The 57,671-nt window shown below is 26.9% G+C and carries 54 protein-coding genes and 1 tRNA gene (2 of these 55 cut by a window edge); 16 read left to right on the forward strand and 39 right to left on the reverse strand.

What is annotated here, in order from left to right; all coding sequences use genetic code 11:
• Positions 1–883, forward strand: partial view of an MFS transporter gene (locus BMUR_RS06240; protein WP_013113755.1) — the 3' portion only. The gene continues 317 nt to the left of window position 1, outside the view; the window shows 883 of its 1,200 coding nt (coding positions 318–1,200); its start codon lies off the left edge, out of view; its stop codon occupies positions 881–883.
• 37 nt (positions 884–920) lie between these two features.
• The gene (locus BMUR_RS06245; RefSeq protein WP_013113756.1) at positions 921–2,111 is read left to right on the forward strand and encodes an MFS transporter; all 1,191 of its coding nucleotides are present in this window, start codon (positions 921–923) and stop codon (positions 2,109–2,111) included.
• Positions 2,112–2,119: 8 nt separating this feature from the next.
• Here BMUR_RS06245 and BMUR_RS06250 read toward each other — a convergent pair whose 3' ends face one another.
• From BMUR_RS06250 to BMUR_RS06310, 13 genes are all read right to left on the reverse strand, one after another.
• Complete coding sequence (locus BMUR_RS06250; RefSeq protein WP_013113757.1) at positions 2,120–3,922, reverse strand: methyl-accepting chemotaxis protein; 1,803 nt, start codon at positions 3,920–3,922, stop codon at positions 2,120–2,122.
• A gap of 270 nt (positions 3,923–4,192) precedes the next feature.
• Positions 4,193–4,552, reverse strand: a complete 360-nt coding sequence (locus tag BMUR_RS06255) for a DUF1667 domain-containing protein (RefSeq protein ID WP_013113758.1) — start codon at positions 4,550–4,552, stop codon at positions 4,193–4,195.
• Between the two features lie 46 nt (positions 4,553–4,598).
• On the reverse strand, positions 4,599–5,465 hold the full coding sequence (locus BMUR_RS06260) for an arginase family protein (protein WP_013113759.1): 867 nt from the start codon (positions 5,463–5,465) through the stop codon (positions 4,599–4,601).
• A 26-nt stretch (positions 5,466–5,491) separates the two neighbouring features.
• Positions 5,492–6,766, reverse strand: coding sequence for an NAD(P)/FAD-dependent oxidoreductase (locus BMUR_RS06265; RefSeq protein ID WP_013113760.1), 1,275 nt, complete (start codon positions 6,764–6,766; stop codon positions 5,492–5,494).
• A gap of 31 nt (positions 6,767–6,797) precedes the next feature.
• Entirely contained in the window at positions 6,798–8,237 is a 1,440-nt protein-coding gene (locus tag BMUR_RS06270) for an NAD(P)/FAD-dependent oxidoreductase (protein WP_013113761.1), read from the reverse strand.
• Between the two features lie 122 nt (positions 8,238–8,359).
• Positions 8,360–9,844, reverse strand: coding sequence for a glycerol kinase GlpK (gene glpK / locus BMUR_RS06275; RefSeq protein ID WP_013113762.1), 1,485 nt, complete (start codon positions 9,842–9,844; stop codon positions 8,360–8,362).
• A gap of 91 nt (positions 9,845–9,935) precedes the next feature.
• Positions 9,936–10,676 carry an MIP/aquaporin family protein gene (locus BMUR_RS06280; RefSeq protein WP_013113763.1) on the reverse strand — a complete coding sequence of 247 codons (741 nt, stop codon included), beginning with the start codon at positions 10,674–10,676 and terminating at the stop codon, positions 9,936–9,938.
• Positions 10,677–10,757: 81 nt separating this feature from the next.
• Positions 10,758–11,255, reverse strand: coding sequence for a rubrerythrin family protein (locus BMUR_RS06285; protein ID WP_013113764.1), 498 nt, complete (start codon positions 11,253–11,255; stop codon positions 10,758–10,760).
• A 354-nt stretch (positions 11,256–11,609) separates the two neighbouring features.
• The gene (locus BMUR_RS06290; RefSeq protein ID WP_013113765.1) at positions 11,610–11,927 is read right to left on the reverse strand and encodes a hypothetical protein; all 318 of its coding nucleotides are present in this window, start codon (positions 11,925–11,927) and stop codon (positions 11,610–11,612) included.
• A 37-nt stretch (positions 11,928–11,964) separates the two neighbouring features.
• A complete protein-coding gene (locus tag BMUR_RS06295) occupies positions 11,965–12,516 on the reverse strand; it encodes a hypothetical protein (RefSeq protein WP_104619283.1) in 552 nt (183 codons plus the stop codon).
• Between the two features lie 80 nt (positions 12,517–12,596).
• Positions 12,597–13,154, reverse strand: coding sequence for a hypothetical protein (locus tag BMUR_RS06300; protein ID WP_013113767.1), 558 nt, complete (start codon positions 13,152–13,154; stop codon positions 12,597–12,599).
• Between the two features lie 17 nt (positions 13,155–13,171).
• Positions 13,172–14,371, reverse strand: coding sequence for an MFS transporter (locus BMUR_RS06305; RefSeq protein ID WP_013113768.1), 1,200 nt, complete (start codon positions 14,369–14,371; stop codon positions 13,172–13,174).
• A gap of 237 nt (positions 14,372–14,608) precedes the next feature.
• On the reverse strand, positions 14,609–15,202 hold the full coding sequence (locus BMUR_RS06310; RefSeq protein WP_013113769.1) for a GDSL-type esterase/lipase family protein: 594 nt from the start codon (positions 15,200–15,202) through the stop codon (positions 14,609–14,611).
• 391 nt (positions 15,203–15,593) lie between these two features.
• On the opposite strand from BMUR_RS06310, the gene BMUR_RS14940 reads away from it, so the two are divergent.
• The gene (locus BMUR_RS14940; RefSeq protein ID WP_244833519.1) at positions 15,594–15,758 is read left to right on the forward strand and encodes a hypothetical protein; all 165 of its coding nucleotides are present in this window, start codon (positions 15,594–15,596) and stop codon (positions 15,756–15,758) included.
• A 49-nt stretch (positions 15,759–15,807) separates the two neighbouring features.
• On the opposite strand, the gene BMUR_RS06320 is transcribed toward BMUR_RS14940, so the two are convergent.
• Together BMUR_RS06320 and metG are read right to left on the reverse strand one after the other, a co-directional pair.
• Positions 15,808–16,572 (reverse strand): cell division protein FtsQ/DivIB, encoded by a 765-nt coding sequence (locus tag BMUR_RS06320; protein WP_013113770.1) that lies wholly within the window; start codon positions 16,570–16,572, stop codon positions 15,808–15,810.
• A gap of 24 nt (positions 16,573–16,596) precedes the next feature.
• Positions 16,597–18,552 (reverse strand): methionine--tRNA ligase, encoded by a 1,956-nt coding sequence (gene metG / locus BMUR_RS06325; protein WP_013113771.1) that lies wholly within the window; start codon positions 18,550–18,552, stop codon positions 16,597–16,599.
• Between the two features lie 351 nt (positions 18,553–18,903).
• Between metG and BMUR_RS06330 the strand changes: the two genes are divergently transcribed.
• Positions 18,904–20,742: a methyl-accepting chemotaxis protein gene (locus BMUR_RS06330; protein ID WP_013113772.1), complete on the forward strand. Its 1,839-nt coding sequence runs from the start codon at positions 18,904–18,906 to the stop codon at positions 20,740–20,742.
• A 102-nt stretch (positions 20,743–20,844) separates the two neighbouring features.
• On the opposite strand, the gene BMUR_RS06335 is transcribed toward BMUR_RS06330, so the two are convergent.
• A complete protein-coding gene (locus tag BMUR_RS06335; protein WP_013113773.1) occupies positions 20,845–21,729 on the reverse strand; it encodes an MBL fold metallo-hydrolase in 885 nt (294 codons plus the stop codon).
• 185 nt (positions 21,730–21,914) lie between these two features.
• Here BMUR_RS06335 and BMUR_RS06340 point away from each other — a divergent pair, with 185 nt between their 5' ends.
• The 5 genes from BMUR_RS06340 to BMUR_RS06360 all read left to right on the forward strand — a co-directional run bounded on the left by BMUR_RS06340 (position 21,915) and on the right by BMUR_RS06360 (position 25,835).
• On the forward strand, positions 21,915–22,688 hold the full coding sequence (locus BMUR_RS06340; RefSeq protein WP_013113774.1) for an exodeoxyribonuclease III: 774 nt from the start codon (positions 21,915–21,917) through the stop codon (positions 22,686–22,688).
• An 80-nt stretch (positions 22,689–22,768) separates the two neighbouring features.
• Complete coding sequence (locus BMUR_RS06345) at positions 22,769–23,101, forward strand: STAS domain-containing protein (RefSeq protein ID WP_013113775.1); 333 nt, start codon at positions 22,769–22,771, stop codon at positions 23,099–23,101.
• A gap of 18 nt (positions 23,102–23,119) precedes the next feature.
• Positions 23,120–23,440 (forward strand): YggT family protein, encoded by a 321-nt coding sequence (locus BMUR_RS06350; RefSeq protein ID WP_013113776.1) that lies wholly within the window; start codon positions 23,120–23,122, stop codon positions 23,438–23,440.
• A 2-nt stretch (positions 23,441–23,442) separates the two neighbouring features.
• Positions 23,443–25,572: a tetratricopeptide repeat protein gene (locus BMUR_RS06355; RefSeq protein ID WP_013113777.1), complete on the forward strand. Its 2,130-nt coding sequence runs from the start codon at positions 23,443–23,445 to the stop codon at positions 25,570–25,572.
• A 53-nt stretch (positions 25,573–25,625) separates the two neighbouring features.
• Entirely contained in the window at positions 25,626–25,835 is a 210-nt protein-coding gene (locus BMUR_RS06360; RefSeq protein ID WP_013113778.1) for a DUF1858 domain-containing protein, read from the forward strand.
• Between the two features lie 132 nt (positions 25,836–25,967).
• Here BMUR_RS06360 and BMUR_RS06365 read toward each other — a convergent pair whose 3' ends face one another.
• The 3 genes from BMUR_RS06365 to BMUR_RS06375 all read right to left on the reverse strand — a co-directional run bounded on the left by BMUR_RS06365 (position 25,968) and on the right by BMUR_RS06375 (position 27,878).
• Positions 25,968–26,714 carry a DUF3108 domain-containing protein gene (locus tag BMUR_RS06365; RefSeq protein WP_013113779.1) on the reverse strand — a complete coding sequence of 249 codons (747 nt, stop codon included), beginning with the start codon at positions 26,712–26,714 and terminating at the stop codon, positions 25,968–25,970.
• A gap of 796 nt (positions 26,715–27,510) precedes the next feature.
• Positions 27,511–27,774: a 30S ribosomal protein S20 gene (rpsT, locus tag BMUR_RS06370; RefSeq protein ID WP_013113781.1), complete on the reverse strand. Its 264-nt coding sequence runs from the start codon at positions 27,772–27,774 to the stop codon at positions 27,511–27,513.
• A gap of 29 nt (positions 27,775–27,803) precedes the next feature.
• Positions 27,804–27,878 (reverse strand) — tRNA-Asp (locus tag BMUR_RS06375).
• A 175-nt stretch (positions 27,879–28,053) separates the two neighbouring features.
• Between BMUR_RS06375 and BMUR_RS06380 the strand changes: the two genes are divergently transcribed.
• On the forward strand, positions 28,054–28,260 hold the full coding sequence (locus BMUR_RS06380) for a hypothetical protein (RefSeq protein WP_041749990.1): 207 nt from the start codon (positions 28,054–28,056) through the stop codon (positions 28,258–28,260).
• A 286-nt stretch (positions 28,261–28,546) separates the two neighbouring features.
• Here the strand turns inward: BMUR_RS06380 and fabV are convergent, their stop codons facing one another.
• The 6 genes from fabV to BMUR_RS06410 all read right to left on the reverse strand — a co-directional run bounded on the left by fabV (position 28,547) and on the right by BMUR_RS06410 (position 33,968).
• Positions 28,547–29,725, reverse strand: coding sequence for an enoyl-ACP reductase FabV (fabV, locus tag BMUR_RS06385; protein ID WP_013113782.1), 1,179 nt, complete (start codon positions 29,723–29,725; stop codon positions 28,547–28,549).
• A gap of 107 nt (positions 29,726–29,832) precedes the next feature.
• The gene (locus BMUR_RS06390; protein WP_013113783.1) at positions 29,833–30,942 is read right to left on the reverse strand and encodes a glycosyltransferase family 2 protein; all 1,110 of its coding nucleotides are present in this window, start codon (positions 30,940–30,942) and stop codon (positions 29,833–29,835) included.
• 33 nt (positions 30,943–30,975) lie between these two features.
• Positions 30,976–31,686: a hypothetical protein gene (locus tag BMUR_RS06395; protein WP_013113784.1), complete on the reverse strand. Its 711-nt coding sequence runs from the start codon at positions 31,684–31,686 to the stop codon at positions 30,976–30,978.
• Positions 31,687–31,743: 57 nt separating this feature from the next.
• The gene (locus tag BMUR_RS06400; RefSeq protein ID WP_013113785.1) at positions 31,744–32,691 is read right to left on the reverse strand and encodes a hypothetical protein; all 948 of its coding nucleotides are present in this window, start codon (positions 32,689–32,691) and stop codon (positions 31,744–31,746) included.
• A 35-nt stretch (positions 32,692–32,726) separates the two neighbouring features.
• Complete coding sequence (locus tag BMUR_RS06405; protein ID WP_013113786.1) at positions 32,727–33,521, reverse strand: MgtC/SapB family protein; 795 nt, start codon at positions 33,519–33,521, stop codon at positions 32,727–32,729.
• 24 nt (positions 33,522–33,545) lie between these two features.
• Complete coding sequence (locus BMUR_RS06410; RefSeq protein WP_013113787.1) at positions 33,546–33,968, reverse strand: PTS sugar transporter subunit IIA; 423 nt, start codon at positions 33,966–33,968, stop codon at positions 33,546–33,548.
• 188 nt (positions 33,969–34,156) lie between these two features.
• Here BMUR_RS06410 and BMUR_RS06415 point away from each other — a divergent pair, with 188 nt between their 5' ends.
• Positions 34,157–34,609: a dual specificity protein phosphatase family protein gene (locus BMUR_RS06415; RefSeq protein ID WP_013113788.1), complete on the forward strand. Its 453-nt coding sequence runs from the start codon at positions 34,157–34,159 to the stop codon at positions 34,607–34,609.
• A gap of 630 nt (positions 34,610–35,239) precedes the next feature.
• Here the strand turns inward: BMUR_RS06415 and BMUR_RS06420 are convergent.
• The 7 genes from BMUR_RS06420 to BMUR_RS06445 all read right to left on the reverse strand — a co-directional run bounded on the left by BMUR_RS06420 (position 35,240) and on the right by BMUR_RS06445 (position 42,349).
• Positions 35,240–36,352, reverse strand: a complete 1,113-nt coding sequence (locus BMUR_RS06420; RefSeq protein ID WP_013113789.1) for a HEAT repeat domain-containing protein — start codon at positions 36,350–36,352, stop codon at positions 35,240–35,242.
• Between the two features lie 79 nt (positions 36,353–36,431).
• Positions 36,432–37,034 carry an OmpA family protein gene (locus BMUR_RS06425; protein ID WP_013113790.1) on the reverse strand — a complete coding sequence of 201 codons (603 nt, stop codon included), beginning with the start codon at positions 37,032–37,034 and terminating at the stop codon, positions 36,432–36,434.
• Between the two features lie 21 nt (positions 37,035–37,055).
• Complete coding sequence (locus BMUR_RS06430; protein WP_013113791.1) at positions 37,056–37,673, reverse strand: OmpA family protein; 618 nt, start codon at positions 37,671–37,673, stop codon at positions 37,056–37,058.
• Between the two features lie 238 nt (positions 37,674–37,911).
• Positions 37,912–39,630 carry a class I SAM-dependent methyltransferase gene (locus BMUR_RS06435; RefSeq protein WP_013113792.1) on the reverse strand — a complete coding sequence of 573 codons (1,719 nt, stop codon included), beginning with the start codon at positions 39,628–39,630 and terminating at the stop codon, positions 37,912–37,914.
• A gap of 393 nt (positions 39,631–40,023) precedes the next feature.
• Positions 40,024–40,164 (reverse strand): hypothetical protein, encoded by a 141-nt coding sequence (locus tag BMUR_RS14745; protein ID WP_013113793.1) that lies wholly within the window; start codon positions 40,162–40,164, stop codon positions 40,024–40,026.
• A gap of 176 nt (positions 40,165–40,340) precedes the next feature.
• Positions 40,341–40,772 (reverse strand): PepSY-like domain-containing protein, encoded by a 432-nt coding sequence (locus BMUR_RS06440; RefSeq protein WP_013113794.1) that lies wholly within the window; start codon positions 40,770–40,772, stop codon positions 40,341–40,343.
• 293 nt (positions 40,773–41,065) lie between these two features.
• Positions 41,066–42,349 carry an adenylosuccinate synthase gene (locus BMUR_RS06445; protein ID WP_013113795.1) on the reverse strand — a complete coding sequence of 428 codons (1,284 nt, stop codon included), beginning with the start codon at positions 42,347–42,349 and terminating at the stop codon, positions 41,066–41,068.
• Between the two features lie 250 nt (positions 42,350–42,599).
• Between BMUR_RS06445 and BMUR_RS06450 the strand changes: the two genes are divergently transcribed.
• From BMUR_RS06450 to mcrC, 3 genes are all read left to right on the forward strand, one after another.
• The gene (locus tag BMUR_RS06450; protein ID WP_013113796.1) at positions 42,600–45,050 is read left to right on the forward strand and encodes a tetratricopeptide repeat protein; all 2,451 of its coding nucleotides are present in this window, start codon (positions 42,600–42,602) and stop codon (positions 45,048–45,050) included.
• 67 nt (positions 45,051–45,117) lie between these two features.
• Positions 45,118–46,383 carry an AAA family ATPase gene (locus tag BMUR_RS06455; RefSeq protein ID WP_013113797.1) on the forward strand — a complete coding sequence of 422 codons (1,266 nt, stop codon included), beginning with the start codon at positions 45,118–45,120 and terminating at the stop codon, positions 46,381–46,383.
• Positions 46,384–46,601: 218 nt separating this feature from the next.
• A complete protein-coding gene (gene mcrC, locus BMUR_RS06460) occupies positions 46,602–47,654 on the forward strand; it encodes a 5-methylcytosine-specific restriction endonuclease system specificity protein McrC (protein WP_013113798.1) in 1,053 nt (350 codons plus the stop codon).
• A gap of 5 nt (positions 47,655–47,659) precedes the next feature.
• Here the strand turns inward: mcrC and BMUR_RS06465 are convergent, their stop codons facing one another.
• Positions 47,660–50,713 (reverse strand): tetratricopeptide repeat protein, encoded by a 3,054-nt coding sequence (locus BMUR_RS06465; protein ID WP_013113799.1) that lies wholly within the window; start codon positions 50,711–50,713, stop codon positions 47,660–47,662.
• A 157-nt stretch (positions 50,714–50,870) separates the two neighbouring features.
• Here BMUR_RS06465 and BMUR_RS06470 point away from each other — a divergent pair, with 157 nt between their 5' ends.
• Positions 50,871–51,821 (forward strand): CobW family GTP-binding protein, encoded by a 951-nt coding sequence (locus BMUR_RS06470; RefSeq protein ID WP_013113800.1) that lies wholly within the window; start codon positions 50,871–50,873, stop codon positions 51,819–51,821.
• Positions 51,822–51,888: 67 nt separating this feature from the next.
• Here the strand turns inward: BMUR_RS06470 and BMUR_RS14945 are convergent, their stop codons facing one another.
• From BMUR_RS14945 to BMUR_RS06475, 3 genes are all read right to left on the reverse strand, one after another.
• On the reverse strand, positions 51,889–52,278 hold the full coding sequence (locus BMUR_RS14945; RefSeq protein ID WP_244833523.1) for a hypothetical protein: 390 nt from the start codon (positions 52,276–52,278) through the stop codon (positions 51,889–51,891).
• Positions 52,279–53,726: 1,448 nt separating this feature from the next.
• A complete protein-coding gene (locus tag BMUR_RS14750) occupies positions 53,727–53,900 on the reverse strand; it encodes a hypothetical protein (RefSeq protein WP_013113802.1) in 174 nt (57 codons plus the stop codon).
• 133 nt (positions 53,901–54,033) lie between these two features.
• On the reverse strand, positions 54,034–55,182 hold the full coding sequence (locus BMUR_RS06475) for a tyrosine-type recombinase/integrase (RefSeq protein WP_013113803.1): 1,149 nt from the start codon (positions 55,180–55,182) through the stop codon (positions 54,034–54,036).
• 411 nt (positions 55,183–55,593) lie between these two features.
• On the opposite strand from BMUR_RS06475, the gene BMUR_RS06480 reads away from it, so the two are divergent.
• Complete coding sequence (locus BMUR_RS06480) at positions 55,594–55,779, forward strand: hypothetical protein (RefSeq protein ID WP_013113804.1); 186 nt, start codon at positions 55,594–55,596, stop codon at positions 55,777–55,779.
• Between the two features lie 100 nt (positions 55,780–55,879).
• Here BMUR_RS06480 and BMUR_RS06485 read toward each other — a convergent pair whose 3' ends face one another.
• From BMUR_RS06485 to BMUR_RS06495, 3 genes are all read right to left on the reverse strand, one after another.
• Positions 55,880–56,104, reverse strand: a complete 225-nt coding sequence (locus tag BMUR_RS06485) for a hypothetical protein (RefSeq protein ID WP_013113805.1) — start codon at positions 56,102–56,104, stop codon at positions 55,880–55,882.
• A gap of 149 nt (positions 56,105–56,253) precedes the next feature.
• The gene (locus tag BMUR_RS06490; protein ID WP_013113806.1) at positions 56,254–56,463 is read right to left on the reverse strand and encodes a hypothetical protein; all 210 of its coding nucleotides are present in this window, start codon (positions 56,461–56,463) and stop codon (positions 56,254–56,256) included.
• 14 nt (positions 56,464–56,477) lie between these two features.
• Positions 56,478–57,671 carry the 3' portion of a hypothetical protein gene (locus BMUR_RS06495; protein ID WP_013113807.1) on the reverse strand. It continues 690 nt past the right edge of the window, so only the last 1,194 of its 1,884 coding nucleotides appear in the window; the start codon falls outside the window, past its right edge; it ends in the stop codon at positions 56,478–56,480.

The raw sequence follows: 57,671 nt of genomic DNA on the forward strand, positions 1-57,671 counted from the left end.
TTTTGTATGTTTTCAGTCATCGCTTGATATAGTTTCAAAAGATCTGCCTATAAGATTAAGCGGAGCATTATTTATCTTTTCTTGGTCTTTAGGCTTTGCTGTCGGACCTTCTATTACTGGACTTATATATGATATAAATTATAAAATAGGTTTTTATATAGTTATCGCTATGAGTTTTATTATATTTATTTTATTTTATTTATCCAGACATATAAGATTTAAAGCAAACAGAATAAAAAAATTCGGCGAGCCATTTATGAGAGCACCAAGATACAAGGTATATATAGGCTGGCTTATAATATTTGTAGGTGCTTTGGTGCTTCATACTTTAAGATTTATGTTTCTTGATTATGGCATCAAAGAGGCTGGACTTTCTGAAGCTAAAGCTGCAACACTTGTAGGAAGTTTATCGGCTTTTATGGCTGTCGGTACTTTAGCAGGATCTTTTTATTTAAGATTTTTAGAGAAAAAGAGAGTATTTACAATAGTAGGGCTTCTCACTCCTATAGCTCTAACATTAATATTAATAAGCAAAAATTTTTATGTATTTATAATAGCATTTATGTTTTTAGGACTTGTAAGCGGATTTGGATACTTTTTCGGGCTTTACTATGCTTTGGCCGACCAAGAAAACTCAGCTTCAAATGTTGCTGTAAATGAGGCATTAACAGGTGTTGCTGCTTTATTTATACCATTTAGTGTAGGCTATTTAGCCTCTCACTATTCCTACTTTGCAGGTTTTTTATTTATGATGATAGTATCTTTAATATGCTATATTATAGCAATAGTAATAATGCATAAGAAAAGACTATCTTCTAAAGAAAAATTAAATAATAATGAAAAAATAGAAAACATAATAATAGAACAATCAAATATGCAGTGAATATTCTCTGCTTAAAAACAATTATAGGTTAAATAAAATGATTATTTTAGTTTATTCAATGCCTTTTCTAATTTACTTATGCTCAAGCATATTCAGTACTGTTTTGGTTATCAATGCTTCCAAAGCAATGGCAACCCCGTTTTTTATATCATTAATAGGTGTTTCATATGGTACTGGTATGATGATAAGTGCAAGTATATTCTCTAAGTTTAAAATACCAAAGAGAATATATCCTAAAATATTGTATGCAGAAGCATGCTCTCAAATAATAATATCCGTATTATGTTTGATATATTTAAAAAATGAGATGGTGCTTTTATATTCATTTTTATTTGGAGCTAATGTAACAGCATTTTTTGTATGCTTTCAGTCTTTGCTTGATTCTGTTTCCAAAGATTTGCCTATAAGAATAAGCAGCGGGCTTTTTATATTCTCTTGGACTTTGGGGCTTGCCGTAGGACCTATTGTTACTGGATTTATATATAAACTCAATCCTAATATAGGTTTTATGATTGTTATAGCTATGAGTATTTTAATATTTACTTTTTTCTATATGTCGAGGCATTTGCATTTGAAGGCTAATCGTCATAAATGGGAAGAGCCTTTTATGAGAGCCCCAAGATACAAGGTATATATAGGCTGGCTTATAATATTTGTAGGTGCGGCTGTACTTCATACTTTAAGATTTATGTTTCTTGATTATGGCATCAAAGAGGCTGGACTTTCAGAATCTAAGGCTGCGATGCTTGTAGGAAGTTTATCGGCTTTTATGGCTATAGGGGCATTATTTTCTGCATTTTATTTGAGATTTTTAGAAAAGAAAAGAGTATTTACTGTGGTAGGATTATTAACACCTGCGGCTCTTACATTAATACTTATTACTAAAAATTTTTGGATATTTTTAATAGCATTTGTATTTTTAGGTTTTGTAAGCGGATTCGGATATTTCTTCGGGCTTTACTATGCTTTGGCAGACCAAGAAAACGCTACTGCAAATGTTGCTGTTAATGAGGCTCTTACTGGAATAGCTGCTTTAATAATACCTTTTGCTGTTGGGTATTTAGCTTCTAATTTCTCATATTTCATAGCATTTTTATTTATGATGATAGTATCTTTAATATGCTATTCTATTGCTATATATATAATGTGGCAGAAAAAAAGAACTGCACTTCTTAAAGAGAAGTTTAAAAAACTTATAGAAGAAGCAGATAAACAGTATGATAAATAAAAGTTAAACTATAATTTAAAATACACTAGTTCTTTTTGAATATTATCCGTTCCATTAGCAATATCTCTTCCTAGTTCAGAACTATGACTTGCCAAATTGGAATTTTCCTGAGTGATATTATTAAGTTCATTCATAGAGCTTCCTATTTGTTTAACACTGTCTTCCTCCTCATTAACAGAAGAAGAAATATTAACTAATATTTCAAGAACATCCTTTGTAGATTTTTCTATTTCTGATAATATATCTAATGAATTTTTTGCCGAACTATTTCCAACATCTATTTTTGATACAGTAGTTTCTATAATACTAGTAATATTAACAGCAGCCTCATTAACATTCTGTGCTAAAGTTCTAATCTCAGAAGCTACAACGGCAAAGCCTTTACCCTGATCTCCGGCACGTGCTGCCTCAACTGCTGCATTCAAAGCTAATATATTAGTTTGAAAAGCTACATTTTGTATTACTTTACTAATACTTGATATCTCTTTGCTAGATTCATATATCTCATTCATATTATTAGTAATTTCATTTACAGACTGAACTCCTTTATTTGCAGACTGTGTTACCTCATAACTCATATCTTTAGCTAACTGACAGTTTTTGGCTGTAGATGATATTGCTGAAAATAAACTTTCAACAGAAGATGATATTTCTTCTACAACTGCTGCTTCCGATGATGTTCTGTTAGATAAATTATCTATTCCAGAGGCTATTTCATTTGAAGCATTGCTTATTGCCTGTATATTCATTTTTAATTGAGAAACCAAATTATTTATAGCAAACTGCATATCATTAATAGAATTATTAAGATGTCCTGCCATACCATTTTTAGCAAGTTCATTTTCTTCAAATTTATTATTAAAATTTCCGTCTTTCATAGAAGTTATAGTATTAATAGCATTATTTAAATTTCTTGATAGAGGTATGGCTATTTTAGAAACAAGTAAAAACTCCAATAATATTAATATAATAACAACAACTAAAAATGAAAGCATAAGTTTATTAAAGTTATTATAAAAATCAGAAGCACTGTCTTTAAATACTAAAAAAAATGGAGCATTATTAATTCTTTTTATGAAAAACCATTCATCTTTAACAATATCAATTTTTTCATCAATATTTGAAAAATTATCCTTATACTCTGCAAATATAGGATCATTAAATAAAGTATTATCTTTATTTAAAATATAATCCTTATTGTCATGTGTAATAAATGTACCGTCCAAATAAACTAAATGAAAATTACAATCAAAATATCTTTTTCCTTTTACTATAAAATCTTCCATATTATCAAAATCTATTCCTACAACTCCCATTAAATGTGAATTAGTATAAATAGCTTTGCTGAAAGTAATTGCTATTTTTCCTGATGCTGCATCCAAGTAAGGTGCACTTATTACTATATCATTAGTATTTATTGCATCCTGATACCAGCCTCTTCCAACATGATCATATGTTCTAGGATGTACTACTAATGTATTAATAAATAATCCTCCGTCAGAATAAGAAATAGTTTCTCCAAAATATATACTTAAATAATTTTTATATGTTCTTTGTATATTTGTTATAAATCGTCCGAAAGATTCATAATCTGGGATTATTTCTAGATTTTTACTAATTAAAAGCATATCATCTTTTATAGCATTAATATAATCTTCTGCCACAATATCTATATTCATAGCTTTAGATTTAGTTTCTTCTAAAAATTGATTTTTGTATATTGGTTTATAGATAAAATAAATAATTGCTAAAACTAATACCAAAAAAATTATAAATGGTGCTAAAAATTTAATAATTAAATCATTTTTCATAAGACTATTTAACCTCTATACAATATATAGTATACTTTATATAATATATAATAGTCATTTATTATGCATAATTCAAGTGTAAAATATTTTTTATTAATTTTATGAAAAAAAATGATAATTTTATATTAATAATTAAGTATAATATTAGTTTGAGTTAAAAAAACAAAATTATATATTTTTATCCAAGGCATATAGTAGTAAATGATAATATTAATAATACTCATTTATTAAAGTTTAGTTAATAAATGAGTATTATATAAATAAAAAAAATTAAAGAGCTTCTATATTTCTAGTAGCTACTATGTCCGAACCAGCAGCATTATGAAGCACAATATCTCCAATATGAATAGGTGCCTGAACTTCTACAGTTTTTAAAGCCTCTAAACATTCATTAATTCTTGATTTGTCTATAGGCTCTTTAGTTTTTACTGGAAGCATTTTTAATTTACCGTTTTTTATTTTTACTATAGAAGTAACCATTCTCACAGGACGAACAACCTCATCTCTGGCATAAGTGTCTCCTCTTTTGCAGGTATTACCGCTTACGCTTGTAACTTGATTTCCATCCATATCCACAGACAAAGCACAGCCCATAGGGCAGCATATACAAGTTAATTCTTTTTTTTCCATAAAATTACTTCCTTTTATCTTTTAATAGTTTTTAGTTTATAATTATCTAATTAAATAAAGGCAGCTCAGCCATCATATTTTTCATAAGTATTTCTACCCTTGGCATATGCTCGGCTATAGTAAGACCTGCCAATTCTTTTTCTCCTGCTATATCATTTATAACCCTAACAGCCTCATTAATTTTCATTCCATTTGGAGAAACACCGACAGCCGCTATTATTTCATTAGGATCAAGAACATCTAAATCAAAATGTATGAATACTTTACTAGCCTTGCATTCTTTAAGCCATTTTATTATACATTCGCTTGACTTAGAAATCTCTTCAGGAGCAAAATGCTTTATGCCATACTCTTTTTGACGAATCCTTATCTCCTCTCTTTCCCAGTCTCTAAGTCCTAAAAATAAAATATTCTCTGATGAAATTTTACTTGGAAGATTATTTATAGCATCTATTTTACCCATGCAGGCACTTACAGCCATAGCATGATATCCTGCATAAGTATTGTCTTCAGGTAAAGTTATATCAGGGTGAGCGTCTATCCATATCAAAGCTATATCATTATTATATTTTTTGTTTAAATATGTAAAAGGAGCAGCACTTACAGAACATTCTCCTCCAAAAACTATTATTTTATCAGGATTATTTTTATTTAGTATATCTAAGGCACTATTAGTTTGTTTTACTATATAATCATAATCCATAATACCATTTTTTACTTCTCTTTTTTCTATATTAAGAGAAACAGGAACTTCTATAGTTTTATGAGTATTATTTTCTGGTGCTAATATACTTAAAAGTTTAGCTCCTAAATAATAGCCTCTTGAAGAATCTTCAGGTTTTAACTCCTTTATCCAATGCGATATTATACCGCCCTGCCACTGCGGATAAACTAACCTTAAAGTTTGAGACATAAATATAAACTCCAAATTATATTATATTAATTATCTTCTATCTTAAACTCAATATTTTTAAGACCTTCTTTTGAAAGCATAGCCTTATCTAATTTTACACTCTCCATTTCACCGGGAGCAAATATCAAATGCTTTTTATGTATCACTCTCTCGCCGTCAAAATATACATTTAAGAATTTGTTTTGAAATATAGCACTTACTCTAAACCTTACCATCACATGATCATCTACATTGTGAGCATTAATCATAGAAGGCACAGTATATCTCACACCATTAGAGCCTTTTAATGAAATAGAGTTTGTATTATCTCTTCTTTTGTTTTTAAGTACATACTCAGCAGCACTTTTTCCGGCAGTTTCAGCCTCTTCAGAAACAAAATCTACCAAGTCATGAACATGAAGAACATTACCGCAAGAGAATACTCCGTCAATATTAGTCTCCAAACTTTCATTAACTATAGCACCAGAGGTTATAGGGTTAATCTCAACGCCAATCTCTTTTGAAAGCTCATTTTCTGGTATAAGCCCAACAGATAAAAGCAAAGTATCGCATGAATAATATTCTTCAGTGCCTTTAATAGGCTTCATATTCTCATCAACTTTAGCTATTGTAACGCCTTCAAGTCTGTCTTTACCTTTTATGTCGATAACTGTATGACTTAATTTAAGAGGTATATTAAAATCGTCCAAACACTGAACTATATTTCTTTTAAGCCCTCCGGAAAATGGAAGTATCTCGGCAACAACCTTAACTTTAGCTCCCTCAAAAGTCATTCTCCTAGCCATAATAAGTCCAATATCTCCAGAGCCAAGTATAACAACTTCCTTGCCCGGCATATATCCTTCTATATTTACTAAATGCTGAGCAGCACCTGCAGAAAATATCCCGGCAGGTCTGAAACCCGGTATATTCAAAGCCCCTCTTGAACGCTCACGGCAGCCCATAGCAAGTATCACAGCTTTAGAGCTAATCTGCACCAAGCCTTCTTCTTTATTGATATAAGTAATTATTTTTTCTTTACTATCATTAAGCACAATATCAAGCACCATAGTATTGAGTTTATAATTAATATTTAAATCATAAACTTTTTCTATAAATCTGTAAGCATATTCAGGACCAGTAAGCTCTTCACCGAATCTATGAAGCCCAAAACCATTATGTATGCATTGATTGAGTATGCCTCCAAGCACCTCATCGCGTTCCAACATAAGCAAATTATCTATGCCGTTTTCTTTAGCAGAAACAGCAGCAGCAAGCCCAGCAGGACCTCCGCCTATAATAACAACATCATAAGACTGCATTTTTACTCCTTAAATACTAATAATCTCTAAATCAAAAAGTTTCCTTATCATAACCAATAACTATTTCAGAGCCTTTGCCGCATTTAGTAATAGTTAGAGGAGAAACATTAAGTTCTCTCGCTAATATCTCTATTATCTTAGGAGAACAAAAACCGCCCTGACATCTTCCAAGCCCGGCACGCACTCTTCTTTTTACTCCGTCAATAGATTTAGCTCCTATAGGACTTTTTATAGCTTCTACAATCTCACCCTCAGTTACCTTTTCACATCTGCAGATTATATGTCCGTATAAAGGATTTTCTTTTATGAGTTTATTTTTCTCTTCATTAGAAAGTTTATTAAAATGAGTTATTCCCTTTCTTTTTTCTATAAAGTTTTCTTTTTTCTCGAAGTTTCCTTTCTTGCTTACAATATCGGCAACCATTACACCAATAGCAGGAGAAGAAACAAGACCAGGGGATTCTATACCAGCACAGTCGAAAAATCCTTCGCAGTCTTCAAGCTCTTTTATGATAAACTCATGATTATCTTCATGAGGACGAAGCCCGCAGAATGAAGTTATAACCTTATTATACGGTATATTTTTTACTGTGAGTTTTGACTTTTCTATAATCTGAGCAAGTCCTTCAGCTGTGGTATTTAAGCCCTCTTTATCTTCTATATCAATAGCTGTGGGTCCAAGCATTATATTGCCATGAGCTGTGGGCGTAACTAATATACCTTTACCCAATTTTGTAGGAAGAGCAAATATTGTAGAAGTTACTAAATTATCAACTTCTTTGTCAAGCAATATATAGTCGCCTCTTCTTGGAGTAATATGTATTTTGTTTTTGCTCATCATATTATGAAACTTATCAGCATAAACTCCAGCTGCATTAACAATATATTTAGCTTTTATAGGTCCGTTATTAGTTTCTGCTTCAAAAGTACCGTCATCAAGTTTTTTGATATTTATAACTTCAGTATAAAATTTAAATTCAACTCCATTAGCATAAGCATTTTCAGCATAAGCAATATTTAAAATGAATGGATCTACTATACCGCCAGTAGGAGCATACAAAGCACCGCATACATTATCGTTTAGATTAGGCTCTTTTTTATGAACTTCTTCTTTATTTAATATTTGAAGTCCTTCAACTCCGTTTTTTATTCCTCTGTCATATATAGTTTTAAGATTAGGCATGTCCTCTTCATTAGTACATACTACAAGTGAACCATTCTGTTTAAAAGGCACATCAAGGTCTTCTGCTATTTTCGGCATCATCTTATTGCCAAGAACATTTAACTTTGCCATAAGTGAACCATTTGCCGCATCAAACCCTGCATGCACTATTCCGCTGTTGGATTTTGAAGTGCCTGAGCAAACATCTTCTCCTCTTTCTACAACGCATATACTAGCTTTATACCTAGAAAGTTCGCGTGCTGAAGAAGTACCAGACACACCAGCACCAATAATTAATATATCATACATTATATATCCCTCGTAAATTATATTAGATGTTATTAATTGAAATAAATAATTAAGAACTAAATGCATATTAATATTCAATTATTAGAAATGAATATTAATATGCAAATAATGACAATAAGAAATTATAAAGCCCAGCCTCTTGATCTCTCAACAGCTTTTTTCCAGCCCATATATTTTTTATTTCTCTCTTCTTCAGAAATTGAAGGAGTAAACTCTCTTTCTAATTTCCATCTATTTGCTATCTCATCTTTATCCTTCCAGAATCCCACAGCAAGCCCTGCCAAATAAGCAGCACCCAAAGCAGTAGTTTCTGTTATTTGAGGACGAAGAACTTTTGTATTAATAATGTCAGCTTGGAACTGCATTAAGAAATTATCACGGCAGGCTCCTCCGTCTACTTTTAATGAAGCTAATTTAACACCGCTGTCTGCAACCATAGCATCAATAACATCTTTACTTTGATAAGCTATAGCCTCTTCTGCTGCTCTTATTATATGACTTCTATTAACTCCTCTTGTAATACCTACTAAACAGCCTCTAGCATACATATCCCAATAAGGAGCACCAAGCCCAACAAAGGCAGGCACTAAATAAACTCCGTTAGTATCTTTTACTTTTGTAGCGAAATATTCTGTATCTTTTGCATCATGAAGAAGTCTTAATTCATCACGTACCCACTGTATAACAGCACCAGCTATAAATACAGAACCTTCCAAAGCATATTCTATTTTTCCGTTATATCCTATTCCTATAGTAGTAATAAGTCCGTTCTTACTTAATATAAAATTCTCTCCAACATTCATAAGAATGAAACTTCCAGTACCATAAGTATTTTTTGTATCGCCCTTATTAAATCCAGCCTGACCGAATAATGCAGACTGCTGGTCTCCTGCTATTCCAGATATAGGTACTTCTTTACCATTAATATTAGCGTATCCGTAAACACATGAAGAATCTTTTACCTCTGGAAGCATACTCATAGGTATGTCTAATTCTCTTAAAATGTTTTCGTCCCATTTAAGTTCTTTAATATTATAAATCATAGTCCTTGATGCATTAGTATAGTCAGTAACATGAACTTTACCTCCTGTAAGTTTCCATACAAGCCAAGTATCTATTGTACCGAAAAGTAAATCGCCTTTATTGGCTTTTTCTCTAGCCCCCGGAACATTATCAAGTATCCATTTTATTTTAGTACCAGAGAAATAAGCATCAACTACCAAACCAGTATTTTCTCTTATATATGTATCAAGTCCTTTTTTCTTTAATTCATCACAAATAGGAGCAGTTCTCCTACATTGCCACACTATTGCATTATAAATAGGCTCTCCAGTATTTTTATCCCATACAACAGTAGTTTCTCTTTGATTTGTAATACCAATAGCAGCTATCTCTTCAGGCTTAACTCCTGCTATCTGTATAGCTTCCTGCAAAACTCCGAACTGAGTAGCCCAAATTTCTGCAGCATTATGTTCAACCCAGCCTTCATGAGGATAAATCTGTGTAAACTCCTTTTGAGCCACTGAAACCATATTCTGATCATAATCAAATACTATAGCTCTGCTGCTGGTTGTTCCTTGATCTATTGCAACTACATATTTTGACATAATTTAAAACTCCTTTAATTTTTATTTTTTTATACCTCAATTTATTTTTTATAGTTATTACTTTTATTTGTTTTATGGCTTTATAGCTTCATTATTTTTTAGCAAATATTTTTCCTATAGTAAAGTCATAAATAACAGCTCCTAAAACTCCGCCTACTATAGGTCCTACAACTGGAACTATCCATACATTAGTGCCGTCTGTAAGTCCGTTATTTTTAAATCCTGCTGCAACAGCAAAAAGTCTAGGTGCTAAATCACGTGCTGGATTAATAGCATAACCATGCATAAATCCAAATGAAGTACCTATTGCAACTATTATAAGACCAACTATTATAGGTCCTAAATTAGCACCTGCAGGAGTATTATTAGCATCTCCTGTAGCAAGAATTAAAAATACCAAAAGAAATGTACCTACTACTTGATCTATAAATCCAGGCCAAAATCCTGGTACGGCTGGGAAAGTTGTAAATACTCCGGCTGTAGTTTCAAGATTAGGGGCAACTTCTATCCACTTTCCATAATAAACAGCAAATACTATAGCAGCCCCAATAAAGAAGCCTATCATCTGAGCTACAATATAATACCAAACTTTAGACCATTGAAAACGTCCTGTAGTAGCTAATGCCAAAGTAACAGCAGGATTAAGATGAGCCCCGCTTATCTTTCCAGAAGCATATATACCAAAAGTTACAGCTAGCCCCCAAGCTATATGTATATTAATAGCTGTACCGTTATTACCTATAAGTACAGAAGCAACTACTCCGCAGCCAAATAAAGCTATCATCATAGAACCTATTATCTCTGCTAAAAACTCTGATTTCTTACTATACATTATTACCCCCATAAATTAATTATTTTTTTAATATAATGTTTTTTTATTTTTTTATTTATTTTATTTATTGAAGTTTTTATACTAATTTACTCCTCCAACTCTATATTGCTCACATACTGGACATCTTTTTGGAGCAATGGCATCATTATGCACATATCCGCATTTGCTGCATTGCCATTTGTTTATGCTTTCAACATTTTCTCCTAAATATTTTTCAAACATCTTTTTATGACCTTCTTCTATTTTTCCCACATGCTCAAAAAGTATAGCTATATCATTAAATCCTTCTTCTCTTGCAGTTTCAGCAAATTTTAAATACATATCTTCAGATTCATAAGTCTCCCCTGCTATAGCGTCTTTTAAATTCTCATCTTTTGATAGTATACCATGATAGCGTTCAAACCATAACTTACCATGCTCCTGCTCATTTCTGGAGGCTTTCTCATAGGCTAATGCCAAATTTTCCATACCCTCTTCCCTAGCTTTTTCGGCATAGTACATGTATTTGCACCTTGCCATTGCTTCTCCTATAAAAGCAGTCTTTAAGTTTTCAGCTGTTTTTGATTTTTTTAAATCCATTATTACCTCCAATCTTTTAATTATTTGTTCTATATTTAACTAGTATAGAAATTTTATTAATGAAATATATATAAATGCTCAAAAAAAGGTTATTTTTTAATATTTTTAAGCTAAAAAATAATTGAAATATAATAAAATTTATTTGATTTATATAAATTATACATATACCATGTTACGGTATAATTTATATTGTTTTTAATGTGAATTATCCTAACTTTAATAAATAATTAATATACTAGAGAATATACCTATACCATGTAGTTGTATATTAATAGAAAAAACTAAAAAGTTATTTAATACATTTTATACATTATTTTGCAAAAAATAATAATGTATTAAAATAGTATTTGATTATTATTTTATTTCTTCTTTTTTATATACAACATAAATATTATTACTAAATATCATTGGCATATTCATATTTGAATAACTTTTTGTATTATTCACATAATATATAATATTTGAATTTTCTGTTTCATTCCAATAACCTGTTTTATTAAAAGCTGCTCCCATATCTAAAAACCAATCTTTATTCTCATTAAAATTTACAAATTCCAAACTAAACCCTTCTCCATCAGCATCTTTAGATATAGCATTAACAACATCAATATAATATTCCCATTTATAAGGTTCTTTATAATATTTAGTATAGATAATATTATTTACACTCATATTAAAAGTATTAAGTATAAAAAATATAATTATAAAATTAAAAATAGTATAATAAATACATAATAGGGGCAAAAGATAAACCAAAAGCTCCATATTGATAGCGGAAAAGTCCTGGTATACCATTAGCCAAATTGGTAAATATTACCGTTACAGGCAGATATAATATAAATAATAAAAATGCCTCTCTTACTATAATATAACTCTTACTATTATCAGAATTATATACATTAATAAATTTATATTCCTTATTAGAAAAATATTTAATAGATGTAAATATAAATGAAAATGCTGCAAATATAATAGATAATATTAACATTGTAATAGCAAAATACATCAATGGATTTTTTATATAAAATTCAATTATACGTGATAGGTTATTTCCGCCATACACTGTTGAAAATTCATTTGTAGGAAACATAAAAAGAGAATGTACCTGCGGATATATTATAGTTTTATTTATATTTCCTGAAGCCTTGCCTAACATTTTATGAAGATTATCAAAATTATTTCTTATTTCATAAACTAAATATGGTAAATATGTTAAAAATGATAAAAACACACCTATCGCAAGAGGAATTATATTTTTCAAAGTTTTTTTATATCTTATAATCAAATATACAATAACTGTTGGAACAATACCATAATAAACAGCAAAATGTGCTTGTCCCATTAATGCCAAGATGGGAATATAAGCATAGCGGGTAAAAAAGAATTATCTGATGAAGTATATTCACAAAACATCATGAAAAATAAAAAAGAAAATGAAAGAGTAATACACGGATTATAAAATATCATATTTCTACTAATATAATATATATTCATTAGCACTAAAGAAGATATAACGGCAAATATTTTTAGAGAAAATCTTTTAAATACCCAATATAAAAATAATAAAACAGGTATTAGCATAGATATAAGATTATATATGCGAGCTATAAATAAATTACCATTAGCAAGCTTATAACAGATAAGAAAGTGAATATAAAAAAATCCGCCTGGTACTCTAGGTTCACTATTATCAAATAATGAACCCATTTCAAAACGGGCTCCTAAATGCGGAAATTCATCATTTTCATAATGTATTTTCATATCATAAAAATGAGAGGAAAAATCTCTATAATATTCCTGACCATCTCTAGGAAATGAATATATTCTCAAAACTACAGAAAATATTATAACAAATATAATTAAAACATATACCAAATACCTACTATAACTTTTTAACATAAAACCTCACTATAGTATTATTGATTATTTTTATTATAAAGCATAACTACGCAGAAAAAAGCAAGAACCGATAATACAGCACCTCCAAAACCTACAAACCTTACCCCGAAATTATCAAATATACTGCTTCCAACAAAGGACCCCAAAGCTATACCAAAATTAAATGAAAACGAGTTATTTGATGAAGCCAATGTAATACATGAAGGATAATCCTTTTCTGTAAAATCAAGTATATTAAGCTGTACAGGTGAGTTCATCAAATACATTAAAAAACCTATAATAAGTATTACAATAGCTGCACTTATATAATTAAGCAAAGCAAAAGGAAGAACTATCATGCATAAAAACTGCATTATAAAAATAAATCTTAATCTATAAACTCCGTTATGCTCTGCTAGTTTACCAGAAAGCAAATTACTGAAAAGAACAGCAACGCCAAAAACAAGCAATGCCGCACTTATATATTTATTTGGTATATGAACATAATCAAGAAAAATAGGCTTTAAATAAGTGTATAGTACATATGAAGAAGCAGCTCCGAAAAGTATTGTAAAAGTGCTTAGTATAAATCTTATGTCTTTAAATAGTACAAATTGGGATAATAGTTTAACCTTATGACTTGCAGTATTTCTTGGAAGAGTTACAAACATTAAGATAGTCATAACGGCACTAAAAATAGAAATAAATATAAAAGAAGACCTCCAGCCGAAATTATAGCTTAAAGTTGTTCCTATAGGCACTCCGAAAATAGAAGCTATGCTAAATCCGGAGTATATCCAAGCTACTACCATAGGTCTTTTTTCTTTTGAGGATACATACGGGCTAAAAGATATAGAAACCGATATCAGAGAACCTGAAATTACAGCAATAAGCATTCTTAAAATAAGAAGAAATGTATAATTATACGCTAATGAACATAAAAAATTAAGAATGATAAATATTATACTTGCAAATATTATAAAATGAAATCTATTGAACTTACCTGCTATAGCAGCTGAAAAAGGAGTACATACAGAATAAGCCAAAGCAAACATAGAAACAAGTCCTCCTGCTTGAACTTCGGTAATATTAAAACTCTCTGCTATTTCAGTCAAAACACCTATGACTATAAACTCGCTCGTACCTAAGGCAAAACTTAAAAGCACCAATGCTATTATAGCCAATAATTTATTTTCTTCTTTTTTTACTTCGGATATACCACTTTCTAACACTGACATAATTTTTTCTCTAAAAAAATTACTATTAATAATATATTATGTTCAAAAAAATTCAATTAAGATATATAATTTTTTTTTAATAATTTTGAATATTTTTTATATTAATTTACAGAACGCTTCCAAAAAAAATACAGCTAAATATAAAAATTGTGAGCGTATAGCAAATTCGCCAAAGGCGGACAGCATCATTTCTATACATTTTTAGCGAACAATTTTTATTAGCAATAATAAAAATTATTAGTATAAAATATCATTAATATAATTATAAATTTCAGAAGCAAATACATTATGTCCGTTTTCGCTTAAATGAACTCCGTCAAAAAATATATCATAATAATGATTTTCTTTTAATATTTTATTCACAAATAAATTATAAACATCTATGCTTTTTATATTATTTGTTTTTGTATATTGATTGATAAAATTAACATACTCTTTTAGAATATTATCAAACTCTTCTATGTTATTTGACTCAAAAAAATCAAATGCTTCCTTAATAAAAGCAATCGGAGTAAATACTATTATATCAATATTATTTTCTAAAGATTTATTAACTATGCTTATTAAATTATTTTCTATTTTTTTTACATGTTTGCATGTAAATATATCATTCACTCCTCCCATCAAAATTACAGTATCAGCATTTACACAGTCTCTGTCAAAACGAGCAAGCATACCAGATATCATATCACCATTAATGCCTTTATTAATAAAAGTAAAGTCTTTGTTATTATTACTGAATTTATCATTTAATATTTCAGTCCACACCTTGTCTCTTGATACCATATATCCATAAGTGGTGCTGTCTCCTAAACAAACTATTTTTTTCATAGCATTATTTTCCTAAAATTTGTATAATATTTTATTATATAATAACAATATAAATATTTAAATAAAAAATTATTGTGGAGAATATATAACAATTTTAAAATCCTGAAAGATGTATTCACATTAAGCAACGGATATAAAATTCCATGCATAGGATTCAACTGCTGTAAATGCTGTAAAAGAAGCTCTAAAATTAGGATACAGGCATATTGATCAGCAGCAATTTACGGTAATGAAAAAAGTATTTGAAAAAGCAATCAAAGAAAGCGGTATTAATAGAGATGATCTTTTTATCACAAGAAAAGTGCGGAATAAATAAAGGGGATATAAAACAACATTAAAAGCATTTGAAAAAACTCTTAATGATTTGTGCCTGCTTTTCATAATATGGTGTTTGCAAAACAATACTCTTCCTTTGCCTAAATCTGTAACCCCATCACGTATAAAAGAAAATACCGACATATTCGATTTTGTAATAAGCGATGAAGATATGAAAAAAATAAACAGTATGCCTTATTTCGGAGGGTATGTACATCACCCAGATAAAGTAAATTTCTAAAATGGTTTTAATAGAAAAGTAAAGCTATAGATTTAAAGTCTGCAGCTTTTTAATTAATAATAGCCTCTTTAAATCTGAAATCAATTCTTTTTGTCTGATTGCCCTGATACTGTACAGTCTTTAATACAGCAGCCAAATCAACAAACTTTTCAGCTTTCACATACTTTTCTAATATCACCTGTACATGATATCCCCTAGGGTAAAGTATAAGATCATCTCCGTAAGCATTAATCTCAGATATTAAATTGTATATTTCATTGTGATTCTTTTTAAGCTCATAAATTACAGATGCTAAATACTTGGCGTACTCATCTTCTATTTTATCACTGTTTTGAGTAATGCTTAAACCAGTGATATAAGGAACATCATAATTATAAATATTTCCGTTTTTTATAATATATCCGTCATCTGTTATCTCATATATTCCTCTGCTTGATTCAAGTAAAAATAAAGTGTCTCTTTCATCTACATTGATAATAAGCAAATCCGGAAATGAGGTCTTTATATTTTCTACTTTAATTCTTACATTTTTTTCTATATCAGAAGTTATATCTTTTTTTGGTATATTGAATAGACTTGTATTATTGTATTTTGATAATTCAGCCTCTTCCATTATATCCATAGCATTTAATCTTTTTAATCCCCTTATCTCTACACGAAGAATTCTAGCCTTATTTACAATAAGAACTAAGGCTAATATTATAATGATAAGTACAAAAATAGCTATTATTCTTTTTATTAAACTTTTCTGCTTATCGGTAAGCTTATTTTTTTTTAACTTTCTTTTAAGTCTGCTTTCTTTAGTATCTTTCATTATAATATTATTTTGTTTTAATAATTAATTAACTGAACAGCCTGCTCCAAAATCTTTTTCCGGCTTCATAAGAGAAAGGGTCTCTCCATTATCAGCCAAAAGAAGCATACCATGAGAAGTAACCCCTCTAAACTTTTTAGGCTTTAAATTTGCCAAATAAAGAACTGTTTTACCAACCATATCTTCAGGCTTATAATACTCTGCTATAGAAGATACAACTACTCTCTGCTCGCCTCCTCCAATATCAAGCACAAATTTTAAAAGCTTATCAGCATTTTCAACCTTTTCTGCAACTAATATTTTAGCTGTAAGAAGTTCAAGTTTTTCAAAATCTTCTTTTTCTATATTAGCTTTATGTTTATCTTCTTTAGGAGGATTAATTTGTTTTTTATTATCTTCCATACTTACCCCTATTTCTTTTTCTATGTCGTATCTATTAAATAAAGGCTCTCCCTTTTCTATTTTTGTTCCAGCTTTTAAAGAACCCCATTTCTTAGCACTTTCCAAAGAAACACTATCTCCTAATCCTAATCTGTTAAATACTTTTTTAGGAGTTTCTACAAAGAATATCTGTAAATAAGCCGTTACTATATAGTATACTTGGAAAGATATATACATTACATTAGCTAAATGATCTTTTTTAGCTTCATCTTTAGCCAAATTCCAAGGAGCACTCTCTTCTACATATTTGTTGGTCATTCTTATAACCTCCCAAATATATGACAATGCCTCATGAAATTTAAAACTATCTAATGCGGACTCCACATTGGCATCAAGTGTAAGAACCATTTTTTTAAGCTCTTTTTCTCTATCTCCAAATACACTCTCAGCCTCATCTGGAAGCACCCCATTAAAATATTTTCCAAGCATAGTAGTTATTCTATGCCATAAATTACCATAATCATTAGCTAAATCGCTATTTATTCTCTTTAAGAAAAGCTCCTGAGAATAATATCCGTCAGAACCGAAATTAATCTCTCTCATAAGAAAATATCTTAAAGCATCAACGCCGTATTTATCTATTAAAGTATTAGGATCAACAACATTTCCCCTGCTTTTACTCATTTTCTTTCCGTCATCAAAAAGCACCCAGCCATGACCAAATACTTTTTTAGGAAGCGGTATATCAAGCATTTTAAGCATTATAGGCCATATAACAGCATGGAAACGCACTATTTCCTTTCCTACAAAATGCACATCACAAGACCAATATTTTTTATATAAATCATCTTCTCCGTCTTCCGGATATCCTAAAGCAGTAATATAATTTGATAAAGCATCAATCCATACATATATACTATGCTCACTGTCAACAGGACAAGGTATTCCCCACTGAAGCCCTTTTCTTGTAACAGCCAAATCCTCTAATCCGGGAAGTAAAAAGTTTTTAAGCATTTCATTTTGTCTTTCTTTAGGCTCTAAAAACTCGGGGTGATCTTTATAATAATCTATTAACCATTGTCCATATTCTGAAAGTTTAAGATAGTAGCATTCTTCTTCTTTATACTCTAATTCTTTTTCGCAGTCCGGACAATAGAACTTACCATCATCTTTTTTTACTACCTGACTTTCTGTAAAAAATGCCTCATCGCTTACACAATAAAGCCCCTTATAAGCCCCTTTATAAATATATCCCTTATCATAAAGTATTTTAAATATTTTCTGAACTCTTCTTTCATGATAATCATCAGTAGTTCTTATATAATGACTGTAATCAATATGAAGTCTTTTCCATAACTCTTTGGTGGCATTAACAATATTATCAACATAAGCTTTAGGAGTAGTATCTGCTGCTTCAGCTTTTCTTGCAATTTTTTCACCATGTTCATCAGTACCTGTTAAAAAATAAACATCATATCCCATTATTTTTTTATATCTAGCCATAGTATCTGCTGCTATAGTACAGTAGCAATGACCGATATGCAAATAATCTGAAGGATAGTATATAGGAGTTGTAATATAAAACTTTTTATCTGTCATCTGTATGCCTCCATTTTAAGTTATAAAAACAAATCAATTATACTAAAATTAATGTTTTTTGTAAAGATAAAAAATTAATATAGTACTTCATTATTTATATTACCCAAATATTATTTTTTACAATATATCAAATAAATATTAATACATATTTACAAAATACATTGTATATAAATTTTTTGTAAACAAATAGGAATATTTTATTACATTAACTAGCATTTTTTAGAATATAAAATACTAGTTAATATTACAAAATATCAATTAATATAGTTTTTATTTTAACAACAGGAAACATGAAAAAATATATTAGTTTATACATTACATAATTTTTATTTTGAAGGAGCAAAAATTTTTATGAAGAGGAGACATTCTATAAGATTTAAAATGCCGCTTATGATAAGTATAATAACTACTATATTTTTAATTATCACTATCACAATACTGTCATATAAATCATTCAATACAGTAAGCAAATCTACTTTTTCTGGTTTTGAAAACACATTAGAAGGATACAAGTCTATGCTTGACTCTTGGTTTTCAGAAAATAAAACACTTATAAAAACTTATGCTATAACACCTGCTATAATAAGCTATTTATCTGGAAATACAAATGAAAATTATCAATTGGCAAAAACACTTAATAACTTTGAATCAATCAATAAATTTTCTTTAAATATAGGAGTAACAGATACAAATGGTACTATATTGGACAATGCTAAAAAGGCTGAAATAGGAAATAATATACAGGATTTAAGACCAGGCATATGGGATAATTTTGTACAAAGCGGATATGACACTGCATACGGAACAAAAATAATAAAATCGAGTGCAGACGGTAAATTATCATTAGCATTGATAGCAGGCGTAAGAGATATTAATAATAAATTGATAGGCACTATTTACATGATAATTAATTGGGAAGAGGTTGTAAACAGCTTAAAAAAATTAAAACTTGATGAGACTGGAAGATTATTTGCATTAGATGATGATGGAATTATAGTAGCTGATACATATGATTATATAAATGAAAAAGCAGGATCATATTTTGATTTGATGAAAAATGAGAAAAGTCAAAAAGGGATAATAAAATATAAATTAAATAATAAATCAAGAACTGCTGTATACACTAAAATGAATGAACTTCCTTGGACTTTAAATATGGCTATGGATAATAATATAATATATAAAGAAAATATTAATATGCTTAAAATAGCCTTATTAGTATGCATACTTTCTATAATATGTATAAATACTTTTGCACTTTTTTATATAAAGGCTACTATGTCTCCATTGGACAGTCTAATGAAGCAGGCACAAAAAATATCTGAAGGACATATAGAAATAAATAATTCAAAAAATACCAGAAAAGATAGAAAAGACGAATTTGGAAGGTTAGAATCGGCATTCAATATAATGAGCAGAAAACTTTCAGAAGTTATAAATGAGGTAAATGAAGCTGCAAAAGAAATTATACTTTCATCAGAAAATATGATGGAAAGCAGCAGCGAATTATCATCAAGAACTGAATCGCAGGCCTCTAGTTTGGAAGAAACTGCTGCTAGTATAGAAGAAATAGTATCAACTATACAGTCATCAACTGAAAATGCTGTAAGCGGAAAAGACATTATGAATGAATCAATAAACTATATAGGAGAGGCTGCCAATATTATAACACAGACATCTTCAAATATAGAAGAGGTTTATCAGTCAAGTGAAAAAATAAAAGATATAACTAAAATGATAGAAAACATAGCTTTCCAGACAAATATACTTGCTCTTAATGCCTCTGTAGAAGCAGCACGTGCCGGAGAACAGGGTAAAGGGTTTTCGGTTGTAGCAAGTGAGGTTAGAAATCTGGCACAAACCACTCAGTCATCAGTTAAAGATATAGCAAGCCTTATAGATAATACAGCCAAAAGAATAAATAATGCCGCACAAACTGCTAGAAAATCTCAGGAATTATTTGAAGAGCTTCAAAGTAAAGTTAAAGAAACTTCTAATTTAATGGAAAGCATATCAAATACGGCATTAGAACAGCAGTCTGGAGTAAATCAAATAAGCAATGCAGTCAATAGTATGGAAAGTCTTACCACACAAAATGCCGCTTTAGCTAATGAATCAAGCAGCATTTCAAAGAACTTACTAAGCAGAGCTAAAAAACTAGAGAAATGCATACTGTTTTTTAAATTTTAAGTTATTTTATAAAATATATAATAGGCATTTAATAACAAAAAACAATGGACATTATTTATTATAGTCCATTGTTTTTATTTTGTATATATCATTTTATAATTATTATATATTAATATAAGAACCCTCTTTGGCAAATGCAAGCTTAATATCTATTTCTTCTTTTTTTAAGAATGCAAGAAGTTTATTATATATAAGATCTATCTGAGCATCGGTTCTTTCCTGATTATGATGATGAAGTATCACATAAGGTACATTGGCATCAAGCCCCACCTGTATGGCATCATTCAAAGTAGAATGCCCCCATCCTACATGTCCGTTATAATATTCGCTTTTTGTATATTCGCCTTCTATAATAAGCACATTAGCTCCGCGTACAAAATCTATTAATCTGGCATGCAGCAAATCAGCATTATGATTATAATGTGAGAGCGAAGGGTGCTGTGCATGAAGTCGTCTTTTATAAGGTTCATGGTCTGTGAGATATACTACAGTTTTATTGCCTGAGGTTATTTTATATGAAAGGGTATGGCAAGGATGATTAACCCACATACTTTCTATAGTCATATTTCCGAAAATAATTTTCTTTCCTTCGTAAAAGGCTTCAAACTTTAAGTTGGCTGCAAATTGTTCTAAGTTTACAGGAAAATAATCTTTTGCAAGTATATTATTAATAGTGTCATACATCTCTGTAGAGGAATCTTTAGGACCGTATATTGTAAAGCTGTATTTATTTGAGAAAAAAGGTGCGAAGAAAGGTATTCCTATAATATGATCCCAATGGAAATGAGTTAAGAGTATAATACTTTCAGTTTTATCAGATTTTAAGGCATAATAGCTAGCATTTTTAAGTCCGCTTCCTGCATCTAATATTAAATAATTGCCGTCATCATCAATAACCTGAAGGCATGATGTATTACCGCCATATTCGCTGAAACTATTACCGGGGGTTGGTATAGAACCTCTGCTTCCAAGAAACCTTACTTTCACAATTTAGCCTTAAATTATTTTTTATACAATTATATCATAATACAATAATAAAAAAAAATCAATCTGCTTCTTATTTATTTATCATATTTTTTACTTATAGATAATTTTTATATAGTTGTATTATTATTATATAGAGTTTATAATAAATACCATTTACAACTATAATAAAAAAGGCTGATTAATTAATGAAAATAATATCTTGGAATGTAAACGGCATAAGAGCAGCATATAAAAAAGGCTTGGTTGATTTTATAAAAAAAGAAAATCCTGATATAATATGTCTTCAGGAAACTAAGGCTTTTGAAGAACAGCTGCCTGAAGATTTAAGAAATATAGAAGGATATGAACTTTTTATCAATCCTGCTGACCCTGAAGTAAAAAAAGGATACAGCGGAGTTGCTATATACACAAAATTAAAACCTAATAAGGTAATTAAAAATAAATTAGGAAGTAAATTTTCAGACAATGAAGGAAGAATATTATCATTAGAGTTTGATGATTTTACTATATTTAATGTATATTTCCCAAACGGCGGAAAATCTGAAGAACATTTCAATTATAAACTTTCTTTTTATGATGCTATCACAAAACATTTAACCAAATTAAAAAGCAAAACTAATGTTATATTATGCGGCGATATGAATATAGCACATGAAGCTATAGATTTGGCAAGACCTAAAGAAAATGAAAAAAGTATAGGTTTCTTACCAGAAGAGAGAGAAAAAATAACAGAGTTTTTAAATAAAGGATTTACTGATACATTTAGAATGTTTGTAAAAGAAGGCGGACATTACAGCTGGTGGGATATGAAAACTAGATCAAGAGAAAAAAATGTGGGCTGGAGAATAGATTATTTCTTTGTTAATAATGAAATAGCTCAGAATATAAAAAGAGCTGACATTATGACTGATGTTATGGGAAGCGATCACTGCCCTATACTTATAGAATGGGATAAATAAAAAACTGCTTGATTTTTTACCTTTTTATAATAATATATATTATAGTTTGCTTTTTCATTTTTTTATTTAAAGGAGTTATCATGGTTCGTACAATTATTGAAGATAAAACAGCCATAATTAATATAGAAAAAAATATTATCTCTGAAAATGTAGATATACTAGAAGAAAAATTAAATTATGTAAAAAATGCAGGAGCTTTAAACTTTATATTTGATTTTCACAATATAGAATATATGTGCTCTTCTGCCTTAGGACTCATAGCCTCTGCCTTGAGAGTATCAGGTGAAAACGGCGGCAGTGTTTATTTCTGTTCTTTAAGTAAAAAATTAAAAGCATTATTTGAATCTACTAAATTTTTAACTATAGTAAATACTGCTAATAATGTAGATGAAGCACTTAACAATATTAAATAATTTTTTTATAGGAAGTTTATGCTGGCAGAAATTGTAAGATTTTTATATGTAGTATGTATGCAGGCTTTGAGACTGTATTCTTTTATATGGTTTGTATGGATTATATTAAGCTGGCTTCAGGCTTTCGGAGCTATGCATTTGGACTATTATAACCCTATAGTAAACTTTTTTTATAAAATAACAGACGGAGTTATAGATAAGATTTTTGGCGGAAGAAGACTTATTGTAGGAGTACTTGATTTATCTCCTTTAATATTTCTTTTAGTTCTTCAAATAGCAGCTCCTATCATACTGAAAATAATATTTCAGTTTTTACTAAGCCTTGCTGTTAGGATATAGTTATGAGTTCATTAGATGATATAAGTAAGTATATTGATGACGGCGATTATAAAAAGGCTATAGAAGAGCTTGACATTCTTATATCTAAAGAACCATATAATGCCAAAGCATTTTATATGAGAGGCAAATATGCATTTATAGAACTTCAGCAGGAAGAGTTTGACAATACTAAATATGATGCAAGAAGGGCATTAATATATTCTACAATAGAATATGACTTAAATAAATCTATAGATATTGACCCTAATATAGCAGATGCATATAGAGGTCTTATGTATTTAAATAGGGATTTAAAAAATATAGACAAAGAAAGGGAATATGCTCAAATACTTTTCGATAAAGATAATACTGCATATGATGCTCTTTTAATACTTGCAAGCAGCTATCTTAATAATGGAGAAAATGAAGCTGACTTTCATCAGGCTATAGGATATTATGATGACTTTATAAAAAATGCTGAAGACAACAGAATAGCAAGATTTGAAAGAGGACTTTGCTACTACAATCTTAATATTCTTCCAAAAGCAGATATTGAAGCTAATAAACTTATTTATGATTTTCCTTTTTATGATGATGCATATTTTCTTAAAGGAATTATACTAGCGAAAAACGGCATAAACTCAGAGTTTTATGATGATGCTGTGTTCTTTTTTGACAGAGCAATAGAACTCAACAGCCTAAACTTCAATGCCATATATGAAAGAGGGGAATGGTATTTTAATAAAGGCAATTACAGAAAGGCCATAGAAAATTATAATGAACTTCTAAAATATAATAATAAATACAGATTAAATGCTTTACTTGGTAAGATTCAGGCACTTCATGATCTTATTATAGAAAATGAAGATAAGTTCTATCCAGACAGTCAGGAAGAAGGTAAAGACCTTAAAGAAGTTTTTTATCTGCTTGACAAAGTGATAAATGTACTTGGAATAAACAGCCTGCAGTACAGATACTACAGGGCTAATTTGTATGCATATCAGGGAGAGATAAAAAAAGCTATAGCTGAGTTCAAAAAAATACTGCATGAAAATAATGAGGCTTGGATTTATGAAAAAATAGCAGAGCTTTATCATAATTATGCCCAAAGCGATGATGATTATAGAGAGGCATTAAAATATTTATATCATATTGATAAAAGCGAATATAAATACTCAACATACTATATAATGATATTCTCTAATTATGAGCTTAAAAATTATGAGAAAACTGCTGAATTATGCAAAGAGCTTTTTCAATATATTTATGAAGATGATGATGAGGAAATATCTTATATAAGATTTATATATGCTCATTCTCTTCAAATGATAGGCTCTAATGATTATGAACTTATATTAAATAATCTTCAAAGATGTTTAAATAGCAAATTGGATAAAGCTGCTATATACCGTTCTATAGCAAAAATAATGCTTTATAATATGCCTAATAAATATAATAATGACGGCATAAATATGTTAAAAAAAGCTATAGGTTTGAATGATGCTTTATCATATTTTATGTACGCCAAGGAATTATTTTACGGAGATATTATAATACCGTATCCTGAACTTGCTATATCTATGGCGGATATGTCTTTTAATATAGATAATACTTTGGAATGTGCTTTAACTATTATAGGAAAAGGGTATGAACTAGGACGCGGAATAGAAAAAAATCCTAATAAAGCATTTGAAATGTACTATAAAGCATCTGAACTTTCTGATATAAACAATTCAAAATGCTCATGTGCTAAAGGGCTTACTGCTCATTGCTATTATAAAGGAATAGGCGTTGAAAAAAATGAGCGTATGGCTTTTGATATAGTGAATAAAACAGCTATGAGTAAGGGTAAAGATTCACATGATCATATAGCACTTCTTTATTCATACTTTGCTCTCAATAATATAAAAGGCTTTGATTTGATTACAGCTTTATCATTATTTGACACTATAGAATCTCATGCCAATAATCTTTATATAATAATGACTTTAAAAAGAATATATAAAAAATTAGGAAGAAAACTTGATGTTAAAAGAATGGAGAAAATGGAGAAGAATGCTTCAGAAGTAACTGGGGAATTAAATATGTCATATCTAAGAAAATACATAAAAAAGTTTAATGACTTCTACCCTATTTTAACTTTTACACTTTGACAAAAAAATCATTTATATATATTATAATATAAAATAAATAAGAGGTAACTATTATGATAAACAAAACTATGAGTATAGGTGAAATTATACAGATATTTCCAGATTCTGTAGAGATAATGATGAATTACGGACTTCATTGCGTTGGCTGTCATGTAGCAAGCTGGGAAAGTTTGGAAGAAGGATGCCGCGGTCATGGAATGAATGATTCCATCATTGAAGCCTTAGTTAAAGAAATTAATACTAAATATGAAGCAAGCAAATAATTTTGTTTTTTAGCTTTATATAACATTAAAAAAGACAGCATATATTGTTATACGCTGTCTTTTATTTTTATAAAATCTTTTAATTATATCAAAAATAAATTTATTAATTTTATAAGTTTTGATACAAGTCTATTATTTTCCGTCTTTATATTCTCTTATTATTCCTCTTACCCTTATTGTAAGACCGTAAACTTTCTGCTCGGCTATGATTACATCAAGAGGAACTTGATTATATTTATCTTTAGAAATCAAGGCATCTGTTCCATATTTATCTTTTTCATAAACTCTTATAGTAGCAAGTTTATCCCTTTGAAGTTTGGTTTTAAGATCTTCACCGTTTTCTATAGTAAATCTTATATCTCTTTTGATATTCTTTCCTTCAAGCCAATTAACTTTAAATGTGCCTATATTTTTATCAACAAAACGCATGAAAAATACTAAAGATAAAGCATCATAAGCCATACCGCTGAACTCTATCTTTTCATCAGTTGTTCTTTTATCATTAAAGAGATAATAGTTTTTATAAAAAGTTAAAGTTTCATTATTTGTCCATTCACCTTCTGAAGTATCTTTTTTAAGAACTAAAGGACTAAAATCATTCGTAGAAACCCAAGCCTCAAATACATCGCTTACTTTATAAACCCAATTAGCAGCACCAGTAGTATAAACATGGGCATAAAGATGATAGGCTGGTATTCCGTTTACATTGCTTATTGCTAGGACTTTAGCTTCAAGTGTTCCTACCTTGCCGCTTATATTAAATTCCGGAACTTGTGCTAAAACATCATATTTTATATATTCGCCTACTTTAAATGTTTGATTGTATCCAAATATCATATTTGAAATTAAAAGGGTAATTATAAAAATATATTTTTTCATAATAATATAATCTCCTTTATAAAGATAAAATTATCATCTATATTATATATACTCAAAAAAATAGATTTTGTCAACCGTATACTATAACATCATTTTTTTTGAAATACTTAAATATTTTATAGATTAAAAAAATATGCACGCAAATACAGCTATAAGATTTGTTAAAAATATAATGATGCATATGCAAAAAATTAAAGCATAAATTTATTTCTCACTTTCTTAATTATTAAATATTTTATCTTTTAAATATTTTTCTGTGCTGTCATTTTTTTAATCATAATCATTGCTTTGAATGTGTAATGATGCTTTATGAGTATAGCATTATAAGTAAAAAACTGCATTAAATTATTAGATTATAAAATTATATAGCTATTAAATAATTAAAATGTCATTATATTAAAAAAGCCCATGCATTATGCATAGGCTAATAAAAAGGAAAAAAAATTAAACTATTTATTCTTCTATACTATCAACTAGTATATCATTATATTCATTAATAAGTAAATTATATTCTTCATCATCTATAACTGTGCAGTCATTATTTATGCTGTTTAATAATTTTGTCATATGAAAATCCTCCGTTTTTTAATTAATATATCCTAATATTTTATGTGATAAAATTATTATATATTGTAATAAATAATTACTTTCTTATATTCTTATATTTTTAATATAAGAAATAAGCAAATAAATACAATAACTTTTTACATAAAATTTAAAAAATACTAAATATGTTAAAATAAAAAGACCTATACACAATCAAGCGTATAGGTCTCATTAAATTCAAAATAAAAAATTAATTCATAGCGTTAATTTTTTTCATCATATCAGATTTTTTGGCAGCAGCTCTATTAGAGTGTATAACAGATTTTCTAGCAGCTTTATCTAAAGCACTTGCATATTTTTTAAATTCTGTTATAGCTGAAGACTTATCATTACTTTCTATAGATTTAACAACTTTCTTTTTTTGAGTATTTAAGAAACTTTTAATTTTTCTATTATAAAGATTTCTAACTTCGTTTTGTCTTAATCTTTTAGATGCTGAAGCTATATTAGGCATTATATTTCTCCGTGATTTATATAAAAAAGCGGAGTTGACGGGGCTCGAACCCGCGGCCTCCTGCGTGACAGGCAGGCGCTCTAACCAAACTGAGCTACAACTCCAAACTAGTTAATGAATGCTTGTATTATACTACAAAATTATTTTTTGTCAAGCGGATAATTTAAAAAAATTAATATTATTTTCTTAATATATAAAAAACCATATATAAAATGTTTATTAAATCATAAAATTAATATATTATTAATCATTATCTTATCTATAAAGAAGAATAAAAACATGAAAAAAATAATAAAACTTATAATAATATTTACTATTCTAATATCTTCCAATATAACAGCCGCAAATATCGTATATATAACTAAAACTGGAAAAAAATACCATATTCAAAATTGCAGAACCATAAAAGGTGAAGCATATAAAATCTCATTATCAGAGGCAAAAAATAAAGGATACACTCCTTGTAAGGTATGCAAGCCATACTAACTAATAAATGAATAATAAACAATTAGAGATAAATATTAGTGTTTTAAATAGTTATCTGTTTGCTAAAGAAGGACATGAACCTATTTAAAAAACTTAATTCAGTAAGACATGACTGTAATAAAGAGACTTTTGAATATATTAAAATTCTTAATACTTTTAAGTATTAATGATAAACAATAAAACAATCAAATATAAAAATGCATAACAATAAATAAAAAAAGCGAAGCTCAAATATAAATATTCAAACTCCGCCAGTAATCTAATTTATTTAAAATTTATTATAATATCATATCTTAACGTCCAGACTATAATCAATACCCTCTTCATCAAAACCATGCATATTCATATAGTCTTTTCTAAATAATGCTAAATCTGCTATTTCTTTTACATTATATTTTGTAAGTTTATTCCACTCATCTAAAACTTCTTTCTGAACATCTTCTCTTAATTCCCAGTCATCTAGTCTTATCCTGTTATCACTGTCAACTGGTACTTCTTCGCCATTAAAAAGTTTTTCACTTATAAGTCTGTACATCTGCTCTATACAGCCCTCATGAATACCTTTCTTTTGCATAACCTTAAATAATATACCTATATAAAGAGGAACTGTAGGTATAACAGCAGAAGACCTAGTTACAACAGCCTTATTTACTGATACATAAGCATGACCTTTTACTTTCTCCTGCATCTCTTTATCTAATTCATGAGCAGTTGCCTCAAGATGATCTTTAGCCTTTCCTATAGTACCGTCTCTGTATACAGCTTTAGTCATTTCAGGACCTATATAAGAATATGCTATATTTATGGCATTTTCAGAAAGCATATCGGCATTAAGCAAAGCATCAGTCCATAATTTCCAGTCTTCGCCGCCCATAACTTTAACAGTAGATTTTATATCGTCTTCATTTGCAGGATCTATTGATACCTCAAGAAGTTCTTCTGTCATAAAATCAACACCTATACCATTATATTTTTTTCCTATAGGTTTTAATGATGAACGGTAAACTGTTCCTGTAGCTTCATCAGTTCTTACAGGTGCTGCCAAACTGTATATCACTAAATCTATTTTCTCTCCGTTAAAAAATGATTTAGCCTCTTTAATTACTTCCTCTTTTGAAGCATTTAAAAAAGCGTCAAGTATCAAGTTTTTATCTTTAACTCCATCTTTTTCAGCAAATGAAGAAAAAGCCTCATTATTGTACCAGCCCGGCGTAGCAGTTCTTCTTTCTGTAGCAGCCTTCTCAAATGATACACTCAAAGTTTTAGCCCCAAGTCCGTAGCTTATTGCTATTCTGCTTGCAAGTCCGTATCCGCCTGAAGCTCCCAATATAAGAGCGTTTTTAACATTTGATTTTACTTTAGGTTGTGATTTCACATAATTTATCTGCTTTTCAACTTCTTTAGCACAGCCTAGAGGGTGGGCAGTGATACATATATTATTTAAAATTTTTGGCTCTACTACCATATATTTATTCTCCTATCATTTTTTATTATATTCAACTTAACTTCAATACTTTATAATGAAATTACTTTTTTTTCAATTATTCAATTATTAAAAGATTAGTAATTATATCATTTCCAATTTTTCTCTGCAAGCTTATCCAAATTAACTTTTTTATACTTCTCTCTCAAAGTAATAGAAGGTATCCACCAAGCAACATCAAATACTTTTTTCTTAATAGATTCTATTTTGTCTAAATATACATTATAGTCATCATAAGTTTTCATTATATACATACTATAAGCATAAAAAGCATGTTTTTTTCTGTCGATTTCCGGATTAAGACTTTTCATAAGCTCATGACATTTTTTATAAAACTCATTTTTATTATCAGCCTTATAATTATTAAAAGTATGCATTAATGACAAAAAATTATAATAGTTACAGTCTATTAGTAATTCATTTCTATTTTCTTTATAGTATTCGTATACATTCTTAAAAACCTCCAATATGGCAATAGGTATTTTAGAAGTATGAGATACATTTCCAGCAAGAGATGTACTTCTTTGCAAATAATAATATTTAGCATTATTGTTATAATACATCTTTGGATTATTGGCTAATATTCTGTAAAATATATCAATATCTTCAGCAATCCTTACTTTTGAATATACTAATTTATTTTTTTGTAAAAATTCTTTTTTATAGAGTTTATTCCAAGAAACAGCAAGCGGATATTGCGGAGTATTTTCTTTTTCTGAAGTATTTACATTAAAATAACTAACGCCTTCAAAACAAGTATCATTATAGTCTTTTTTCCATTTTTCTAATCTATTATGATAATATGGTTTTATATATCCTTTATTTTCATTAACTGTATATATATTGTTGGTAAAAACTATATCAGCATTATATTTTACCGCTGTATCATATAGATACTCTATATAATCATTAGAAATAAAATCATCGGAATCTATAAAAGAAACATATTCTGATTTGCTATCATAAAATCCTGTATTCCTTGAAAATCCAAGACCTTGATTTTCTTCATGATTAATAAGTTTTATTCTTTTGTCTTTTTGAATATACTCAAGCACTATATCTTTAGAGCCGTCTGTTGAGCAGTCATTTACACATATTATCTCTATATCTTTTAATGTCTGATTTATTATACTATCTAAACATTTTTTTAAATAATTCTCCACATTGTATATTGGAACAATTACAGAAACTTTTATCATAATAAAAACCTTATAAAAATATAATTATATAAATTATTCCCAAGATATTCTGTACTCTTCATCTTGTTTATTATACTGAGAATATGAAGTATCTGTGATATTAAAAGTAAGTTTCAAAGCATTGTCAGTAAAAACGACTTTAAGTGTAAAATTATAAACTGTTCCGCTTTCATTGGTAAAACTTTCTGTTTTTGTAAAAACTGCATCTTCAGTGTATGGATTAGTTATATCAATATATGCATCCGGAAAATAGCTCCAAGATATTCTATCAGAAGTTACAGTTACATTATATGATTTATCTTTATTATAATAAACACCTATTCTCTCACTTATTTTTATATTTGTACTATCTGATTTCTTTTGAAAATATACTTCATTTCCTGAATATCTCAATGTAAAATATAAAAAATCTATAAAATACGTATTAGGTTCTACTCCATTTATAGTCTCTTTTATATCAAATGAAAAAGTTTTATTTGTGCTTTCAGGGTCTCCCAAAAAATATGTACCTAAATTATTTGCAATATTATTTCTGCTGCCTATGAAATTAATATTTCCAGTATCAAATATTATAAAGTCAAGTTTTATATCTTCTTCAAAGTTTACATTAAGAGAATATCTTCCTGCTCTGTCTTTAAGTTTCAGCTTGCTTTTAATACCTGTAGTCAAATTACTGCATGATAAACATGATAAAAAAAAGATGAAAAATATAAAAAATACTATAGAATGTTTAATATATTTCATAAATACTATCCGAATATTATTATAACAATATTATATCAAAAATATAATAAATGTAAATTAATAAACTTTAATATTGTTTTCAAATCTTTTATCTGATATTAGATTATTTAAATAATTTATATCATCATATGTAATAAATATATTTCTTTTTCTCTTTATAGTTTCCAAAAACAAATCAATTAAGTCATTATTATTTTCTTCTTTTTTTATTTCTTCTTCTAATAATGAAAAATTTTCTATGAATATATTAAATGAATTATAATGTTTAAAAAACATTTTTATAAGTTCATATCTGTTTTTTATATTATAATTACTATTTTCTTTATTATTATTTTTATTATTTTCTTTTAAGTTCATCTCATGAACTTTGTAAATAAAATCTCTAACAGCCATATTCTTTTTAACAGCATAATCAAAATTAAAATCATTATAATCAGCAATATATGCATTTCTATATATATTTCCAGTAATAAGTATTTTTATAATATGCTCAATAACAAAAATAAAAATATCTATCTTTCTGCTGAAGAATGCTCTTGAAGAAAAAGAAAAACTATTATTATAAATAAAAACTATATCTATAATATTACTTTCATCATTAAAAACTGAGTTAATATTTATATTATTATCTGAAGTGCATAATATTGATAATTTTTCTATGCTTTTATTTCTATTTTCTGGAAACAACTTATTTAAAATATTATCCTTATTTTTTTCAAGTATATCATTAACAAAGTCAATACATTCTATAATCATACTATTATCAATTACAGCCGAATACTCATAATGCTCTATTATACCGCTTATAGTTTTGCTTATAGACATTATCTCATAATCATTAACTTTATAAAACTCAAAAAAATGAAGATCGCTTATATACCAAATTAAATTAGCCAAGTAATTATATTTATTTGAAATCAAAGTAAGAGGATAAAGAGATATTTCTTTTTCTTCTTCTACAACATTATTATCAATAATAAAATTTTTTATGTATATTTTTTCCATAAATTAAAACTTTTAATTATATTTTTTGATTTTTTCTACTTTTTTATAGAATGAAAATCAATTTTATCTCTCATACGTTTTAATATTTTTATAGGTTTTATACCCAAACTTTTTAATATATTTTCTATATTAGCATAATCAAGACTAGGTACAAATATATGAACCTTGCTTATGAGATTTGGAGATAATACAATATTTTTATCATTATTTTCTGCCTCTTTCCAGCCCAATATTTCAAAATTAATAAGCTTTATACCGAATCTGTCAAGTTCTGTTTCTATGTCTATTTTGGAAGAGCATTCTACTAGATAAATTATTGACTTCTTCTTATTTGCTATAAAATACGGAATAAAGAATCTATAAATAGAAGTGCTTAAAAATATACAAATGCATCCTATCGCAGATAATACCCACTGACCAGAGCCTATAACTATTCCAAGACATGCAGTAACCCATACTATAGCAGCAGTCGTTATACCATGAAGTTTGCCCCTATTTTGTATAATCATACCAGCACCTAAAAATCCTATACCAGATACAATCTGAGCAGATATTCTGTTGTAATCTGGCGTAGTATACAAAAGCTCGCTTCCGATTCTAATAAGCTCCTCATTTTTTAGCATTATAGCATGAGCAAAAACATCTTCATAACATGATAAAATAGCAGCCCCCATACATACTATACTTGTAGTTCTGCTTCCTATAGGTTTTTTATGCTGTGCTCTCTCCCAGCCTATAAATATACCCATTATATATGCTAATAGTATTCTTACAGTTATCTCTAATATACTGTAGTCCGCTAATACATGTTTGATAGATTCTTTTATCATAAAGTATATTATACATCAAAAAAATTAAAAATCTATATCCTTATATATTTCATTTTCATTTTTAGAATATAATGTTATAGAATCTTTAGAAACACTTATAAGCTCATCTATAAGTTTTTTTGTATTATCATGCATATCTGAAGAAAAATATTCTATAACCATATCAAGATTCATACCGCTTATAAGACAAATATTATCATTTTTTCTATAAAATTTGCTCGCTATATTAAAAGGAGTTCCGCCGTATATATCTGTCATTATTAAAATATTTTTATCTTTATGCTTATCTAATACTGATACCAATTTTTCCTCTACATCATTAAAAGTATCATCAACATGCATGGAAACAATATCATAATCTGATAAATCGCCTAGTATCATTTTTGTAGACTCTATAAGTGCAGATGCCAAATTACCATGGCTCATTAATATTAAATTGGGCTTCATAATAAAAGATCCTCCTGTACTTAAAAATCATTCACATACTATAAATATAATAATTGTTTTTAATTATTCAATTCAAATGTAAACAAAATTTGTATTTTGTCGTAATATTTTTACAATATATCAGTCTTTAAGAAAAGTGATTGACAAAATAAAACCTTTGATTATATTTTTAAAAGGAGTGTAGAGATATGCAGAAATTATATGATAATCTATATGTAGGCGGCGATAGCGACTGCAGAAAATTTAAAGGTGCTATAGTTCATGCCTGTCAAAGTTGTTTTGTTAATGGCGTACATGGTAATATAGGAGATAAAAAAGTTTTTGAAAGTAATAATGATCTTTATTTGAATCTGCTAGATATATCAAGTCTTTCATTTGATTATGCTTTTCCAATGATAAAAAGATCCATTGAGTTTATAGATGAACATATAAAAGATATGGAAGTACTAATACACTGTAATTTCGGAATGTCAAGGTCTCCTTCTATAGCATTATTATATATGGCGAGAAAAGGATATATAAAAAATAATTCTTTTAAAGATGCATTAAATGATTTCCGTAAAATATACAAATATTATTCACCCGGTATGGGAATGTATAATTATTTTGACAGATACTGGAAAGAAATTATGACATTTTAAAAAATAAATAATAAAGTATTAAATATAAAATAAATGAGATTTAAATAAAGTTTAGAACTTTACTATCACTCCCCTCCCTTTAAACTTTTTAATAATATCTGTTATTTCGGCATAGTTTTTATATCTTCACTTTTACTGTTATTGGAACACCCACCCAAGCGATTTTTTTATTAAAAGTGCCAATCAACGCACGGTTAATTAGTTTTTATATATAAAATAATTACTAATTCTAATTTGTATTATATATAAATGTTTTATGCTCCGTGCGTGGCAAAAAGTGCAAATATAAATAAAGCTAGGGTGGGGTTGCTTTTTATATGATGACTTACAAATTTAATTAAAATATAAAAGAAAAAATAAAGCTTTTAAATCTAAAAGGGCGGGGATTAAAACAAAATTTTGAAAATTATTTTAACTCCCACCCTCTAAATTCTTTAACTTATACTGTTATTTGTAACTTCTTTTATTTCTTTAGCTTTTACTGTTATTCTGGCTGCCCACCCAAGTGCGTTTTAAATTTGTAATGCTATTACCTAATCTTTATGAGTAATGAAAATTAGAATTATTAATGAATTTTTATTCAAACAATCTACACTACGTGCGTATAAAATAATATATTATTTGAAATTATTAATTGCTCTCTTTATCAGATGCTTTACCAGATAAAGCTTCTTCTATTGTAGTACCACTCTGACTGCTGTCATCACCTACTATAGATTTAGCTAAGTTCTTTATTTTATCACTTGCAGAAGATGCAGCTAATGTTTTTATAGCCTCATACATATTTCCAGTAGGAGGAGAGTCTTTATACAAATTAAGTATTTCTGTAGTAATAGCCTCAGAATTATCATTTTTAAGTCTGTAAAGCAAAAGCTCCTCAATTTCAGGTTCAGATTTATAATTATTCAAAGCCTTAATAGCGTATATTCTTACAGAATCGCTGTCATTTTTGGCAGCTTCAATTATATTTTCTTTTACATCTCCATAAGCACTATACTCTGGAAGTATATATATAACTCTTGCTGTAATTTCTGGTAAATCCTCTGCCAATAGTTTTTGAAGTATTTCATAATTTTCAGCACTAGGATAAGCCCCCAACGCTACAACCCCCATATAACGCACCAAAGCAGGCTCTCCAGCATTCTGAGATGCATTACGGCAAATTTCTTCTCCTTTAGGGTTTTTAGTCTCGCTGAAATATCTTAATATTTCAACTTTCGTAGAAGAGGCAGCTGTATTATTTGTATATTTTTCAAGAAGATAATCAGCAGCAGCTTCCGATTTCATAGCACCTAATGCATTTATCATACTATCTAGTACTAATCCTGAAGCATTTGTAATCTCTGCCATTATACCGCTTTCAAACTGAATATCCGGATAAATAGAACATAAATAATAAGCCTCTTTTCTTACATTATCATTTTCATCTTTTATAGCATATTCTATTATAGTTTTTGCATTATCATTTTTTATTTGTTTAAAGAAATTGATAATTTCGGTTTTTACTCTGCTATTCATCTCTTCTGGGTAATAATTTGCAAGCATAGCAATATCCGCTTCATTTTTTGTTCTTCTTATTTTACTGATGGTTGATATTTTCTGTGAAGGAGTTCCGTATTTAAAAGCATTTTCATATTCTGCATTAGGCAGGTAAGATACTGTATTTTCTATTTCATTAGTTTGAGAAAAAGCTGAAAATGATACCGCTATTAAAAATAAAAAACTAAAAATAATATTTTTCATAAATAAAAATTTCCTTAAAAGTTTAAAACCCCCTTTTATTTCTAAAAGGGGGTTTATTTTTATATTTTAGAAATAAAAATTAATTTCCTTGATATGTGCTTTCTTGTCTTACATCAATCTGAGATATATATGTATTATACTTAACCATATCATCATCATTTTCTATTATGACAAACTCATATCTTCTCAAATCATTTTGAGTAGGATATTCCGGAAGTGCTTCGCCCAAAGGACTTTCTATTACTCTCTCAGAAGCAACACCTTTATCTAAAAGGTATTTTTTTCCGTTTTTAGCCCTTACAACCGATAAATTGTAATTGTAAGGATAAGCTATTCCTCTATTGCTTGTATGTGCTTCCAAAATTATATTTGCATTAGTATTTTTATCCAAGAACTCCATTACTTGTGCAAATGTTATATCAGCAGATGCAGGTATATTAGTTTCTACTAATTTAAATATAATTTTCGGATTAGTCTCAAGTACCCTTCCTCTGTCAGTATCTCTTATATAAGTATTTTCAGGCAAATAAAGCACAGCAGCTTCTTTCTCTTCGTTTTCTTCTTCAACTGCTGGGGTAGGCTCTTCTGCTATAACGACATCTTCAGGAGTACTGCTTTCAGGGGTACTCTTACAGGCTATGACAAAGATCAATAAAGTAAAAATAAATATGATTTTTTTCATTATATTGTTAAAACCTCGGCATTAATTTGTTTCTTTATTAATGTCGACAGTTTTAGCAAAATCGTTATATTTTTTCAAATCATCTTCATCCATTATAATGATAAATTCACATCTTCTATTTTCTTTAAGGGTAGGATATTCAGGCAAAGCCTCTCCAAAAGCATTTTTTAATAATCTGCTGTTTTCAGAGCCTAATTTTATTATATAATTAAAGCTAGTATCTGCCCTTCTTTGAGAAAGCTGATAATTATAAGGTGCAGGGCCCTCTTTGCTGGAATTACCTTCTACCATTATTCTTATATTTGGATTATTTTTTATTATTTGATAAACTAAATTATAAGCCTCTTTATAGCTTCCTATTTCTACAGTATTATCAAATCCGAATTTTACTTCATAAGAAGCATTCCCACTTTTGCCTATATCTGTTTTAGATTTAGGATCATGAAGAACTAATACCTTACCTCTTGGTGTTTCTTTAACTGCGGCTCCGTCAGGTAAGGTATAACCTTTAGCATTTTGATTATTAGCTTCTGTTGTTTTAAATCCGCTTCCTTCTTCCGGACCAGTGGCTACAGGGGCACTTTTACATGCTGCTATAGATATAAAGATTAAAGACATAATTAAAATTATTTTTTTCATGATTACTTTTCCTTAGTATCATATTTTTATATTGTTACATGAAAGTTAAAACAATTAACATAACACATAAATTATAACAAATTCATAATTATATTTGTAAAATATAACTATTATATGTTATAAAACTTTATCGTATTTATATTTAAACATGATAACAAAAAAATAATTAATACTTTTATATAAATTTAATTAACTTATTATTATAAACAATATATACTTAAATCATAAGATATTATAATCATTTTTTATTATTTTGATATATACACTCGAATGTGTCGCCTAAATTTTTCTTTTTTGCTGAAGCATTATATATTTGGGAAAGTAATTTATTTTTACTGATAAATTTTAAATTAAATATATCACAAAATCTGCTATAATAAATACTTTGATTCTCTAGGCTTATACATTTTAATGAATATTTTGATAAAAATATATCCAAAGATTTAGGATTAGCCTCAAAAGCATGATCGCTTGGTACTATAGGAAAATAATTTTTATTAAATCTTCCGCTAATACCATAACCATTAGGGGTAGCAAAAGCTAATATACCATCATCTTTTAGAGAATATAGTATACGTTCTAAAATATTTTCAAAATTATATATATGCTCTATAACATACCAAGCTGTTATTATGTCGTATTCTTTTTCTTTATACTCAAAATCAAGAAGCGAACAGTTATGAACATTGAGTTTAAGGGTATCTCGGCAGTATGATGAAGCATATTCGCTTATTTCTATACCTTCAGTTTCATAACCGAATTCTCTTGACTCATTAAGAAAAAAACCCATAGCACTTCCAATATCAAGAACTTTACCCTTTGGCTTTAATTTTTTTATTTTTTCTAAACGTCTTCTTGCTAATGCTGTTAGATTTTTGCTGTCTTCTTCATAAGTCTTACCATATTGATTTTTATAATCCTCTACAAAATATTTGGAAGAATAATCAGTAAACGGAGAAAGAAAATATTTTCTAAACAAAGTATGACATTTTAAGCAGCTGTAAAGATTAGACTCTATATTTCTATTTTTCATCTCTATATTGGAACTTCCGCAGAATGGACATTTTATATCTTTAAAATCTTTTATATTATCTATTATTGTTTTGATACGCTCGAGAGATTTTTCGGTATTTATAGACTTGCCGTTTTCCAAATACTTACTTTGAGTATCTTTATTAAATAAAAAATCTTTTAATTTTAAAACTGCTTCGTCAGTATTAACATTTTCAAAAAAACCCAAATTAAAAAATAATTCATCTTTGCTCATAGCCAAATCATTATGATATTTTGTAGGAGAAAGAAGCACTGTAGGTATTGAAGCTTCTATACATTCAAATGCTGTAAGACCAAAATATGTTATAACTGCACTGTAGGGACTTACAAATATATCTGGGCTAAAATCTTTATACTTTATATTACTGTATCCGCTTTCTCCGTCCCTTTCTATAAGAACAAAATTTTTATCTTCTATTTTACTTATAATATCTATTGCCTTCTTTTTCAAATCATTATTAAATCCTAAATAAAGAAGAACTGGAGCATTTTCATCATATTTAGGTTTTATATTAGAATTAAGTATAGTAGCTATAAAAGGTTTTATATTAACTTCTTTAGAACTATCTATATTTGGGAGCATCTCTATTACTATATCAGCAAAAACTCTTTCACTTCCTACACTGTCTATTATTATAACATTACTTATGGTTTTTAATTCTTTTATGAACTTAGATTCTACTTCTCGGCTATCTACTATTATCAAATACGGATTTAATGATTTTATTTCATTATATTTACAGCTTTTAATAGTTTTATCTTTAAATAAATCGCTGTTATCGTTAATAGAAGAAAATATAAAATTATAGTATTCTTTAAGCCTGTCCGCAATAAATTTCATACGGGTAATATGTCCAAACCCGTATATTGTACCTATATCTGTTATTATACATATATTCTGCATGAAAACTAACTATTTCTAAATTTTTTCATAAAATGATGTTAGATATTATATAATAAAAAAATATAATTACAAACAAATATTTCATTTAGAAAAACTTAAATATTTATACTTGTTTTTACTCTTGATTAGCTCAATTTACAAATGTTTTTAAATTTAAAACATTCTTTAACGCACGTTCAATCGATCACTATATATAAATTGATTATTAATTCTAATTCACATAATATATAAAATTTCATGCTGCGTGCGTGCACTAAAGTCATAAATTTAAATTACACTTGGGCGGGATTGATTTTGATGTAAAGGTTTACAGATTTAATTAAAACATAACAAAAAAATAAAGCTTTTAAATATAAAAGGGCGGGGATTTAAATAAAGTTTGAAAATTTCTTCTCATTCCCCACCCTCTAAATTCTTTAATTTTATACTGTTATTAAAAAAAATTTTTTCTTTTTTAGCTTTTACTGTTACTTTAGCACCCACCCAAGCGTTTTTTAATTTTTGTAATATTCTTAACTTTATTCTTATATACATAAAATTAAAATACTAAATTCATTGATATAAAAAATACATTCTGCGTGCATAGAATAAAGTGGGAATTTAAATAATGCTATGTAAGGGATTACTTTTATTATTTTTTTGAACTGTAACTTTAAATTAAGAGAGAACTATTTTTAGCTCTCCCTTTTTTTAGTAATATATATATACTATTAGTCGTCAAATTTTTGTCCCATTAAATGTCCGTCAGAAGTTATAAACAATTCCATAAAATTATTTAATTTCACTTTGTAATTGCCCCATTCTTTTTCTGCCTCTATTATTACAGCATTAGGATAAGTATTTTTTATAGTGTTTGCTACAGACTGAGGTAAAGCACTGAAAGGAACTGTGTTGTACTCACCGTCTATACTGTTCCACTCTCCATTATACAAAAAGTCTATTTTAGAACCGTTTGATAATTTTACTTCAAATTTTCCGTCATCTCTTTCTTCTTTCCATATCTGAGCATTAGGATAAACTTTCTGTATAAAGTTTCTAGCATTCTCTGGAAGTGAAGAAGCGGGAACTATCCAATCAGCAAAAGCACTTGAAGTAGAAATAATAGTCAAAGTTATTAATAAAGCAAATAATTTTTTAGTCATAGTAAATCTCCTTTTAATTTGTTTTCATATGTTCTTGTAAATTATCTTTACAATTATAAGTATAGCCTAAAAGCAGATTTTGTCAATATATTTTACCTAAATTTTACAAAAAATTTAGGTAAAATATATAATTTTTGTAATTATTTAATACATTTGATACATTACTCTATAATTATATATAAAATTATCAAGATAAAGTAAAATTTATTTACTTTAAGGATTGTTATATACAAAAAAGCCCGCATTTATAGAAAAATAAATACAGGCTTTTTAATATTAAAAATTAATTATAATCAAAAAATCTTCTTAACTATTATAGTCTCTTCTCTGCTGGCACCGACAGACACTATAGATATATCTGTTTCTATTACTTCGCTTAATCTTTTTAAATACTTTTTAGCATTTTCTGGGAGTTTATCATATTCTCTAATTTCTCTAGTGCTAGTTTTCCAGCCTTCAAACTCTTCATACACTGGCTCAGCTTTTGAAAGTATATCCAAATCTGCAGGATAACCTTCTAATATCTCACCATTATATTTGTAGGCAACACATATTTTTAATTTATCCAAATCATCTAATATATCAAGCCTAGTTACAGCAATAGAATCAAGTCCGTTCACATAGGAAGCATATTTTACAACGCAGGCATCAAGCCAACCGCATCTTCTTGGTCTTCCAGTAACAGTGCCGTACTCTCCGCCTTTGTCTCTTATAGCCTGTCCTATATCATCATGAAGCTCTGAAGGGAAAGGTCCTTCTCCCACTCTAGTAGAATAAGCCTTTACAACTCCTATAACATTATCAATCTTTCTAGGTCCCACACCTGAACCAGTACAAGCTCCTCCGGCAGCAGGGTAAGATGATGTTACATAAGGATAAGTACCATGGTCTAAGTCAAGCATAGTAGCCTGAGCTCCTTCAAACAATATATTTTTTTTCTCTTTAATAGCTTTATTTAATATTGTAGTAGTATCAGCGACATAAGGTTTTAATCTCTCAGCATATTCCAAATACTCTTTTAAAAGTGCATCATAATCAAATCCGTCATGATTATAAACTTTTTTAAGGAGTTTATTTTTAAGCTCAAGATTAAACTTTAATTTTTTAGCAAAAACTTCTTTATTCATCAAATCAACTATTCTTATACCCAAACGGCTGGATTTATCCATATAACAAGGACCTATACCGTTTTTAGTAGTACCTAATTTATTTTCTCCAAGATCCTCTTCCTGAAGTTCATCAAGAAGCCTATGATAAGGCATTAATACATGAGCCCTGTTAGAAATTTTAAGATTAGATATATTAACTTTCTTCTCAGCAAGAGCGTCTATTTCACCCAAAAAAACTTTAGGTTCTATAACAACTCCATTACCTATAACGCAAACTTTATCGTTATAAAGTATACCAGAAGGTAAAAGTCTTAATTTATATTTTACATTATCAACTACAACGGTATGACCTGCATTACTTCCGCCCTGAGAACGAACAACATATTCGCAGTTTTCGGCAAGATAATCCACTATTTTACCTTTGCCCTCATCACCCCATTGAGTTCCTACTATAATTACTGAAGCCATTTTTCAACTCCTTGTTTTATTATGCTAAAATATAAGATTTAAAAAAACTTATAAAAAACACACGATTGCTATTATATGAATATTTTGTAAGAATTTCAAGCTACTTTTAATAGAAATTTCTATTAAAGATAATGTTTTTATTTATAAAGTAATTTTTTAAACATCATTAATATAATTATATATTGTTTTAATATTTTTATAATGCTTTATAATAAAGTAGATTTAAAACTTAAAATATTTTGGATTATTTATGACTGAAGAATTAAAAGCAAAAATACAAAAATTAATATTAGAAGAAAATTATGAAGAAGCAATAAAGCTATGTGATGAAGCCATTGAAAAAGATGATAAAGATGAGGACGCATATTTCAATATGGCTTTTGCAAAAATAAATTTGCAGAGATATAAAGAAGCTATAGAGGGCTACAGTAAAGTTATAGAATTAAATAATAAAAATGAAATAGCGTATATAAATAGAAGTGTATGTTATGAAATTAATAAACAATATAAAGAAGCAATTAGTGATTTGGATAATGTTATTAAATTAAATCAATATAATGAAAAAGCATATTTTTATAGAGGAATAGATAAAAATTTTATTGGTTTATATGAAGATGCTATAAATGATTTTTCTATAGCTATTTCAATAATCAATTCATATAGAAATAGTTACAGTAATATAGATTTTTCTAGTATGCTTAAATCATATTCAAATTTAAATAATATTATATTAGATAATAATTTTTTACAAGCACTAGGTGAAAATGCCAAAAAATTTATTTTTAATAAAATAAATATTTATAATAAATTATTAGATACAAAAAATATATATATTTTATCTTTCTATAATAGAGCTTTAACAAAAATGTTTTTACAATTAAATAAGGAAGCATTTGATGATTTTAATATTGTTATACAATTAAATCCTACTTTTTTTGAGGCATATTTTTCAAGAGGATTATTAAAATCTAATTTGGCTATGGATAAGGAAGCCATAGAAGATTATAAAAAAGTAATAGAATTAAATCCAAAGTATATAGACGCATATATTAATATAGCAATATCAAATTCAATTTTATATGGATATGATAAAGCTATGGAATATTTTGATAAAGCAATATCTATAAATAAAAATTATTCATCTATATATTTGAATAGGGGAATGATAAAAGCATTTTATAATAAATATACAGAATCTATAGAAGACTTTAATACAGCTATACAGATATCAAGTGATAATCCAATAATTTATTTTTATAAATCTAAATCATTATATAATTTAAGATTATATAATGAATCTATTGAAAATGCTGAAAAAGCTATTAACTTATATAATAAATATATGAATGCACATTATGTAAAAATATTATCAAAAGCTAAATTAAAAAAATATATAGAATTTATTGATGATTTAAAGAATGTAGCAGCAATTAACCCTGACTTTTCAAATAATTTTATAACTGATATTATGAATTTACTAGAAACATATTCAAATATAGAAACAATATTTCAATTGCTAATAGAAAATGAAAATATTATATTATGGAAAAATGAACCTATAACAAATTTAATTTCTCGTTTTGAAGAGAGTAAAAATTTTGATGATAAACTTAAAGAAAATATAAAATATCTTTTGTTATACGAATATCTTTTACTTAAACTTTTAACTTTTGACACTGAAGAAGAAAATAATAATATAGAAATATCGCATTATACTTCTTTAGATATTCTTCAATTATTATTAAATGTTAAAGAAAATACAAAAGAAAGCGGAAATATAAGGATAAATAATATAACAACTGCTAATGATCCTAAAGAAGGTAAAATTTTAGAAAGTATTTTAAATAAAAATAATATATATATAAAAATAGAAAATGATGAAAAAGCTTTAACTCTTCAGACATCATATTCAAGGAATAAAGATTCTCTTACAATGTTTAGACTATACGGAAAAAAAGAAAATAAAGAAGCTACAGGTGTATGCTTAGTTTTAGATAATAAATATTTTAACAATTCATATACTTCTCCTTATTCTTATGAATTTAAGTTAAAAATAGAAAATAATAAAATTTCAATAAATGAAAAAATTAATAAAGAAAAATTACAAGAAAATAAAAGAAATCTATATTGGGTGCTTTATTATAATGAAAAAGAAAATCAGATTATATACAATAAAGAAAAATCTAAATATGCAAGTAATATTATTGATTTGAATGATTTGAATAATGATGATTATAAATTAGAATTAAAAGAAGATGATAAAAAAGAAGATATGATTAAATATGCATTTGCAAAAATATTTTATTATACAAGAGAAATTAAAAAACAAATAGAAAACCAAAAAAATAATGAAATTTATAAAAATATTAAAAGTCAATTATACAGCTATTTATTTGAAAACATAAAATACATAATAAAGCATGAAGCATTCTTTGAAGAACAGGAACTTAGAATGCTTGTAACAAATGATTATAAGTCTGATGAAATATTAATTGACAATGATAATAAAAAGCTCTATATTGATTATATAAAACTTTTTAATGAAAATACTAATTATATAAAAGAAATAATAATAGGCTCAAAAGTAGAAAACAATGAGGCAGTTGCCGAATATATAAGAAAATTACTTCACTTAAAAAATACTGAAGATAATAAATTAGATGATATAAAGGTAAGCATATCAGAAGCCCCTTTAAGATAATTTTTATAATATAATTTTTATTGTAAAATAAAATAGCTAATATATATATCATTTATTTGGAGTAAATATGAAAGAAGAATTAAATAATGAACAACTAGAATCAGTATATGATGTAATGGAGCAAATATATAATGGTGAAATTAAAAGAACAGAAGGAATTAATGAATGTTTGAAAATAGATGTTAAAGGAATATACAAATATAGTTCATTTAATTTTTTATACGGAATATATAGGTGCATGAGAAAAGGTGTAGGATTTAAAAGAAGTTTTAAATTAAATGTACTGCAATTTATCATTAAAAAAATAGGAAAACTACATGGTATTAAAGAACTAGAAAAATCATTAATTTCAACAAAAGAATATATAAAATATCATTATCCATTTAATAAAGATAAATCTGATAATTTAGTAAAAGTATGTAAAGAAATAATTGAAAAAAATAATATTAAAGATATATCATTTGATAATTTGTTTGAAGATGAAAAAACAGATGATGAAGAAATTACACAAACTAATGATAAATCGGATAATTCATATAGTAAAGAAAATTTCCTTAATGAAGTTTTTATATCTGAAGAAAAGTACGACACTATTTATAATTTATTAAAAAGAAAAAAGAATATTATTTTTCAAGGCTCGCCCGGAGTAGGTAAAACTTTTCTTGCCAAAAAACTTGCTTACTCAATAATTGGAGAAGCCGATGACAGTAAAATAAAAATGGTGCAGTTTCATGAAAGCTATTCTTATGAAGATTTTATTATAGGTTATAAGCCTACAGATAAAAACTTTGAATTAAAAAATGGTGTGTTTTATGATTTTTGTCAGAAAGCCTCTTCCGATATGGATAATGATTATTTTTTTATAATAGATGAGATTAACCGCGGAAATATATCTAAAATATTCGGCGAGCTTTTAATGCTTATAGAGGCTGACAATAGAGATGCTGAAATTATACTTCCTTATAATAATGAAAGTTTCAGCGTGCCTAATAATTTGTATATTATAGGTATGATGAATACTGCAGACAGAAGCATTGCTGTTATTGATTATGCACTGCGAAGAAGATTTTGCTTTGTAGATATTGAGCCTGCTTTCGGAAATGAAAAGTTTATAAACTATTTGAAAGAAAAGAATATAAACGATAATCTTATAAATAAAATAAATACAAAGTTTATTGAGTTAAATAATATTATAAAAAATGATAAAATACTAGGCAGAGGCTGTACTATAGGTCATAGTTATTTCTGCGATAAAATAGATGAGGAAGAATACAAAAATATTATAGAATATGAAGTAGCTCCTACATTAAGAGAGTATTGGTTTGATAATTAAGAGAGAGCAGAGAAGGAAATAAAAAAGTTATTGGATATATAATAATACTGTTATTTTTAAATCATAATTATAATTTTTTTATATATTAATAACTCATAATTTTAGATTTGTAAAATTGCAGTCTTTTTGGTTCTCGCCGTAGGCGGGCTTCGCCTGTGCTACAAAAAGAACTTAGGTGCGTGCTAAAGCCCTGCAAATAAAAAATTACTTTTTGATAAATGAATAATAATATAAAAATACCTATTAAAAATATATACTACATGCTCTCTTATGCTTGGAATATTTGGAATATCATCAATGAAGATAATGATAAAAAAGAAATATTCGGTGATGAAAAGTTTGATAATATTTATAATGTTATGGGATATATTCTTAATATCTTTTTAGAAAAATTAATTAAAAGAGGTTTTTATAGAGGCTATATTACTTTGGAAGAGGATTTATCAGTATTAAAAGGAAAAATTAACTTCTCAGAATCTGTAAAAAGAAATACTCATAAAAAGCTGGTATGCAGTTATAATATACTCTCTAATGATATACTCTTTAACCAAATAATAAAATACACTTTAAATAAACTTATTAATTACAAAAATATAGATAATGATATTAAAGAAAAATTAATAAAATTAAATCATTACTTTATAAAGATAAAAAATATAAATGTTAATAACAGAACTTTCAAATTATTAAAATATAATAAAAACAATATGCATTACAAGATTATAATTAATATTTGTAAATTTGTACATAAAAATTTATTAGTTAATAAAAACAGCAGTGAATATTCGTTTATAGATTTTAATGAAGAAAAAAGAATGCATATGCTCTATGAGAAATTTGTTTTAAACTTTTATAAAATATATTTTTTTCATAATAAAAATATAAAAGTAAAAAACAAAACTATAAAATGGAATATTAATGATAATGAATATATACCTATAATGAAAACAGATATTATGATTTACAATAAAGAGAAATGTTTAATAATAGATACAAAGTTTTATAAAAATATATTAATAAAAAATAATGATAAAGTTTCTTTAAGGAGCAGTCATTTATATCAAATATTTTCTTATATGTCTAATATTAATAATTCCTATAAAAGGTTTAAAACTATCAAAGGTATTTTACTTTATCCATTATGTAATGATAATCTTAATAAAGAATACAAGATAAATGATAAATATTTTGCAGTTAATACAATAGATTTAAACTCTGATTTTAATATTATAAAATCAGAGTTAATAAATATTATAAAAAATTATTTTTAATCATATTAAAATGCGGAAGGAGGAAGTCTTTTTATTATCTGAAGATATTTGATAAATCTTTTTATTTTTATGCTTTTATTATTTATGTTCAATGCTTTTTTGTAATACTCAAATGAATTATCATAATACTCTTCAATATTCTTATGCTCTTTATATTTTAGATAATAGCAAATCCCCAAAGAAAAGTAAACCTCATATTCATTTTTTCCATAGTATTTATTTTCTAGAGACAAATTATAATTGTTAATTGCTTTATCTAAATACTCTTCATCTCTTTTATATTTTTTATACATACTTAAATAAATATCTCCTATCAAACTATATGCTTTTATATTTCTAAGCTTTACAGACTGATTTAAATTATCAAATGCATTTTCTATATAATCTATTTTCAAAGTCTTATCATATAAATGCTTTAATATAAGAGCCTTATAATAATTGCATTCAGGATACACTTTATTAATATCCAAAACTCTGCTGAAAGAGTGAAAAGAATGTATAATATATTCGTAGTTTTTAGTTTTTAAATATACTTTGTAGTAAAGAAGCCCAATCTCAAAATAATAATCTATATTGCTTCTTTCAATACCTGATATATACTCCAAATAAAATAAAGTAAGCAAAGCATATCTAGTATTTTTTGTAACATAAAATAAATATCTAAAAAACTCTATGCATAGCCTTATAGAAAATATATCAGTCTCTAAACTGCTTAAACATTTTCCTGCTTTAATTAAATATTTATTTTGTTTATAAATATCATACATAACATTATTGAGTATAAATAAATGCTTATTAGCCAAACTTCTGTTTACAGGTAAAAGAGAATTATATTTATCAAAATAATCATCTATAAAAGCAGTATCTCCATATTCATTAAATAATATAAAATACATACTCTCTAATTTTTTATAAATAGTATCAATTCCTATACCAAGAGACAAAGCTCTTTCATAATATTCTATACTTTTTAATATATATTCATATTTAGTTATATTATCTAAATTATTATTTGTAATTTTTAAGCTGTATAAATCGCCAATACCTTCTAAAGCTATTAATGAAGTTTCATTATATAGAAGAACATTTTCAAAACAAGTCAAAGAATTATTGAATATTCCATTAACATTATAAACACTATATACTATATAATATAAAAATGCTAAATTCTCAATAGCCTTTAAATATGAGCTGTCTAACTCTATAGCTTTAAGATAATTCTTTTCAGCCTCCTTATAATCTTCAAATCTGCTTTCTGTAATTCTATAATGATAAAGAAGTGCCGAATTATAATATAAAGTCTTATCGTATTTATTTATATCATAAGCATAATCAAAATATTCCAAAGAACTTTCAAAATATTTTATGTCATTTGATATTTTGTATTTCTCATAATAAATTATAGCTCTCTGTAAAAAATTATGTATATCATATCTAAATAAATCAGCATTCTTATCAACATATGACAATGCCAAATCAAAATATCTGTCGTCATTATGTTCATCTATATATTTAAGCCTGTATAAATCACTTATAGCAATAAATGATTTTGAAGATTCAAAAAATACTAAAGCCTTATTAAAAAACTCATCTTTAAAATTATATTTAGCACATATATTTTTATCTTCCAAACATTCAGCATATAGATTATAATAAAAAGAGCCTATATTATGATTAATATAGTATGCAAGCATTTTATCATTATTAAGCTCTCCCTCATTAAATAAAGTCTCATAATCATTAATAATCAAATTAAAATAATTGCTGTCATCAAAATAATGAAATGCCAGTCTGTAAAGTTCAAATCTATTAATATATGTATATAAATAATCTCTGTCTATTGCTATTGCTCTGTTATAATAATATATAGCCTCATCAAAATCTTCTTTATGCTTTGTAATTTTAAATTTGCATTCATGAAGATATGCTAAAGAGTTTAATATATCAGTTTCATCTGTATCCAAATGATTAAATGAAGAGAGAGAAGCATTGAAATACAAATTATCTTTTGTATAATCATAGCATATTAAGTACAAATGCCCCATAAAATAATACTTATTATTATTATCTATATTGTTATAATAATTCAAAGCAAGTTCAAAATCTATTTTAGTTCTTGTAAATCTGTATTTAATTGTGTATAAATATCCTAGTAAATTATATAAAATAATATCATTCTCTTTGGCTTCTTGTGTTTGTTTATATAATGAAACAGCCTCTTCATAAAAATTAAAATCACTGCTGTATTTAAACATCAAAGTATATAAAAAACCCAAATTAAGCATAATATTAACATCTCTGCTTATATATGATATTTCCATATAATAATTGACAGCTTTCAAATAATAATCAGAATTTTTTGTAAGTATAAATTTATCTCTATAAAGTTTTGCTAAATCGCATAATGCAAATATATTTTCATTATCTATATTGAGTATTTCAGTATATGCTTCTGCTGCTATATCAAAATATTTTTCTTTTTCTATATTTTGAAATTTGGCTTTATATAACAGATAAATATTGAAGCTTAAATTTATATCATTACCGTTTGATTTTATTACTTCTTTGTATGCATAAAGAGCATTTTTAAAAAATTGATTATCTTTAGTGTTTAAATATTTAAATTGATATAAAAGAGCCAAAATAAAATAAGTAATATCATTCTCATAATGAAGTATTTTATTTATATTCTCCATTGCTATATCATAATAAATATCATCAGAATCATAAATATATCTAGTATAGTATAAAAATGCTGCTTTATTTCTTGCATATATATTAAAGCTGTCTTTAATCATAACAGCATTAAGACTTCCTATAACATTTTCAAAGCTCTCATTATCTCCAGTATAAGCACATTCATCTATATAAGAATCTATAATCTTTTGCAAAACTGCGGTATTATATTTTATATTTAAGCCTTTATCACTATTTTTTAACTTATCTATATAATCATAATAAAAATAAGTATTATCTTCAAAAGTTTCAAAGTTAAATTTTTTAAGAAATGCAAACTCAATATCAGCTTTCATATTATGAATAAAATTATAACAATTCATAATCAATCAACTCAATAATCTCTCATTAGTTTTATAAAAAATATTATACATAAAAATAATAAAAAATACAGCAATTTAAATTATAATTCTATTATATTTATAGCTTTAATATATAAACTATTATATAATAATACAAGCTCATCAAATAGGAGTAAACATGAAAATACTTATAGTATCAGGATTTCTTGGTGCAGGTAAGACAACACTTATCAAAGAAATGGCAAATAAAACTAAAAAAGATTTTGTAGTTATGGAAAATGAATACGGTGATGTTGATATAGATTCCAATATACTTAAAGATGAAGGTATGAATATTTGGGAGCTTACAGAAGGCTGTGTATGCTGCACTATGAAAAAAGATTTTGCCTCTTCAATACTTACTATAGCAAACTCACTTGACCCTGAATATTTAATTGTTGAACCAACTGGCGTTGCCAAATTAAGCAATATTATTAATAATATAAAACAAATTCAGTATGATAGAATAGTTCTTCTAAAACCTATTACAATTATAGATGCAAATGCTTTTGACAGTTTTTTAAGTTCATATGATGATATATACGCTGACCAGATTTTAAATACTTCCAAAATTATTATTTCAAAAATAGAATCCAAAGAAAAATATGAAATAGATGACCTTATAAACAAAATAAAATCATTAATAATAAAAAATAATGTATCATTAGATAATATAGAAATACTTAAAGAGCATTATTCTAATAAAAATAAAGAATGGTGGGATAGCATTTTACAATCATTTTTAGATGATAAGTATAAGGCTAAAGAATTAGAAAACAAGAAAAATGAAGAGATGCCGGATTCTATAAGTATGAAAGGCTGTCAAGTGATAAATGAAAATAAATTTATTCTTCTTCTTGAAGATATTATACATGGCAGATTCGGACATATCGCTAGGTCTAAGGGTGTTATAAAATGCGGTAATAATTATTTAAGATACGATGTTGTAGACGGAAGATATGCTGTTACCGGAGCAAGCGAGAATGATGAACTTGAGATTGTATTTATAGGTAAAGATTTAAATAGAAAACTTCTTCGTGAAGAGTTTCAGCCTGTTTATAGAGAGAATATAAAACATAATCATGATTGAATAAAATTATAATTTTTAGGATATATCTAAACAATTATAATATATTTGTTAATCAATAAAATATGTTTTATATGTATAGTAAATTACTTGTTTTGTATAATAGTAGGTAATCAGCCGCATACCATCGCCACAGGCGGACTTCGTCTCGGGTACGCGTTGACATTTTATATAGAGTAGATAATACCGTGCGGGAAGGTTCCCCGAACGAAGATGAGGGAGAGCTCGCTGTTGACAAACTTAAAAGTTTAACGAATTTTTTAAAATCTATAAGAAAGCGGTACAAGGCTTTATTTTTATTGACCATTAAAATACAAGCAGGACATAAACTATTTGAGAGATAGTTTTTCACACTTGTACCGCATTTCGAGCTTATTAAAATTAAAGAACTATTACTTTTATTTTTCTTCTGAGCATACAACTCTTTAGAAGATAGTATTATACCTCTATCATCTTTCATTTTTATGTCCTTATAATGCTTACAAAAGTTTCTCAGGCTTTTGTTTTTGATGCATTTTTTAATTTTAATGGTCATTAACTAATATACACAAAATAATTTTAAAGTCAACAAAATAAAAAAAATTTTTAAAACTAATTTTTTAATAAAATAAATTTGATTTTTTAGTAGGTAGGTGGGTAGGTTTGTATGCAGTTTTTGGCACATTTCTTGCAGTAGGTTAACTACTTACCTACCTACTTTTTAACTTTCTTTTTAATTTAAAGATTTTAAAAATAAAAAACTAAAAAACATAGTTATCTGGTATTTATAAAAAAAGCCCTGTTTTTGAAGTTTTTTAATCTGGCATACATAAATCTATATTAAACCTAAAAAAGCCCTAAAAACAAGCCTCTACGCTTCAAATAAAGCCCTTCAAATAAAAAATCAAAACTCAATTTTTTATGATGTTATCGCAACAGCATAAATCAGCATTACAAAACGCCTTTTATAGAAAAAATATCATAAAAAAATTATACAGTAAACGGCTATTCTTTAAACTTAACAAAATGACCGTTTGCGACTGTAAACGGCTATTCTTTGAACTTAACAAAATGACCGTTTGCGACTGTAAACGGCTATTCTTTGAACTTAACAAAATGACCGTTTGCGACTGTAAACGGCTATTCTTTGAACTTAACAAAATGACCGTTTGCGAAAAATCACCAAATCAATGATAAAAAGTTAAATCAAAAAGTTTTGAGTTAATTTTTAATGAGCTTATATTCTCTAATGATTTTTGATATTGATATATATTTTGATTTTTTAATCAGAATCAATTATTAATAAAATATTTATGATGAGGGTTAAAAAAGAATCTGCCTTATCTAATATGCAATGCAGTTTTTTGTATTTATCTTTATTGATTATTTTGATGAAAAAAGTTAAAATGTACTTTACTATTTTTAAAAACAGTAATATAATTTTGATGTTAATATAGGACATTGTTTTATATCTCCATTTAAAATGATGTTTTTTAGGGTAAGGTTTTCCTAGAACCTTACCCTGTATATTGCTTATTTTTTTATTTCTTGTATAAGCAATATTAATGCTATTATGATGATGAATATTTCACCAGTACTCATAAGGAATCACCTCCTTTTAATGTGAAGTATTCAGGGCTGGAACTTTGCAGAGTTTCAGCCCTATTTTTTAAGTCTTAATCAAAATGAAATATTGATAAAATATTTATAATCAATGTTAATATAAGATTGCTCTTTTTTAATATTGAGTATAATTTTTGATATTTATTTTGATTAATAATTTCAAATAAAATTAATAGAATGCTATTTACTATTTTTAAAAATAGTATTAGAATATAGCTATTACGCATAGTTTGAATCCTTTATTTAAATTATGTTTCAAGGGTAAGGTTTTCGCAGAACCTTACCCTCTTTTTTTATTTAGGCTGATTACTTTTTATTTACTTCATTGATATACATTTTATGCAGTTCTAATAAATACTTGCTTACTCTCATATTCAAACTGTCAGCCTCTTTCTTCATCTCTTGAAATGCTGTCTTTGTAACTCTCAAAGTTATCCCTATATTTTTTTCTTCTTTGATAACAGGTTTTAATTTTTGCATACCGCACTCCTTATAAATTTATTTTTTTAAAAAATTTATACTGACATCATTTTTTTAAAAAAGCGTCTGTAAATATAAATTTGTTTATATTTTATTATACAGTAGTATGGTATAGTATAAATATATAGTTTAGCTATACATTTTTTGTACTCAGTTTATCAATCCTGTTACTAAGCTCATTCATTTTTAGAACTATTGTATTAAGCGTATTTGTTATATTTTCCTGAAAGTCATTTTTTATATTTTTGATTTCATTATCTCTATTTATTTTTTCTGTATTTGCTTTATTGAATGGGTGATTACTCATTGCATTTTTTATCATATTCATAAGCACATAAATATATCTGCTTGTTGTTGTGTTAATATTTGAATGTCCCATCATCTTGCTTATTAAATAAGTTTCTGTTCCGCTCTCTGCCATATCAGTTGCAAACCCACGTCTAAAAGAATGGCAGGTTATTTTTACCTTATTTCTTTTTGATATTACTCTCATAATCATAGTCATAGTTTCTATTGCTAAATCCTGACCATTATTTTTTATAAAAAGATTATTCTGTTCTTTAATTTTATTTTTTCTTAATATCTCATCACGCTCTGCTATATAATCAATTAATACATCTTTAATCATATCAGAAAAAACAACTATGCGAGGCTTACTTCCTTTGGTTTTATAAATAGTTATAGTTTTGTTTTCAAGATTAATATTTCTAATATCTATGCCTGCAGTTTCCTTTCTGCGAATGCCTGTGTTTGACATTAAAAGCATCATTAAAATATTTCTTTGATTTGTGAAACTTTCTTTTGAAGTTCTTTCTATTTTTTTTATAATATCTAAAGTTTGATTTGCTTTTACTACCAACTGCTCTTTTATTATTGGCTTTGGTCTTTTTATATCATCAAAAGTATCTATCAATATTTTAGCTTCTATTATTTTTTTCTTATGCAAAAACTTTAAATAACTTTTAACAACATTTATTCTGCAGTTAATAATATCAGATGATAATTGATGTTCTGTTTGATATGATATATATTTTTCTAATAATTCTTTATTTATATTTTTGTATAAGACTTCAGTGTTGCAAATATAGTGATAGTCTTTTTCAGAGAAAATAGAATAATCATTATCTTGTTTTATTATGAACTTAAAAAAATATATAATATTATTTTTATATGTTTTTACAGTTGATGGGCTTTTATCTATAGAAAGATAATCAGCAAATTGAAGGATAAAATTGACATCTTTGGAATAATCATAAAGATTATATTTTTCAGCATTAAGCATAAAAAAACAACTCCATTTTTATTCTAAAAAATTTGCTTGACTTTTGAAAAAGAATAGAGTTGTTTTCTTAGATATAATTATTATCGTCTTAAATAATTTTTCATTAAATATTTTTTAGATTTCATTTTATACCTCTATCGATATTTCCTTATATTTTTTTATATATCTATATAAAAAATATTTTTTTAATATCTTAAAAAATTATTTTTACTAAATAAAAGAGGAGGTGAATTATGTCTTTTAATTTAGAAAAAGCTATTAGAGCAATATTTGTTATAGCCAATACCGTAATTGCTCTAATAGACATATTCAAAGATTAAGGTTAATACCTTATTAAAAGCACCAAATATATTACTGTATATTTGGTGTTAAAATTATAATATTAAAATAAATAATATCAAGGAGTTGTATATGACTAATGAATTAGAAAAAAAAGAAGAGTTAAAAAAAGCACCAAAAAAATTACACTGGGCTTTTACAGCTTCAGAAGAGTGTATTAATGAAATGAAAGACTATGCAAGAAAGTACAATATGTCTTTAGGCGAATATATAGAGGCTATTCATAAAAGATATTTAGAAAGCATACAAAAAAAATAATAAAAAATAGGGCAGAACTTTAAAAAAGCTCTGCCCATAAAACATTTTATTATAATTTAGGAGAAAAAAATGGTAGATGAATAGTAATATTGATTATTTATTATTTATCGCCTTCAAACTTTGACTGATAGCTTTTAAATCCAGCAAGTCCAAGCAAACCTCCCATCAAAAATGGAAGAGCTTCACCAAGCCTAACATCTTTAGAAAAAACTAAAAACGCTATACAAACAAGCATAACCGCTGAACCTAATAAACTTATTAAACGCATAGATGATAAATGCCCAGTCTTTGAACATAGAAGTAAATCTTTAAAGGTATTAAACATAAATAACCTCTGTAATAATTTTTTAATATAAAAAACTTAAAAATAAAAAATTGGGAGCATCTGCTTGATTTATCAAGCAGATACTTAAAGCGGACAATTTTTTATATATAAAATAAAAAGTAAATCTTTTAATACGTTCATAATGCGTCCTACGAAATTACAGCTATAAAAAACATCACACATCCGTAAGTTAATTTAATAAAATAATATATTGATGTCTTCTCTTTAATGAGAGCTTTTAATCTCTCTTTAAATGTTCCTTCTTTTTCATTCATAAACTTATTATAGTATTTTACTATTCCAATGAAAGTAAAAACTACCATAGCACCTATTAAAAAAATTAATATTAATTTAAACATGTTTACTCCTTAATTTATATTTGTTTAGGCAATATCCAATCTATATTATATGCAGTTCCAGCAGTTCCTCTAAACTCTAAACTGCACATGAAACCATTATTATGATGATAAACAGCTTTTAAGCTGCCTTCATTTGTACTGATATCATATTCTGTATTATCTTCAAAGAAATCAATGATACCGCTGTTTGTATAAAAACTAAAATTACTTTCTCCGCTTGCAAATATTAACTGACCTTTTATTTTATATTTTCCTTCTTCATAAACTATTCCAAAATCTTCGCTTACTTTAGTAGGAGACATTTTATTTATTATTTCATTATTAAATAATACTATTTTGCTGTCTATCAATTTAATATTATCAAAATGTTCATTAGTTACAGCAGTTTCAGAACTTTTTTGCATATTAATATATAAATAATTTTCAAATACTAAAATCATAATGATAAAATTATCTGTCATTATAACAGGTACAATATTTTTAATATCTGCTTCTATCTCTTTTGCTGTTTTTATAATCATTTTAGAACTTGTATTTGCATCTTCATATATTTCTATATTTCCTTTTAAGCTGTAAGAATTATCTGCATTTTTTACTAGAGATAAATTACTGCAGTCTTTTACTTTATTATCAAGAATTGGCGATCCCAAAATGGAGGAGGCTATTTCAAAATTAGAGTTATTAATTCCTAACAATATTATTAAACTGTTAAATTTATCATTTAATATTTCTATAGCATTTTGAAGATTTTTCTCTTTTTCTATTTTTTCAACATCAACATTTTTCTGAGCTGTTAAATTAAAAGAAAGTATTTCATCTTTTTCTATATCAGTATCATCAGTATGCTTTATTTCTAAATAACCCAAAGTCATATTGATATTAGAATATTTCTCTGATAATTCTGTTCCATCAATAACAGATTTTCTTATATAATATTTTATAGGCTTATTTTTATTAGAAGTAATCATATCATTTGCTTCTATATAATAGCTGTCATTTTTATCAGTTTTTATATCAAGATAATTTTCTAGCATAAAAATATTAAAAATAATAAATATTGTATTTCCAACTTTTGACTTCGTATTTCCTTGAAATACTATTTTTTCATTTTTATTATTTGCTTTTATGAAAGAAACTGTATCATTAGTACCTTGAATAAATATAAAATCTTGATAATTTCGTATATTATTTACTGATATTTCTATATT

Origin of the sequence: Brachyspira murdochii DSM 12563 (genome assembly GCF_000092845.1) — a bacterium.
GTDB lineage: Bacteria > Spirochaetota > Brachyspiria > Brachyspirales > Brachyspiraceae > Brachyspira > Brachyspira murdochii.

What these genes read in the sequence shown, in the direction of transcription:
- BMUR_RS06260 (WP_013113759.1), bottom strand. Translation starts at nt 5,465, where the DNA reads ATGTCTCAAACTTTAAGGTTAGTTTATCCGCAGTGGCAGGGCGGTATA.
- BMUR_RS06395 (WP_013113784.1), bottom strand. Translation starts at nt 31,686, where the DNA reads ATGAAATATATTAAACATTCTATAGTATTTTTTATATTTTTCATCTTT.
- BMUR_RS06285 (WP_013113764.1), bottom strand. Translation starts at nt 11,255, where the DNA reads ATGGATTTAAAAAAATCAAAAACAGCTGAAAACTTAAAGACTGCTTTT.
- BMUR_RS06390 (WP_013113783.1), bottom strand. Translation starts at nt 30,942, where the DNA reads ATGATAAAAGTTTCTGTAATTGTTCCAATATACAATGTGGAGAATTAT.
- BMUR_RS06265 (WP_013113760.1), bottom strand. Translation starts at nt 6,766, where the DNA reads ATGCAGTCTTATGATGTTGTTATTATAGGCGGAGGTCCTGCTGGGCTT.
- metG (WP_013113771.1), bottom strand. Translation starts at nt 18,552, where the DNA reads ATGACAGATAAAAAGTTTTATATTACAACTCCTATATACTATCCTTCA.
- BMUR_RS06310 (WP_013113769.1), bottom strand. Translation starts at nt 15,202, where the DNA reads ATGAAAAAAATAGTTTGTTTAGGAGACAGCACCACTTATGGATATATG.
- BMUR_RS06255 (WP_013113758.1), bottom strand. Translation starts at nt 4,552, where the DNA reads ATGGAAAAAAAAGAATTAACTTGTATATGCTGCCCTATGGGCTGTGCT.
- BMUR_RS06360 (WP_013113778.1), top strand. Translation starts at nt 25,626, where the DNA reads ATGATAAACAAAACTATGAGTATAGGTGAAATTATACAGATATTTCCA.
- BMUR_RS06455 (WP_013113797.1), top strand. Translation starts at nt 45,118, where the DNA reads ATGAAAGAAGAATTAAATAATGAACAACTAGAATCAGTATATGATGTA.
- rpsT (WP_013113781.1), bottom strand. Translation starts at nt 27,774, where the DNA reads ATGCCTAATATAGCTTCAGCATCTAAAAGATTAAGACAAAACGAAGTT.
- BMUR_RS06245 (WP_013113756.1), top strand. Translation starts at nt 921, where the DNA reads ATGATTATTTTAGTTTATTCAATGCCTTTTCTAATTTACTTATGCTCA.
- BMUR_RS06380 (WP_041749990.1), top strand. Translation starts at nt 28,054, where the DNA reads ATGAAAAAAATAATAAAACTTATAATAATATTTACTATTCTAATATCT.
- BMUR_RS06350 (WP_013113776.1), top strand. Translation starts at nt 23,120, where the DNA reads ATGCTGGCAGAAATTGTAAGATTTTTATATGTAGTATGTATGCAGGCT.
- BMUR_RS06440 (WP_013113794.1), bottom strand. Translation starts at nt 40,772, where the DNA reads ATGACTAAAAAATTATTTGCTTTATTAATAACTTTGACTATTATTTCT.
- mcrC (WP_013113798.1), top strand. Translation starts at nt 46,602, where the DNA reads ATGAATAATAATATAAAAATACCTATTAAAAATATATACTACATGCTC.
- BMUR_RS06405 (WP_013113786.1), bottom strand. Translation starts at nt 33,521, where the DNA reads ATGATAAAAGAATCTATCAAACATGTATTAGCGGACTACAGTATATTA.
- BMUR_RS06465 (WP_013113799.1), bottom strand. Translation starts at nt 50,713, where the DNA reads ATGAATTGTTATAATTTTATTCATAATATGAAAGCTGATATTGAGTTT.
- BMUR_RS06300 (WP_013113767.1), bottom strand. Translation starts at nt 13,154, where the DNA reads ATGTTAAAAAGTTATAGTAGGTATTTGGTATATGTTTTAATTATATTT.
- BMUR_RS06425 (WP_013113790.1), bottom strand. Translation starts at nt 37,034, where the DNA reads ATGAAAAAAATCATATTTATTTTTACTTTATTGATCTTTGTCATAGCC.
- BMUR_RS06445 (WP_013113795.1), bottom strand. Translation starts at nt 42,349, where the DNA reads ATGGCTTCAGTAATTATAGTAGGAACTCAATGGGGTGATGAGGGCAAA.
- BMUR_RS06430 (WP_013113791.1), bottom strand. Translation starts at nt 37,673, where the DNA reads ATGAAAAAAATAATTTTAATTATGTCTTTAATCTTTATATCTATAGCA.
- BMUR_RS14750 (WP_013113802.1), bottom strand. Translation starts at nt 53,900, where the DNA reads ATGCAAAAATTAAAACCTGTTATCAAAGAAGAAAAAAATATAGGGATA.
- BMUR_RS06365 (WP_013113779.1), bottom strand. Translation starts at nt 26,714, where the DNA reads ATGAAAAAATATATTTTTATAATTACCCTTTTAATTTCAAATATGATA.
- BMUR_RS06355 (WP_013113777.1), top strand. Translation starts at nt 23,443, where the DNA reads ATGAGTTCATTAGATGATATAAGTAAGTATATTGATGACGGCGATTAT.
- BMUR_RS06330 (WP_013113772.1), top strand. Translation starts at nt 18,904, where the DNA reads ATGAAGAGGAGACATTCTATAAGATTTAAAATGCCGCTTATGATAAGT.
- BMUR_RS06480 (WP_013113804.1), top strand. Translation starts at nt 55,594, where the DNA reads ATGACTAATGAATTAGAAAAAAAAGAAGAGTTAAAAAAAGCACCAAAA.
- BMUR_RS06280 (WP_013113763.1), bottom strand. Translation starts at nt 10,676, where the DNA reads ATGTATAGTAAGAAATCAGAGTTTTTAGCAGAGATAATAGGTTCTATG.
- BMUR_RS06435 (WP_013113792.1), bottom strand. Translation starts at nt 39,630, where the DNA reads ATGCAGAATATATGTATAATAACAGATATAGGTACAATATACGGGTTT.
- BMUR_RS06290 (WP_013113765.1), bottom strand. Translation starts at nt 11,927, where the DNA reads ATGAGTGTAAATAATATTATCTATACTAAATATTATAAAGAACCTTAT.
- BMUR_RS06340 (WP_013113774.1), top strand. Translation starts at nt 21,915, where the DNA reads ATGAAAATAATATCTTGGAATGTAAACGGCATAAGAGCAGCATATAAA.
- BMUR_RS06420 (WP_013113789.1), bottom strand. Translation starts at nt 36,352, where the DNA reads ATGAAAAATATTATTTTTAGTTTTTTATTTTTAATAGCGGTATCATTT.
- BMUR_RS06320 (WP_013113770.1), bottom strand. Translation starts at nt 16,572, where the DNA reads ATGAAAGATACTAAAGAAAGCAGACTTAAAAGAAAGTTAAAAAAAAAT.
- BMUR_RS14945 (WP_244833523.1), bottom strand. Translation starts at nt 52,278, where the DNA reads ATGAAAGATGATAGAGGTATAATACTATCTTCTAAAGAGTTGTATGCT.
- BMUR_RS06475 (WP_013113803.1), bottom strand. Translation starts at nt 55,182, where the DNA reads ATGCTTAATGCTGAAAAATATAATCTTTATGATTATTCCAAAGATGTC.
- BMUR_RS06415 (WP_013113788.1), top strand. Translation starts at nt 34,157, where the DNA reads ATGCAGAAATTATATGATAATCTATATGTAGGCGGCGATAGCGACTGC.
- BMUR_RS06410 (WP_013113787.1), bottom strand. Translation starts at nt 33,968, where the DNA reads ATGAAGCCCAATTTAATATTAATGAGCCATGGTAATTTGGCATCTGCA.
- BMUR_RS06450 (WP_013113796.1), top strand. Translation starts at nt 42,600, where the DNA reads ATGACTGAAGAATTAAAAGCAAAAATACAAAAATTAATATTAGAAGAA.
- BMUR_RS06490 (WP_013113806.1), bottom strand. Translation starts at nt 56,463, where the DNA reads ATGTTTAAATTAATATTAATTTTTTTAATAGGTGCTATGGTAGTTTTT.
- BMUR_RS06345 (WP_013113775.1), top strand. Translation starts at nt 22,769, where the DNA reads ATGGTTCGTACAATTATTGAAGATAAAACAGCCATAATTAATATAGAA.
- BMUR_RS06400 (WP_013113785.1), bottom strand. Translation starts at nt 32,691, where the DNA reads ATGGAAAAAATATACATAAAAAATTTTATTATTGATAATAATGTTGTA.
- BMUR_RS06250 (WP_013113757.1), bottom strand. Translation starts at nt 3,922, where the DNA reads ATGAAAAATGATTTAATTATTAAATTTTTAGCACCATTTATAATTTTT.
- BMUR_RS06470 (WP_013113800.1), top strand. Translation starts at nt 50,871, where the DNA reads ATGAAAATACTTATAGTATCAGGATTTCTTGGTGCAGGTAAGACAACA.
- BMUR_RS14745 (WP_013113793.1), bottom strand. Translation starts at nt 40,164, where the DNA reads ATGTATATAAGAATAAAGTTAAGAATATTACAAAAATTAAAAAACGCT.
- BMUR_RS06485 (WP_013113805.1), bottom strand. Translation starts at nt 56,104, where the DNA reads ATGTTTAATACCTTTAAAGATTTACTTCTATGTTCAAAGACTGGGCAT.
- BMUR_RS06270 (WP_013113761.1), bottom strand. Translation starts at nt 8,237, where the DNA reads ATGTATGATATATTAATTATTGGTGCTGGTGTGTCTGGTACTTCTTCA.
- fabV (WP_013113782.1), bottom strand. Translation starts at nt 29,725, where the DNA reads ATGGTAGTAGAGCCAAAAATTTTAAATAATATATGTATCACTGCCCAC.
- BMUR_RS06305 (WP_013113768.1), bottom strand. Translation starts at nt 14,371, where the DNA reads ATGTCAGTGTTAGAAAGTGGTATATCCGAAGTAAAAAAAGAAGAAAAT.
- glpK (WP_013113762.1), bottom strand. Translation starts at nt 9,844, where the DNA reads ATGTCAAAATATGTAGTTGCAATAGATCAAGGAACAACCAGCAGCAGA.